Here is a 57,671-nt window from a genome sequence, read left to right on the forward strand (position 1 = left end):
GATCACCGAGGTCAGCGAAACCTTCGGGCTGCGCCGCTTCCGCTGGTGGCGCTACTACATGCTGCCGGCGATCTTCCCCTACATCGTGACGGGCATCATCTCCGCCGCCGGTGGCGCCTGGAACAGCGCCATCGCCGCCGAGGTGATCCAGTGGGGCAGCACCACCCTCAGCGCCACCGGGCTGGGCGCGTTCATTTCTGTCGTCACCGACGCCGGCAAGAACCCGGAGTCCGCGCTGGGCTGCGCCGCCATGTGCGCGCTGGTGGCGCTGTGCATCATCTTCGTCTGGCAACCGCTGTATCGCATCGCGGAAACCAAATTCAAATATGACTGATCAAGGGGGAACAACATGCTGACTCAAGACGTGATTATCAGCGCCCGCCGGCTGAACAAGACGTTTATCGGCGAAAACAAGCGCCCCAAACCCGTGCTGCGCGACGTGACGCTGACCGTGCACGCCGGCGAGTTCGTCACCATTCTGGGGCAATCCGGCTCGGGCAAGTCCACGCTGCTGCGCATGCTGGCCGGGCTGATCCCACCGGACAGCGGCACGCTCACGCTGGCGGGCAAACCGGTCGACGGCCCGAGCGCCAACGTCGGCATGGTGTTTCAGTCCTACGCGCTCTATCCCTGGCTAACGGTGTACGACAACATCGCCTTCGGCCTGCTGGCGCAACGGCTGCCGCCGCAGACGATCGCCGAGCGGCTGGGAGCGCTGCTGCGCCTGGTGGGCCTGACCGGCTATGAGCACGCCTGGCCACGCGAGCTCTCGGGCGGCATGCGTCAACGGGTGGGCTTCGCCCGGGCGTTGGCGGTAGAGCCCGACCTCTTGCTGCTGGACGAACCCTTCTCCGCCCTCGATATCTTTACCGCGCAAAAACTGCGGGGCGACCTGCTGGCGCTGTGGGGAGACAACCGGCTGCGCACGCGCGCCATGGTGATGGTGACGCACGACGTCGAAGAAGCGGTGCTGATGTCCGATCGGGTGCTGATCCTGGACGCGACCAGCAAACGGATCGACGACGAGTTCAGCGTCAACCTCCCGCGTGCGGCGCGCAACCGGGACAGCCTGCGGCACCTCACCGATCGGATCCGCAGCTGCCTGTACAAAAAAATCGCGCAAGCGCAATCGGCCGGTTAACGGCCCTGTTTTCATCCACTTGGGGAACTGAAATGAACCATAAAAGCGTGCTGATGACGCTGGCCATCCTGCTGCCGGCGGCCGCCACCGGCGCGGAAATCGTCAATAAAGACGGCAATAAACTGGATCTGTACGGCCAGCTGAACGGCGTGCATTACTTCAGCAGCGACGCCGACAATAACGGCGACCGCTCCTATACCCGCTTCGGCTTCAAAGGCGAGACGCAGATCGGCGACGCGCTGACGGGGTATGGCCAATGGGAATATCAGGCAGGGCTCGATCAGCCGGAAAGCGCCGGGCCGGGCGACAGCTATACCCGCCTGGGCTTTGCCGGATTGACGTTCGGCCACTGGGGCAGTCTGGATTACGGCCGCAACTACGGCCTGCTGTATGACGTGGCCGGCTGGACGGACGTGCTGCCTGAATTCGGCAACGACAGCTACGAAGCGGCCGACAACTTTATGAGCGGCCGCGCCAACGGCCTGCTGACCTACCACAGCCGCAGCCTGGGCGGTCTGGTCGACGGCCTGGATCTCGGCCTGCAATATCAGGGGAAGAATCGGGGGGACGACGCTCAACGGGCGAAGGATATCCAGACGCAAAACGGCGATGGCTACGCCTTTTCCGCCACCTACGACACCGGCGTGGGGCTCAACGTTGGCGCCGCCTACGCCAACTCTGCGCGCACGCTGGCGCAACAGCGCTTCGGCCTGGCTGACGGCGATCGCGCCCGGGCCTGGACGCTGGGGCTGAAATACGACCAGGACAACCTCTACCTGGCGGCAAGCTACGCGCGTACCGAGAACATGACCTACGTCGACGGCGATCGCTACGCCGGCTTCGCCCCCCGCGCGGACGCTATTGAGGCGGTCGCGCAGTATCACTTCGATTCCGGTGTCACGCCCTCGGTAGCCTACCTGCAAACGCGCGGCAGCAACCTGCCCGGCATTGGCGACGCCGATCTGGTCAAATACCTGGATCTGGCGCTGAATTACAGCTTCAACGCCAACATGTCGACCTACGTAGAGTACAAACTCAACCTGCTGCAACGGCAGAACGCCGTCGGCGCCGGCGCCGACGACATCGTCGAAACCGGCATCATGTATCAGTTCTGATCCTCATCCCGGCCGGAGGGCGCTCTCCGGCCGGTTTATTATGTGACTTTCCGCTGGCCTCTTATTCTCTCGTTTAATTCAGGTTTATATTTCCATAAAATGATGCCTATATTCATTCTCGCACCTTCCGTTTACGCCCCGTTTAATGAATAAAGAAAATCTTTCCCGCATTCATATTAAATTACATTTTGCCGCCATAATTCGGCGTAACCACATTGAATAACAGGCTATGGCACGCGTATTATGGCCACACGAAAAATAACGGGAGTATGATATGGACGGCGACAGTTGGTTGTTTATTTTATTGTTGGAATCGCTGAGGTCACAGGAGCAATAGTCATCCCATTGCATCCTGAAAGTGTCAGGATATGAGTCAGTTATAACATCCCTTCGCTTTACCCTTCAGCCTCTGGCCTCCGCGCATGCCGCACCGGCACGCCCGATGGGCTAACCCCTCCAGCATAAGCGTATTAACAGTCCGATAACGGTCAGGCTTATTTGCACCCGCATTTATTTTACGCCTGCCCGGCGATAAGTATCGGCCCTTTTTCCATGCTCATATTTTTAATTGGGTGGAGACAGATCATGTTGGTAAAAAAAACCACGCTGCTGACGGTCAATAACGTCAGCAAAAGCGTTCAGCCTACCGGTAAAGAAAAACGTCTGGTGCTGAATGAAATCAATTTGCGCCTTTACGACAACGAGGTCGTCAGCATTTTGGGGCAGTCCGGCTCGGGTAAATCCACCCTGCTGCGCATTCTTTCCGGCCTGATCGCGCCGGATCTGGGCACCGTGATGCTGGGGGATAAAAAAGTCTCGGGGCCGAATCCGCAGATCAACATGGTGTTCCAGACCTTCGCCATTTTCCCGTGGCTGAACGTCTACCAAAATATCGCCTTCGGGCTGCAGGCGCAGGATCTGCCGCCGCAGGTGGTCGAAGCCCAGACGCTGAAAATGCTCGATCTGGTCGGGCTCACGCCCTACCGCGACGCCTACCCGCGCGAGCTTTCCGGCGGCATGCGCCAGCGGGTCGGCTTCGCGCGCGCACTGGCGGTAGAACCGATGCTGCTGTTGCTGGACGAGCCCTTTTCCGCGCTGGACGTCTATACCGGCGAACACCTGCGCAGCGATCTGCTGCGTATCTGGAGCACGCGCCAAATCAAAACCCGCTCCATCGTGCTGGTCACCCACAGCGTAGAGGAGGCGGTGATGATGTCTGACCGCATCCTCCTGCTGGGCGCCGGCACCCTCGACGGCTGCTATCACATCACGCAGCGCCGCGAGGCGCGCACCCGCGAGGGGATGCAGCCGCTGACGGACAAAATCAGCGAGACGCTCAGCCGGCAGATCGCCGCCGCGCACTGAGCGCCGCCCTGGCCTGGCGGGACGGAACCCCGCCAACTTAACTACCTGTTTATCAAGAGTTACCCCACCACGGGTGGCTCATGATAAGCGGATAATACATCGAGTTATTATCATGCATTTCATTCATACACTGCTGACGCTGCTGACCGCGTCCGTCCTGGGCGCCGCCATCGGCTACGAAAGACAGTTCCGCCAGCGCACCGCCGGGCTGCGCACCAACACGCTGGTGGCCACCAGCGCGGCGATCTTCGTCCATCTGGCCATGACCATCGACGGCAGCGGCGGCGCGGTGCGCGTCATTTCCTACGTGGTCTCCGGCGTCGGCTTTCTCGGCGCCGGGGCCATCATGAAGGAAGGGATGAATATCCGCGGCCTGAACACCGCCGCCACGCTCTGGGGCTCCGCGGCGGTCGGCGCCTGCGCCGGCTGCGGCCTGTACGGTGATGCGCTGGCCGCCACGCTGTTTGTGCTCGCCGCCAACACCCTGTTGCGCCCTCTGGTCAATATGGTCAACAAACAGCCCTTCAATGACGTTAACGGCGAGTCTACCTACCAGATTTGCGTCATTGCCTTCGAGCATGAGCAGCGTGAGGCGCTGGCCAAATTCAAACAGGTGCTGCAAGGGGAAAACTGCTTTATCTCGCATCTGGATATCGAACCCTTCGGCGACGACGACGTGGAGATCACCGCCACGCTGATGCCGGCCTCCGTCACCACGCCGGTGCTCGACCAGACCATCAATAAATTGCTGAACGACAGCATGATGAAACAGGCCTATTACAGCCGCATCGCCGGCTCCGGCTGATGCCTTTCACTTCCAGGGAGATCAACCATGAAAACCATGCCAAAGCTGGCGCATCTGACGATGTTCAAAGACATTGTCCACTGTGGAAGCTTGCACGAGGCCGCGAAAAAGCTGGCCATCTCGCAGCCGACGCTCAGCCGGGTGCTGAAAGAGCTGGAAATGACCATCGGTGCGCGGCTGCTGGAGCGCAGCAACCGCGGCGTGCGCCTGACGGCGGTCGGCGAGCTGTTTTACCGGCGAATAGACGCCGCCACCAATCAGTTGCTCAACGCGTTTGACGAGCTGCGCGGCATGAGCGCTGACGGCGAGAAGCGCCTGCGGGTGGGGATGAGCGTCGATCCGCTGCTGTGCTACCTGCCTCAGGTGCTCGAAGGCTTCAACCGCCGCTACCCGCATACCCGGGTGACGGTGGTGGAGGACGGCCCGGAAGGCCTGCTGGCCCGGCTGCGAAACTGCGAGCTGGATTTGGCGGTCAGCAGCCTGAACGGCGCGGCGGGCGGCGCCGATCTGGCCATGCAGGCGCTGAAGAGCGAGCGCTTCTCGCTCTATCAGGGAGGCGATCTTACCGCAGCCGGGCAGCCGCCGGCCGAGGCCAAATGGGTGGTGCCGCGCTCCTGCTCGGTGGGGCATGCCGCCATCCGCGAGATCGCCGAACGCTATACGCCGCACGGCCAGATCGTCGAGACCGACTCCTTTCTGGCGACCTGGTGCCTGGTCAGGCAGCAAGGCTATATCGCGCTGCTGAGCGATCGGGTGGTCGCACACTACGCCCCGCAGCTGCACCTGCAGAAAATCCCGACGCAGGAGATAGACATCAGCGCGCGCTTTTACGTCTTTACCCGCCATGAGCCGGCCACGCCGCCGCTCAGCGCCGCGTTTATCCACCTGCTGCAGGCCATGCAGACGGCCTGAGGAGACAGGCCGTCGCCCGCCGGCGGCCAAATCTCTTCTCCAGGCCGCCAACCGCTTACCCCGTCAATCCAACCGTTCACCCGGCGGATCTGACCGCTGACCGAAATACGCCTGTCTTCCCCCCTTACCCCCGGCGATGATGAGCTGTTCCTAAACCCGCCTTACCTCGGGAAAGACGCTACGGCTCACCGCGCCACTCTGACATCTCTTACAAGCGGATGAGTTCATTCATATTTTGCAGACTGGAATTAAGGATACCTCATGAAACGAGAGGGGATTTTAAAGCACATTCCGTGGATGCTGCTGGGGATACTCGGCGCAGCCTGCCTCGGCGTGGTGGCGCTGCGCCGCGGCGAACACATCAGCGCGCTGTGGATCGTCGTCGCTTCGGTGGCGGTGTATCTGGTGGCCTACCGCTACTACAGCCTGTACATCGCCACCAGGGTGATGAAGCTGGACGCCGGCCGCGCCACCCCGGCGGTGGTCAACAACGACGGCCTCAACTACGTGCCGACCAACAAGAACGTGCTGTTCGGCCACCACTTCGCCGCCATCGCCGGCGCCGGGCCGCTGGTGGGGCCGGTGCTGGCCGCGCAGGTCGGCTATCTGCCCGGCACGCTGTGGCTGCTGGGCGGCGTGGTGCTGGCGGGGGCGGTGCAGGACTTTATGGTGCTGTTCATCTCCTCGCGCCGCAACGGCGCCTCGCTCGGTGAGATCATCAAAAAAGAGATGGGGCCGATACCGGGCACCATCGCGCTGTTCGGCTGCTTCCTGATCATGATCATCATCCTGGCGGTGCTGGCGCTGATCGTGGTGAAAGCGCTGGCGGAAAGCCCGTGGGGGGTGTTCACCGTCTGCTCCACCGTGCCAATCGCGCTGTTTATGGGCATCTACATGCGCTACCTGCGCCCCGGCCGCGTGGGTGAAGTGTCAGTCATCGGCATCGTGCTGCTGGTGGCCGCCATCTGGTTCGGCGGCGTGGTGGCGCACGACCCGTACTGGGGCCCGGCGCTGACCTTTAAAGACACCACCATCACCTTCACGCTGATCGGCTACGCGTTCGTCTCCGCCCTGCTGCCGGTGTGGCTGATCCTGGCGCCGCGCGACTACCTGGCCACCTTCCTGAAAATCGGCGTGATCGTCGGGCTGGCGATCGGCATCGTGATCCTCAACCCTGAGCTGAAAATGCCGGCGGTCACCCAGTTCGTCGACGGCACCGGCCCGGTGTGGAAAGGCACACTGTTCCCGTTCCTGTTCATCACCATCGCCTGCGGCGCGGTCTCCGGCTTCCATGCGCTGATCGCCTCCGGCACCACGCCGAAGCTGCTGGCCAATGAGACCGACGCGCGCTTTATCGGCTACGGCGCGATGCTGATGGAGTCCTTCGTCGCCATCATGGCGCTGGTGGCTGCTTCTATCATCGAGCCGGGCCTGTACTTCGCCATGAACACCCCGCCGGCGGCGCTGGGCATCACCATGCCGGATCTGCACCGCTTAGGCACCGAAGACGCGCCAATGATCATGGCTTCGCTGAAGGACGTCACCGTGCACGCGGCGGCGGCGGTCAGCTCCTGGGGCTTCGTCATCAGCCCGGAACAGATCCTGCAGACCGCCACCGACATCGGCGAACCTTCGGTGCTGAACCGCGCCGGCGGCGCGCCAACGCTGGCGGTGGGCATCGCCCACGTGTTCCATCAGATCATTCCGGGCGCCAACATGGGCTTCTGGTACCACTTCGGCATTCTGTTCGAGGCGCTGTTCATCCTGACCGCGCTGGACGCCGGCACCCGCTCCGGCCGCTTTATGCTGCAGGATCTGCTGGGCAACTTCGTGCCGTTCCTGAAGAAAACCGACTCGCTGGTGGCCGGCATCGTCGGCACCGCCGGCTGCGTCGGGCTGTGGGGCTACCTGCTGTATCAGGGCGTGGTGGATCCGCTCGGCGGCGTGAAGAGCCTGTGGCCGCTGTTCGGCATCTCCAACCAGATGCTGGCCGCCGTGGCGCTGGTTCTGGGCACCGTGGTGCTGATTAAGATGAAGCGCACCCAATACATCTGGGTGACCGTGCTACCGGCGGTGTGGCTGCTGATCTGCACCACCTACGCGCTGGGGCTGAAGCTGTTCAGCGACAACCCGCAGTTGGAAGGCTTCTTCTTCCTGGCCGGCGAGTACAAGCGCAAGATCGCCGAAGGCGGCGCCGAGCTGAGCGCCCAGCAGATCGCCAACATGAACCACATCGTGGTGAACAACTACACCAACGCCGGGCTGAGCATTCTGTTCCTGCTGGTGGTGTACAGCATCATCTTCTACGGGGTGAAAACCGCGATGGCGGCGCACAAGAACCCGAAACGCACCGACCAGGAAACGCCTTACGTGCCGGTGCCGCAGGCCGCGCCCGCCGACGGCGTAACTGAGGGGGAGGTCAAAGTTTCGACCCAGCATTGATGTGATTTAACGGATACCCTGCATAATAACGTTAAGTAGTACCCAAAGCCGCACGGCCTGCGTATCGCAAGATGCCAGGCGTGCGGCGCGATGCAATCGAGATACCCGGGGCGACCCGGAGGTGGGGCATCCCTGCGGGAACCCCATCCCCCGGCTTCCCCTAATATCAGGCTTAAGCAAGCGCTGTAGTGATGCAGGGTAAAGTTGGAGAAGGCTTATGTTCGGAAATCTCGGCCAGGCGGGGAAGTATCTCGGGCAGGCGGCGCGCATGTTGGTGGGCGTGCCTGACTACGATACCTACGTCCAGCACATGAAAGACAACCACCCGGACAAGCCGGTGATGACCTATAAAGAATTTTTCCGCGAGCGCCAGCAAGCGCGCTACGGCGGCGACGGCAAAGGCGGCATGCGCTGCTGTTAACCCGCAGTCACAAGGACCCGTATGAAACCCATTGCAGTCACCATCCTGACCGGCTTTTTGGGCGCCGGCAAAACCACCCTGCTGCGCCACATCCTGAACGCCGAACACGGCTATAAAATCGCGGTCATCGAGAACGAGTTCGGCGAAGTGCCGATCGACGACGCGCTGATCGGCGATCGCGCCAGCCGCATCACCACGTTGAGCAACGGCTGCATCTGCTGCAGCAAATCCAACGAACTGGCGGACGCGCTGCTGGATCTGCTGGACGGCGTCGACAGCGGCCAGCTGGCGTTCGACCGGCTGATCATCGAATGCACCGGTATGGCCGATCCCGGCCCGATTACCCAGACCTTTTTCTCGCACGAGATCCTGTGCGAGCGCTTCCTGCTGGACGGCATCATCACCCTGGTGGACGCGGTACACGCCGAGCAGCAGCTGAGCCAGTTCAGCATCGCCCAGGCGCAGGTGGGCTACGCCGACCGCATCCTGCTGACCAAAACCGACGTGGCGCCGGACTGCGAGGCGCTGATCCAGCGGCTGCAGCGGATGAACGCCCGCGCGCCGGTCTACCAGGTGACGCACGGCGATATCGATCTGAGCGTGCTGTTCGACATCGAAGGCTTCACGCTGAACGACAAGCTGAACCTGACGCCGCACGCCCCGCTGTTCCGCCGCATCCCGCAGCCGCAGAGCGACATCCGCTCAATTGTCGTGACGCTGGAACGCCCACTGCCGCTGATGCAAATCTCCGACGTGATGGAAGGCCTGCTGCTGGAATACGCCGACAACCTGCTGCGCTACAAAGGCATCCTGTCTATCGAAGACGAGCCGCGCCGCCTGCTGTTCCAGGGCGTACAGCGGCTGTATAACGCCGACTGGGATCGGGAATGGCTGCCTGATGAGGAACGCCGGAGCACCTTGGTATTTATTGGTGTGGATCTGCCGGAGGAAGAGATTCGGGGAAGGATTGGGGGGTTGGGGTAAGATAAACCATTCCCCAGACCAACGCGGCCCCTATCCGACAAACTCAAGGATGAACGATGGCAAACAACGTGATGCTAGTAGCATTAAAGGCGCTTAACCTGTGCGCGAGCACTTATATCGTCATCAAACTGAGCACGGTATTAGCCATCGGCATCATGTTCCTTATTGTCTCTTACGCCGGCGTGGGGGACGTTGGGCTGTCCAATCTCCTCGCCGGGGCATTCATTATCCTGCCGCTGTTGGTCGTCGTCGGCGGAACACTTATCGTCTGCGCCGTCGCCGCCTATCTCAACCTAAAGGCGCCCTATCGTAAAAAAGCGCTGTTCTTTAGCCTGCTACTGGGCAGCATCTCTGCGGCTGGCCTGCTGTTGCCCTACACGCGCGAGTTCGCGCTATCCACGGCAGCCGCCAGCGCCCTGGCGTTGGGCAGCGCGCTGGGGATTTTTGCTTTGTCGAAGGGACGGGTTCAAGCGTTGTAGCACCTGAAAAAGGCGGGTACGCAATTATGTCTTTCCCCAATACGGCCCCGCCGCCACCGACTCGCGCTCGATCAGGCTGGCCGGGAAGCTGGGGCGCTTGCTCAGCTCGCCACAGTTAAACATCGATAGCTGGTTTAACCGGCCCCAACTATCTCCTCTACTCTTCTTGCCGCCGCACCGCCGCAGGGTGCCGGTTGCTGGCCAGATTGATGCCCAGCAGCAGCACGGCCAAAGCGGCCGCCAACGCGAAGGAAAAACGGTAGCCCAGGCTGGCGGTCATCCCCACCATCAGCATATTGCTGACCATTTCCCCGATATCGCGCGAGCTTTGCACCATGGTCATGTCTGTGCCCGCCTGATCGCCCTGCGCAGCGAACTGCATGCCGGCAGTCATGATAGCGACCGAGGTCACTCCGGAAGCCAGCGCGCCTCCCATCACCGCGGCGATCACGCCGCCGGATTGCAGACCCCAGTTGGCCATCGCCAGCCAGCACAGCGAGGCGCACAGCGCACAACCCAGGCCAACCGCGAACGCCTTCCACACCCCGAGCCGGCTCACCAGCCAGGCGCCGCCACCGCACCCGAGCACCAGCGTCACCATGCCGCCGGCCATGCCGATCTGGCCGACCTGCGCCGGCGTCCAACCGTGATCGGTTAAAAACAGCTTGGCCAACCCGAAGCCGGATACCGCGGTCACCGCCGACAGCAGCGTGAGCGTCAGCAACCGCGCCGCGCCGCGACGGCGCAGCGTGCGCAGCAGGCTGGCCGGACGCGAATCGGCGCGTTCGGGCGGCAGATCGGCGTGTTGTCGGAAGCGGCCAATCGCCAGCAGGCTGACGGCAGGGAAGATCGCCATCGCCAGCAGCGCACCCTGCACGCCTACCCGGGCACTCAGCATCATCATGCCCGCCCCGCCGACGAAGAAGCCGCTCATCACCCCGGCGATTTGAATGGCATTGACGCGCGACAGCAACTCACCGCTGACGTGTTCCGCCGCCATGCCATCAGTGGCGATATCCTGCGTAGCGCTGGCCAGCGACGCGACGGCCAGCAGCGCGACGCACAGCCCTGCCGCCGCCGCGGAAATGCCGACCGCGCTGAGCAGGATCAGGCACATCGTCACCACGCACTGCAGCGGAATAATCCAACTGCGGCGGCGTCCGAAGCGTGGCGACCAGTGATTATCCACCAGCGGCGCCCAAAGAAACTTCACCACCCAGGGCAACCCCACCAGCGGCAAAAACGCCAGCGCCTGCAGGCTGGCGCCGTCATGGCGCAGCAGGGTCGGCAACGCATCCATGGCGATGCCGATCGGGATGCCCTGACTAAAATAGAGCAGCCCCAGGGTCAGCACCAGATGCCGATGTTGCAATAGTTGTCGCATGTTTTACTCCAATTGGCGCGGCCAGGCACCGCGCGATTGCCATAACAAGGAGCCGGCGGCGAACAGAGCCGCGCTGACTAACAGTAAAGCGCTGTCCAGCCAGTACAGGCCGGGGCCGGCGCTGAGCATATGGCCGAGCGCCGCCACCAGCAGCGCCGTACCGCTGGCCATTCCGCTGAGGAACAATAACCACCCCGGCCAAACTCGCCACGCCAACAGCGCCACCGCGCCCCACATTCCCCAAAACAGCCAGGCGGCAGGGAACGCCGCCAGCGGCCGGGCGGCCAACAGCAGACTTCCCGCCACCGTCAGACCACAGCAGACGCCGGTGATAAAGCGCGCGGCACGGCGCTGCGGCTGCCGTAGGCACCACAATCCCAGCCCGCTCAGCGCCAGCGTCGCCGCGCCGAACCCGGCCAAAAAATGCAGCGCGCTCACCGCCGCCGCCGCCCGCGGCAACCAGGCGTATTGGCCATAGTGCAGCGGCTGAACGGCGATGAACGCGCGCGTCCATGGCCCCTGATGAGCGGCGCTGCGCCGCATCAGCGCCGGCTGCTCGCCGCTGCCGAAACGAAATTGCTCGAACAGCGCGCTGCTGGGAATACCGCGAGTGACGCCGCCCACCGCCAGCAATGCACCATCCGGCGCGCGCTGCAGGGTTTGCGGCGTAAATTCCGGTGCCTGGCGCCGCAGCGCCGCCATCGTCTGCGCAAGAGTACGCCCGGCGTCAGGCAAGGGCGGTGCAGGTTGCGCACCGCCCATCAGCTGCGCCATCACCCGCTGCGGCGCACCGGGGCTGACGCGGTCGGCCAGCAGCACAGTACCGAGCGCGCCGAGGCCGGATAACGCGCCGGTCAAAGCGAACATCACCAGCCACGGATAGCACCAAAGCCCCAACAGATTGTGCAGATCGAACAGCAGCACCCGCAGCCCCTGACGCCGCCGCAGCTGCAACAGCTGGCGCAGCCGTCGACCATGCAGCGCAATCCCGCTGATCAGCAGCAAAGCGAACGCGATGCCGAACAAACTGAGAAACACCCGACCGGGAAAGCCGAGAAACAGGTTCTTGTGCAGCGTCACCAACAGCGTGGTAGGTGCCGTCAGGCTGACCAGCCGCCCGCTGACGGCGCTCAGCGCGAGGGCGCAGTCGTCCGGGGCGCGGCAAAAGCGAATCACCGGATAACGCGCGCTCGGCAGCATGACGTAAGGCGCCGCGCCGTCTTCACCGTAGGCTTTCGCGTCGTCCAGCAGCTGCGCCAACGGCCGTTGCTCGCCGCTCATCGTCACGCCGTTCCACCACAGCGTGAAGCTGTCGCCGGCCAGGCTCCAGCAGCCGGTGAACAGGACCACGAACAGCGCGCAGCCGAACAACGCGCCGCAGCCCCGATGCAGCGACGCCAAAGCCCGTCGCGCGACGGCGTTCATCGCCACGCCTCCAGCAGCGCCAGCGGCAGCGGCCACCACAACCAGGCGCGCAGCAGCGTGCGACGCCAGTCCGGCGCCAGCAGGCTATACGTCAGCAACGCGATGCCGCCGAACAACGCCAGAAACAGCGCGCCGTAAAGCCGATCGAGCGGGTCGGCCGAGGGATAGCCGCGCGCCAACAGCAGCGCCAGGGTAACGCCCCCCATGGCGCTGCCGAGGCACGCCGCCCATACGCGCATATTCATCAAAACTCGGCCTTGACGGTGAACATCAGGTTGCGCGGTTCACCGTAACGGTTGTTCCACTGCGGCGAGAAAAGCCCGGCGTAGTAGCGGCGATCGAACAGATTGTTGACGTTGAGCGCCGCCGACCAGGTCTCGTCGATGCGATACCCCAGCCGTGCGTTGACCAGCGCATAGCCGCCCTGGCGCAGCGTCGTCGCGCCATTGGCGCTGCTGAACGCGCTCTGCGCCTGGATGCCGCCGCCGATGCTCCACTTGCGCTGATCCCACGGCAGGTCGTAATCGCTCCACAGCCGCAGCATATGACGCGGCGTCAGGCTGTTGTAGGCGCGCCCCTGGTTGCCGGCGTCGCGGGTGTAGCGCGTGTCGGTATAGGTGTAGCCGAGCGTGACGTCCCACCATGGCGTGAGGTATCCGCGCCCTTCCAGCTCGAGGCCTTCACTGCGAGCCTTGCCGCCGCTGATATACCAGGTATCGAAACCGCCGCCCGGGTGATCGGGATCCACCTGCGGGTTGTTCTCCAGATCGATGCGGAACGCCGCGGCCGAGAGGTTGAGCGCGCCATTCATCAGCGACGCCTTCACCCCGCTTTCCAACGTGCGGCCCTCCACCGGCTTAAGCATCTGCCCGCTCCAGGTTTTGCCGCTCTGCGGCTGAAACACCGTGGCGTAGCTGGCATACCACGACCAGTCTTTGGCGAAATCCCAGATCAGGCCGCCGTAGGGGGTCAGACGCGCGTTCTCTTCCAGAGTGTCGCTGGGCGAACGCAGTTGCCACCAGCTTTCGCGCGCGCCGGCCACCAGCGTCAGCGGCTCCGCCAGTTTAATGCGGCCCATGCCGTACACCCCGTGCTGAACGGTTTTGGTCGACCCCGGCGAGCTGTAAGCGCCGATCGCTGGCTTCGGCACGCCGTGCGGATCCCAGCGGTAGACGTTCACCGGCACCTGAAACACCGAATCAAACCGTGCGGTGAACTGTTCTTCTTCGGCATGGGTGTAGCTGGCGCCGACGACCAGCTCGTGCCGCAACCCCCAGGCGTCGATCTTGCCGTTCAGGCTGGCGTCCAGCCCCAGCTGCTGATTGCGAAAACGATAGGCGCCGCCCATCAGCGCCGCGCCGTCGCCGGTGGCCGGATCGACGTTGCCCCAAGCGCCGGCATACAGCAGGCGAGACTTGGCGTGCAGATAGTCGCCGCTCAGCTTGGCCTGCCAGTCGTCGTTCAGCCGATGCTCCACCGCGGCGAACAGCCGCGTGGTGTCCCATTTGAAGCGATCCCAGTCCACGTCCAGATAGGTGCTGCGCGGCAGGTGCAGATCGCTGCCGTCTTTCCCCATCGGCACCCCGGCCATATTGGTGACGGAATCGATGGTTTGGTACTGCGCGCCGACACGCAGCAGGGTATCCGGCGTCAGATCGGCGTCGACGGTGGCATACAGCAAACGGGTTTTCTGATCCGAGACGCGATAGAAATAATCGCGATCTTCCCATGCCATCACCGCACGGCCGCGCACGCTGCCCGACGCGTTCAGCGGGCCGCCCACGTCCGCTTCGCCGCGATACTGATTCCAGCTCCCGGCGCTGGCGGTAAACTGCGCGCGGTTTTGCGCCAGTCCGTGCTTGCGCACCATGTTGACCGTGGCCGCCGGGTTGCCGAGCCCGTGCAGCAGGCCGTTGGAGCCGCGCAGGATCTCCACCCGCTCATACACCGCCATGTCCTGCGGCGAGCTGGCGGTATTGCCCAGCAGCGTCGGCACGCCGTCCAGTTCGAACGAATCGATCTTGAAGCCGCGCGCATACCACGCGGTGGTCAGCAACACGAAGGGGGCGCTGGTGACGCCGGTGGCGCGCGTCATCACCGCATCCAGCGATGTGAGATTCTGCTGCTCCATCTGCTGGCGATCGATCACGCTGACCGACTGGGCCACTTCACGCGGTTTCAGCGGGATTTTCCCCAGCGTGGTGACGCCGGGAGCCACATAGTCATCCCGCGCCGCCGCGCCGGCGGTCACGGTGAGGGTATCTTCTTTTACGTCCGTTTTGGCCGGCGCATCCTGCGCCAGCGCCCCGGTGCCGCACAGCGCGCACAGCAACGCGCCGCGGCGCATCGCGGCCGCCACTGGTGAGAGGTGAATGAGTCGCATGTTTTTCCCTGATTGTTATTGTTAAATGATAATCGTTATCAATCTAACAAAACGGCCGCCGCGACTTTTTCGATTGCCGGAGTTTCTCTATCGATCGCCGGTCATTTTCGCCTGGCAGAAACGGGCGAACCAGCCCCCCGCCTCGCGCAGCGCATCCGGGCTGCCCGCCGCCGTCAGCCGCCCGCCTTCCAGCACCCACACTCGATCCGCCCGACAGGCCAACGCGGGATCGTGGGTGACGACGACCCGCGTGCCGGGCCAGCCGGCCAGCAGGGCCGCCACGCGCTCGGCGTTGCGCAGATCCAGACTGGCGCCCGGTTCGTCCAACAACAATCGTGGCGCCCCCTGCAGCAGCGTGCGCGCCAGGCACAGCCGTTGCTTCTGCCCGCCGGAGAAACGATCGCCGTCGCTGCCGACCTCTTCTTCCAGCACGTCGGGCGGCAGATCCAGCGCCGCCAACAGCGCCAGCAGACGCTCATCGCCGATATCCGTTCGCCCCTGGGTCAGATTCCAGCGCACGCTGCCGCGCAGCAGGCGATTGTCTTGCCACATCACGCCGCGACCGCCCGCCAATTGCCGCGCCGACAGCGCGCGCACGTCACGGCCGCCGTAGAACACCCGCCCCGCCGTCGGATCCTGCGTGCGCGCCATCAGGCTCAGCAGGCTGCTTTTGCCGGCGCCCGAAGGGCCGACGATCGCCAACATCTCTCCGGCGGCACAGGCTCCGCCTATTTCCCGCAGCCGCCAGCCGCCGTGCGCCGCCGCCAGGCTCAGCGCCTCAAGCGCGATGCCGTCGTCCTGCGGCGCCGCGCCGTCCCGTTCCGGCAGCGGCAACGCGGGCGACGCCAGCGCCTGCCGCAGTTGCGCCCACGCGCTCTTCAACTGACGCAGCGCCTGATCGAGGTGAGAAAGCTGAAGCAACGGCTCCAACAAGCGGGCCAGGACAATCATCAGCGCCAGCCATTGGGCGACGTTCAGGCGCTGCGCCAGCACCTCATGGGCACCGAACCACAATGCCGCCAACAGCGTCAGCTGCAGCCCGGCGCTGAACAACAGGTGATATGGCAAGCTTTGGCGCAGCAGCGCGGCGTGCGCCCGATGATGGTCATCCAACCGTTGCGTCAACGCCTCGGCGGCGGCCGCCTGCCCGTAGCCGAAGCGCAGCAATGCCTGATGACGGGCAAACTGCATCAGCGCCCCTTCAATACTCTGATTGGCCTCCCCAAGCTCTCGCTCTCGCCGGTGCAGCCGGGCCGCCGAACCGCGCAACACCAGCATCAACAGCACGCAGGCCGCCAGCAGCATCAGCGCCACTCCCGGGCTCAGGCAGGCCAGCCCGGCGATCAGCGCCAGCGGCGTGACGACCGCGCCAACCAACGGCGCCAGCAGGTGCGCGGGTGCCGACATCGTCTGACCGATGGCCCCGGCCAACAGACCCGGTGCCTGCTCCTGCGGCGACAGCGCGCGCGGCAGACGGCGGAACAGCGCCCGCAGCAACGCGCTCATCACCGCGCCGCCGGCGAAGAAACCGCGGGAGGCCGCCGCATACTGCACCGCCAGCAAGAGAGGCGTAGCCAGCGCCAGCAGCCCTAGCCAATGGCCGGGATTTTGCTGCCAGTTCGCCACCGCTGCCGCCAGCAGCAAGGCGCAGACGCCATCCAACGCGGCGGCCAGCGCCATCAGCAACAGCGCCGGGGCCAACGCTTTCACCAACTCAAACTTCATCGTCCGCCTCCTGGCGCTCGGCCAACGCCGCCAACAATGCCGGATGATCCGCCATCTCGGCGGGCGTGCCGACCGCCAGCAACCGCCCCTCCGCCAGCACCGCCACCCGATCGGCGCGGCGGCACAGTTCCGCGTCGTGCGTTGCCACCAGCCGGGTGGCGGGCAGCTGCGCCAGCGCCGTCAGAATGCGTTCGCGATTTTGCCGATCCTGCGCCGAAGTCGGTTCGTCGGCCAACAGCAGCGGCCGCCGCGCCAGCAACGCCCGGGCGATGGCGAGACGCTGCGCCTCCCCGCCGGAAAGCGAAGGCGTATCGTCCAACCTATCCTGCAAACGCGCCGCCAGCCCCAGCGCGGCCAGCACGCGCCGCAGCTGCGCATCGTCGGCCCCGTCGACGAACAGCGTCAGGTTGTCGCGCAGCGACATCGCCGGCGGCGTATTCTCCTGCGGCACCACGGCCACCATCTGATTGAATGCCTGCGCCGAGAACGCGTCGGCGAGCACGACGTCGAGCGATACCGTTCCGCTATCCGGCTCGCTATAACGGGCGATCAACCGCAGCAGCGTGCTTTTACCGCTGCCCGACGCCCCGACAATCGCCAGCCATTCCCCCGGTTCGACGGCCAGATTGACGCCCTGCAGCAACCAGCGTTCGTCCTGCCGGCAACCGAGATCGCTCAGCTGCAGCGCCGCCCCCTGCGGCGCCGAAGCGATCGTCGAGCGCCCTCCCCAGCGTATTTCGGGATGCGCCAGCAGCGCCCGAATGCGGCCGGCGGCCAGCGTCGCCGCGCGCAATGCATCGCCGCCGTGCCCCATCGCCATCACCGGTTGCGCCACGCTGCGCAACAGCAACACGAACAGCGCCAGCTCCGCCAGCGTGAGATTGGGCGCCAGCCAGCGGGCGCCGAGCAACAGCCAACCGGCCGACAGCGCGGCGCTGAGCAGTAATTGGGTCACGGCGCCGAGCGCGCCGATACGCCGCAGCCAACGGTGAAAGGCGGCGAGAAAGCCCCGCAGGCTCTGCCGCGCACGCGCTTCGATGCCCGCACCGGGAAACTGGCGCGCCAACAGCGGATGCGCCGCCAGCTGCCGATAATCGTCGTTCAACTGCCGAAACGCCCGATCGCGTTGTTCAAACGCCGGCCGCAGTCGCGGCGAACGGATGACGCGAAACAACAGCGCGGCCGCCAGCAAAGGTATCAGCGCGAACAGCAGCAGCGGCCACTGCACCGCCGCCAGCAGCGCCAGCGCGCAGCCGGGTACCACGGCCAGCTGCACCAACTCCGCCGGCGCATGGGCCACCAGCTGATGCAGCGCCTGAATGTCCTGCGACAGCGCCCGGGCGGCGCCGCTCTCGCCCTGCCGCACAAACCAGTTCAGCGGCAGACGCACCAGCTTGGCGGCCAATTGGCTGCGCAGCCGATGACACAAACGCGCGTCGAGCAGATGAGTGAGGTGCAGCGCCAGCGTTTGGGCGAACAGCCACAGCGCCAGGCCACCGGCGGCGACGCCAAGCCAGAAGGAATAGGCCGCCGGATCGGCGTCCACCAGCCGGGCTATCGCCAGCCAGGGAAACAGCGAACTGACGCCGGCCAGCGCCTGCAGCGCCAGCGCGGAATACAGCATGATGCGGAAAGGACGCGTCAGCGCCCGCAGGTCACTCAGCATGAGATCCTCCACGGCAAAGGCGCTTACTGTAGCCAAAAGCGGCGGACGTCCTCATCCGTAAAGGCTTTCGCCGGCGAGACTTTTTCTTTCGATTGCGTGCCTAACGCTTTTTGACGTCGCAGGGCATGACGCCGAAACGCTTGCGGAAGGCGACGGAGAAGTGCGCCGGCGTATAACCCACCTGCCAGGCGACGGTGGAAACGTGCAGATCCTGCTCGCTCAGCAAGCGCCAAGCGGTTTGCAGCCGGTGCTCCTGCAGCAGGCCGAATACGCTGGCGCCAAACAGCTGGCGGAACCCTTGCGTGAGTTTGCGGGTGTTCAACCCGGCGCGCTGAGCCAGTTGATCCAGGCTCGGCGGCTGCTCCATCTCCGCCAACAGGATTTCGCGCGCCAGCTGCAGGCGCGCCACATCGCGCGCGGCCAGGTGCACGCCAACAGACGGCGCGGCAGCGCTGCGGTTCCAGCATTGATGCAGGCAATGCGCCGCCAGCTCGTTGGCCCTGGCGCTGAACCACAGCCCGCGCTGCGACTCGTGCAGCGGGCAGGCGAACAGTTGCCGGGCCTGGCCGATCAGCGCTGCCGGTGCCGCCAGCGGCACCAATTGCGCATGCCGCCGCCCATCGAGGCCGGGCGGCAGACGGACATCGTTCTGTTCCAGCCAGGCGGCGGAGAACTGCAGCAGGGTGTAATCGAGCGGTTCGCCGGCCTGGAACAGGTTGTTCAACACGAAGTCGTCCCGCCCGGCGGCCAGCAACAGCGAAGGGCCGTTCAGCTCCACCTGCGGCCCCGTTCCGCTTTCACAGCGCAGACGCCCGCGGCGGATCACCACGATCTTCAGCCCCGCGCGGTGGGGTTCATCCAGCTCGATGTCGACATCGGCGGCCAACACGCCGCGCCGCGCACGCAGCATGTCCGACAGCGCATAGTCCTGCGCTTGCTGATGATATTCCTGCAGTAACCGCTGGGGGGACGTAGACATGTTCGCCCTGCCTGTGAATGATGACGCCGACCGTCGACGAGGTTTTTGATAGTGATTCTCATTAGCAATATAAGGCCGGCCGTCGGGTTTGTCTATTGAGGCGCGGATGGATCAGTTACCTACCCAATACGGCCCCGCCGCCACCGACTCGCGCTCGATCAGGCAGGCCGGGAAGCTGGGGCGCTTGCTCAGCTCGCCGCCGTCCAGCATCGACAGCAGGCGGTTGATGGTCTCCTGGATCATCTCGGTGACCGGCATCTTCATGCTCGACAGCGACGGCATGGTATAGGGCGCCAGCGGGATGTCGTCGAAGCCGATGACCGATACCGCTTCCGGCACCGCCACGCCGCGCTCCGCCAACCGCTTCATCGCGCCGATGGCCATCTCGTCGTTGCCGGCGACGATGGCGCTGAACGGCTGCCCGCCGGCCAGCAGCGCATCAACCGCCGCCACGCCGCTTTGCGCGTGCCATTTCCCCTCGACGATCAACGCCTCGTTAACCGCGATGCCCTGCTGCGCTAGCGCGGATTTGTAGCCGGAAAGCCGCTCCAGCCCGGTGGGGGAATCGAGCGAGCCGGTGATAAAGGCGATGTCGCGATGGCCGCGCGCGATCAGGTGCGCCACCGCCGCCGCGCCGGCGGCGTGCTGATCGCTGAAGATGCAGTAGCTGTCGTTCAGCCGCAGCCGCCGGTTGATCACCAGAATCGGCTGGCGGTGCTGGGAGACGATCTCGTCCATTTCCGCGATCGACAGAAAACGCGGATAGATGATCACCCCGTCGCAGCGCAGATCCAGCAAAAACTGAATGGCGGCCCGCTCCTCTTCGGCGGTGTGCTTGCCGTCCGCCAGGATCAGTTGGCGGCCGTTCGCCTCCATGATGCGCGCCGACTGCGCCATCAGTTCGCTGAAGTAGTTGCCGCTGTAGAGGGTATTGGTGACCACCAGGCCGAGGGTTTGAGTGGTGTTGGTCGCCAGGCTGCGCGCCAGCAGGTTGGGTCGATAGCCGGTTTCCGCGATGGCTTTAGCCACCAACGCGCGTTTCTCCTCGCTGACATAGCCGCTGCCGGACAACACGCGCGACACCGTCGCCTTTGAAACGCCGGCCTTTTTCGCCACCTCGAGTATCGTTGCCATCTGTGCGCCGCCAAAATCCATGGGTTCAGCGCAGTCTACCCAAGACGCCCGGCGTTTGGAACGCTTTCACGCCCCTGTGCGTCGATGCGTACTTACCTCTGGCGATCCAGATCACGAAAACGAAACGCCAAAAATCATAGTTCTTGCCAACAACAAAACACAAATACATGATTTTGTGAAACCGGTTTCTTATGGGCGTTTCATACGGATGGAACGACGGATCGCCCAGGCAGTAAATATGCGCCTTTGGGCTATCCGAATTGCTATCTGAGAGACGACACGCCATGCCGAAGAACTACGCAGAGATCTCACACGCCATCGTGGCCGCCCTGGGCGGCGCGGGCAATATCGAGGCCGTGACCCACTGCATGACCCGCCTGAGATTCGTAGTGAAAGACAAAGCGCGGATCGACACGCCGGCGCTGAAGGCCATCGACGGCGTGCTGGGTGTGGTGCACAGCGGCGAGCAGTGCCAGGTGATCATCGGCAACGAGGTGGCCAAGGCCTATCAGGCGGTGCTGACGCTCGGCATGCCGGGCGCGGCGGCCCCCGCCGCCCCGGTGAAACGCCAGCTCACCCTGAAGGGCATCGGCGCCGGCATTCTCGATGCGCTGGTGGGCACCATGTCGCCCCTGATCCCCGCCATCATCGGCGGCTCGATGGTGAAGCTGCTGGCGATGATCCTGGACATGGCCGGGGTATTCGAGAAAGGCTCCTCGACCCTCGTCATCCTCAACGTGATCGGCGACGGCGCATTCTTCTTCCTGCCGGTGATGGTCGCCGCCTCGGCGGCGCTGAAGTTCAAAACCAACATGTCGTTGGCGATCGCCATCGCCGGGGTGCTGGTGCATCCCAACTTTATCGATCTGATGGCCAAGGCGGCGCAGGGCCAGGCGGTGGAATTCGCCTTCATCCCGGTGACGGCGGTGAAATACACCTACACGGTGATCCCGGCGCTGGTGATGACCTGGATCCTGTCACACATCGAACGCGGGGTGGATCGCATCACCCCGGCGGTGACCAAGAACTTCCTCAAGCCGATGCTGATCGTGCTGATCGCCGCGCCGATCGCCATTCTGCTTATCGGGCCGCTCGGCATCTGGATCGGCAGCGGCATCTCTGCGCTGGTCTACACCGTGCACGGCTACCTGGGCTGGCTTTCCGTGGCCATCATGGGGGCGATTTGGCCGCTGCTGGTGATCACCGGCATGCACCGGGTGTTTACCCCGACCATCATCCAGACCATCGCCGAGACCGGCAAAGAGGGCATGGTAATGCCTTCGGAGATCGGCGCCAACCTGTCGCTGGGCGGCGCTTCGCTGGCGGTGGCGCTGAAAACCAAAAACCGCGAGCTGCGCCAGACCGCGCTGGCCGCCGCCGCCTCCGCCATCGTGGCGGGGATTTCCGAACCGGCGCTGTACGGCGTGGCGGTGCGCCTGAAGCGGCCGCTGATCGCCAGCCTGATCAGCGGCTTCGTCTGCGGCGCAGTCGCCGGCATCGGCGGATTGGCCAGCCATTCGATGGCCTCGCCCGGGCTGTTCACCAGCGTGCAGTTCTTCGATCCGGCCAACCCGATGAGCATCGTGTGGGTGGTGGCGGTGATGGCGCTCTCGGTGGTGCTGTCGTTCGCGCTCACGCTAATACTGGGCTTCGAGGATCTGCCGGAAAACGCCGCCGCGCCCGGCCAAACCGCACCGGCGGCGAACGCCGCCAGCGCAACGCATTGAGACACCAGAGGATTGCATGTCTGACTCAACATTCCCTAAAGGATTTTTATGGGGCGGCGCTTTAGCCGCCAACCAGGCGGAAGGCGGCTATCGCGAGGGCGGCAAAGGGCTGACCACCGTCGATATGATCCCGCACGGCGCCAACCGCATGGCGGTCAAACTCGGGCTGGAGAAGCGCTTTAGCCTGCGCGACGACGAGTTTTACCCCAGCCACGACGCCATCGATTTCTACCACCGCTACCGCGACGACATCGCGCTGATGGCGGAGATGGGCTTTACCGTGTTCCGCACCTCCATCGCCTGGAGCCGGATTTACCCCAACGGCGACGAGTTGACGCCTAACGCCGAAGGCATCGCCTTCTACCGCAGCCTGTTCGAAGAGTGCCGCCAATACGGCATCGAGCCGCTGGTGACCCTGTGCCATTTCGACGTGCCGATGCACCTGGTGACCGAATACGGCTCCTGGCGCAGCCGCAGGATGGTGGAGTTCTTCACCCGCTACGCCCGCACCTGCTTCGAAGCCTTCGACGGGCTGGTGAAATACTGGCTGACCTTCAACGAGATCAACATCCTGCTGCACAGCCCGTTCTCCGGCGCGGGGTTGGTGTTTGAAGCGGACGAAAACCCCGAACAGGTGAAATACCAAGCCGCGCACCACGAACTGGTGGCCAGCGCGCTGGCGACGCGCATCGCCCACGAAGTGAACCCCGCCAACCAGGTGGGCTGCATGCTGGCCGGCGGCAACTTCTACCCGTGGTCCAGCAAGCCGGAAGACGTGTGGGCCGCGCTGGAGAAAGACCGCGAGAACCTGTTCTTTATCGACGTGCAGGCGCGCGGCGCTTATCCCTCCTACGCCGCCCGCGTCTTCCGCGAGAAAGGCGTGAGCATCGCAATGGCGCCGGAAGACGCCGACATCCTGAAGCACACCGTCGACTTCGTCTCCTTCAGCTACTACGCCTCGCGCTGCGCCTCCGCCGACATGAACGACAACAACAGCAGCGCCGCCAACGTGGTGAAATCGCTGGCGAACCCGCACGTGCCGCGCAGCGACTGGGGCTGGGGCATCGATCCGCTGGGGCTGCGCATCACCATGAACATGATGTACGACCGCTACCAAAAACCGCTGTTTCTGGTGGAAAACGGCCTGGGCGCGCACGACGAGTTCAATGCAGCAGGCGAGATTGAGGACGACTACCGCATCAGCTACCTGCGCGAACACATCCGCGCCATGGCCGACGCCATCGCCGACGGCGTGCCGGTGCTGGGTTACACCACCTGGGGCTGCATCGACCTGGTGGCCGCCTCAACCGGCGAAATGAGCAAGCGCTACGGCTTTGTCTACGTCGACCGCGACGACCAGGGCAACGGCACCCTCGCCCGCACCCGCAAGAAATCGTTCTGGTGGTATAAGAAGGTGATCGCAAGTAATGGGGGGGATTTGGGGTAAGTTGGGGATGGGGGTTAGCGTGGGGTGCGGAGGGCTTCCAACCTAAGTTGATTACCTTCCTGATGCACAACGAATTCGGCGACGAATTCACGCGCAGAGGGAAACTCACCCATCTGCTGTTTCTTGTGGGAGACCAGCTTCGCGGAGAAATGGTATTGCTGCCCCGGTGTAAATGCGTAGCCCTCATCAGGGACGCACTGATTGGGGGCGACATCCCGCAGCGGATCGAAGAATTTGAACGTGCGGCTCTGCGCCTCATCCAATCGGTAGATCGAGATGCCCGCGAGCTTTTCGTCTCCCTGCGGCTGGACGGTGATGCATACTTTGCCCTCACGCAGACTGGCGGTAGCGGGATAGTCTACGGGGATACGATCGCCTATCGACGGACAGCCGGCGAGCAGGAAGGGGAATGCGAGGGGGAAAATCCGTTTCATGATTACCTCAAACGCTGGGACTTCATTTGGTATGCGTCAATGACTTCGCGAGGGCACTACGCACCTGCTGCAAAAACGCGGGAACCGTTGTACCCCATAGCTCCGGGCTGAAGGTAAAGCCGAAACGTTGTCTGAACAATGACCCCACATTATCCTGCGCCAATAACGCATCTATCTCATTGACCAAAGCCTCGCGCTGCTGATGAGTCGCCAGACGAATGTACTCTGCGATCAGCGCAGTAATATCGCCCTCTGCATTTATCAGGTCATAATCTTGGCCAAAATAAACGACGATCAGGTTATCAAGTTCGCTGGTTTTCATCGGCTTATCTCGCAGGGAAGGCGCTAAGGATAAAGTAAGGTTTGCCACTACTGCGTATGAGCTCAATTACAACGCCAGGCCGAGATCCAGGCTCGAATAACTCGGCATCCTCTACGTTAATTAAAGCTGCCCAGCTTTTGTTCCGCTTTTCGTTGCAACATGGCAAAGAACACCACCGCGGTAGTGCCCCAGCTCTCTGGCACAAACTCATCTGAAAAATGCTCCGCCATGCCTTCGTCTATACGCCCTGCATAAGTAGCCTGAAACTCTTTAGTCTCCTCGAGGATATCACGGATGACTTGACTGCCGTTTTGCTCCAGGAAGCCGTCAATCACCCCCTCGGCCGTTTCGGCATCAGTAAACAGATCATAATCCTGACCAAAGTAAATACTGAATAACTTACTGAGTTCGCTGAAGTCTCCGTGCAATCTCATCATTACCTCAAAAGTCGGGAAACGCTGTCAGTATGAAGTAGGGTTTACCTTGAAACTGCTGATAGTGCAACACGACCTTTAATCGTGATGTTCTCACTAATTGCGTTGAATTTTTACTCAGGCCATAACCAATATCGCTGGACATAATATGGGTCAATTCAAGATTTGGCCTTCCCGCAGGATTCGTGGCCCACAGTTTTATCCACTCTTTATTTGCTTTTAACGCCGAGCTGACGGCGACCTCCGCGTCCCCTAATGATTTAAACGAAGAGGCCTTGTTCACTCGTGGATTTTTTAAACGCTCTAACAGTTGCTCTTTCGTCACCCCAACATGGCGTTTAATGGTATGCCCACCCGGTTTCATCCCCGTAGGGGACTCATGCTCAACCAGCTTAACCCGCCCCATGCGCACGGATGCGACTCGGGCTGCGCCAACCGCTCCGGCAAAGACAAAAGGAACGGCAATATCGACCGTTAAACCGACGTTATAGGCCGTTTCCCTATCGGCACCCAATGTTTGCGCCAATAAAACGGCAGACTGATAAGTGTCAGTCGTCGTTGGTTGCCCGGTAATCATCTGATTGGAAGCTGCCTTGATGCTGTCCAGGCTATGCGTTCCCACCACCACGCACCCGACTTTGGTGATAAACGTCGGATCCGGCGCATAGCACAATACCCCCGCCCCCATCAGCTCAACGACACTGCCGGCAAGCCCCAAACCGCCAAGCAGACGGTTACTGAGCGTTTCACCTTCAGTGACACTCTCATCAGACAGCACCGCCGCAAGCTGCACCGGCGACAGGGCAATACGCAACTCATCTTCATTCGCCATGTTCGTTCATTCGTGAATTAGCAAAGCCGTATGATTAACATAAGCTCTAGAAAGGATAAATACTGGAACGGTTAACGTCCCGCGATCGCGAATAAAGCTTATCCACCATAATATTCATTTAGCGACGGCATGTACTATTTAATATATTCCCGGTGTATATATAGGCAATATTTTCAGTGTCTAAGGCTACTGTAAATAACTGCGATCTGTATTCCAATCCTAAAAGTAAATTAACTGTAATTCCATACAGATTATTTTTTCCTTTTACTGATAACGCTATAGTTTTTCCGCTGCGGCAAAATCCGCAGCCGGAGTTAGCGTTCCGAACACTTACACAAGGCAGCATTATGTATATAATGTTGGGGCTTTAAACATCCAGAATTATGGTGGCCCAAGTGGGGGCTTCGCAAGAAGCGCCGGTTTCCTTCGTGTCCGGTAACGCTAACTCCGCTTGGGCTACCACCATGGGTTTAGCGTCTCATGTGGTAGTACGCATACTACACACTAAGGATAAAGACACATGGAAAATGTCGCCATCACCGAAAACACCACAAGTACCCTCACCCTCTACCGCCAACTGTTTAACCATCTCGAGCTTAGCGCACTTAATCCCACAGATCTCTTAGACCTGGCCGCACTCTCTGCCGAGCAGGCGGAAGGTCTGTGCCACGGGCTGATGCTGTTCGGCCAGTTACTGCAAAAGCACCCACAGTTGGACACTGAAGGCTGGGAGCAGATGAATCGCTACCTCAACGCCACGGCACATCTGGTTCCTGCGCTGTGTAACCTTTATGGGCGGGCGTTGCGGGAGATGGAAACCTGCGGCTAACGTAAATGACAATCAGGGCGATGCTCATCGCCCTTCGTAATCACGCTTTTCCAATAGATCTGACTGACATATCACAACAAAAGCATTCATCAAGGTAGGCATTCCCTCCCCTACCTGGCATAGTTAACGCATTCGGTAAATCGATGAGTTAACTGCTGGGTATTGATGCATACTGCTCTCGTCAGCAAGCACATTACTCAGAGTCTGCTCGGTAATGTGAGGACGTGGTTTTGGCAACTGCAATAGAGGCGTTATCTTCAAAAGAATCCGTTTTAAAAGCCATCGAAGAATATAAAAAACTTGGCCGAGATGAATTCTTAAAAAAACATAAAATAAAGAAATTTAAAAAACAAACCCTTCTTTATAATGGCGAGAAGTACGATATCCGCGGCATTGCCGCTAGAGCATACAGTGAGCAGCATGGCTATCCGTTAAAGGGAATAAATGCCGATAGCGGCACGGAAAAAGCCATCCAATATCTCAAAGATCTCGGTTTTGAGCTCGTCGAAACACCGCATCCTTTTGACTACTTAACCGAAGGCAAGCTGTACACACGCAAAGCGCTTATCGAGCTCTACGGTGGGCAGCTGCAAGGCGGTATCTGGACCCCACGGGAATTCCCGGTGATCTTTATCTTCACCGGAGAAAGCGGTGAAACCTACGGCTACAAAGATGGATGGACAGCCGAAGGCAGCTTCTCTTATACGGGAGAAGGCCAAAAAGGCCCTATGGAATTTATTCGGGGTAATAAATCCATCCGCGACCATAAAAAAGACGGCAAAGACATCTTCCTGTTCGAAGACAACAAGAAAGAAAAAGGCGTTCGCTATCTTGGCATGTTTGAGTGCGACTCTTGGGATCACATTCAGTGCTTAGACTTCGAAAATAACATGCGGCAAGGCATTACCTTTAACCTGTTCAAAGTCTCGTCACTGCACGCGGTTGAAGAAGAAGCAGAAACCGATGAAGCTGATACACAGACAGAGGCGCTCGAGCAGTTGCGCAAGAAGGCACTTCAGTCCTCAAAGCAATCAGGCCAGCGCCAACAGAGTGACAGCAAAAAATCCTGGTTCAAACGCAGCGAAGACGTAAAAAAATACGTGCTACGACGCGCTAATGGCATCTGTGAAGCCTGCGACCAACCTGCACCGTTCATGAAAAGGAACGGTGAGCCCTACCTCGAACCCCATCACACTAAACGCCTAGCCGACGAAGGCCCCGATCACCCTCAGTGGGTGGGCGCTATCTGCCCGACTTGCCATCGACGGATTCATAGTGGGGTGGATGGGAAAGAGGTGAATAAGAAGTTGATGGTGAAGTTGGAGTTGAAAGAGGCAGCTACCGGTTAAAAGTTGCCTACAACAGCGTGCTACCTGTCAACTTCAAAACGAGTTTGTGCAGTATCATAGGAATAATAAGGAAAAACAGGGAACCTCAGCATGTCAGTACCTACCTACGACCAATTCATCGAGCCAGTGCTTCGCTTTTTGGCAACTAAGCCCGAAGGCGCACTTGCTCGGGAAGTGCAAGATGCAGCAGCAGACATACTCAACCTAAACGAAGAACAACGGGCAGAGACTATTGCCAGCGGCCAATTGGTTTATAAGAACCGTACCGGCTGGGCTCACGATCGTTTGAAACGTGCTGGGCTCTCGCACAGCTTATCCAGAGGCAAATGGTGCTTAACCGCCAAAGGCATCGACTGGTTAAAGCAGCATCCAAACCCGCTCACTGCAGCAGAAGTCGAGCATCTCGCTTTGGCTTATACCAACGTCAAACTTCAACAAAATAGTGATGCGGTGGATTTGGACCCGGTTACAGAGCCCCTTCTCACTGAAGCGATGTTAACAAATAGCCCAGACGATCGCCTGGAGCAATCAATCAAAGAGATCCGTGATGCGGTTGCAACGGAACTGCTGGAGAATCTAAGCCAGGTATCCCCAGGCCGCTTCGAAGTTATCGTGTTGGATGTGCTGCACCGTTTAGGCTACGGCGGCCACCGCGATGATTTAAAGCGTGTCGGAGGCAGCGGTGATGCGGGGATTGATGGCGTAATTTCTTTAGACAAGCTCGGCTTAGAAAAAGTGTATGTGCAAGCCAAACGCTGGCAAAACACCGTAGGCCGCCCTGAGTTGCATGCATTCTACGGTGCACTTGTGGGACAAAAGGCCAAACGAGGGGTATTCATCACGACATCTGGCTTTACTAAACATGCCGTTGCCTACGCGCAATCGGTAGAAGGCATGGTATTGATCGACGGCAACCGATTGGTACATCTGATGATGGACAATGAGGTGGGTGTTAGTTCAACGTTGCTGAAGGTTCCTAAACTCGATAGCGACTACTTCGACCAGTGATCCCCTTGCAAAATCGGTAATTTCTTAGAGGTCGAGCACATATCTCCTGGCCGATGTGTGGCCATGCCGTATTTTGTCCCTTTAGTTGGCTTATGTCGTTTAAGATTGCTCTGCTTGCGGGTATCATTTTGCGATACACATTCCAAATGACTAGTTCAGATTTAGCGTTTCTTGAGGATTTTCATGAATAACAACGAGCAGCTTTTCTTAAACGAGCTGGATAACAAATTTTGGAAGGCCGCCGACAAGCTGCGTGCCAATATGGATGCCGCCAACTACAAGCATGTAGTCCTGGGGCTGATCTTTCTAAAATATGTTTCCGATGCCTTCGAGGCTCGCCAGCAGGAGCTGATCACTTTGTTCCGCGATGTTGGCAACCCGGACAACATCTATGCCATGTCACGCGACGATTACGATTCTGATGAAGAGTACGCTCAAGCGATCCAGGAAGAACTAGAGGTCGAAGATTACTACACCGAGAAAAACGTCTTCTGGGTACCCAAAGCCGCACGCTGGGAAACGCTGAAAAACAAAGCCATGCTGCCGACCGGGACGGTATTGTGGGTCGATAAGACCACAGGCCAAGAAATTAAACTGCGATCGGTCTCTTGGCTTATCGACAATGCGCTGGATGAAATTGAAAAAACCAACCCAAAACTGAAAGGTATTTTGAACCGCATCAGCCAATTCCAGCTGGGCAATGAGGTTTTGACTGGCCTCATCAACACCTTCTCCGACGCAAACTTCAGCAAACCAGAATATAACGGCGAGAAGCTAAGCTTAAAAAGCAAAGATATTCTTGGACACGTTTACGAATATTTCCTTGGCCAGTTCGCGCTGGCAGAAGGCAAGCAGGGTGGCCAGTACTACACACCAAAAAGTATCGTTACGCTGATTGTCGAAATGCTGCAGCCATATAACGGGCGCGTGTATGACCCGGCAATGGGTTCCGGTGGGTTCTTCGTCTCTAGCGATCGTTTTATTGAAGAACACGCGGGTGAGAAAAATTACAACGCTGCTGAACAGAAACGCAATATCTCCGTCTACGGCCAGGAGTCGAACCCGACTACCTGGAAACTGGCAGCGATGAACATGGCGATCCGAGGCATCGACTTTAACTTCGGCAGCAAAAACGCCGATACCCTTCTGGACGATCAGCACCCGGATCTGCGAGCCGACTTCGTGATGGCTAACCCGCCGTTCAACATGAAAGAGTGGTGGAACGCGAAGCTGGAAAATGACGTGCGCTGGAAGTACGGTACACCACCGCAGGGTAACGCTAACTTTGCGTGGATGCAGCACATGATCCATCATCTGGCGCCAAAAGGCTCAATGGCGCTGCTGTTGGCCAACGGTTCGATGAGTTCCAACACCAATAACGAAGGCGAAATCCGTCGCAACCTGATCGAAGCGGATTTGGTGGAGTGCATGGTAGCACTGCCGGGGCAGCTGTTTACTAACACCCAAATCCCGGCCTGTATCTGGTTCTTGACCAAAGATAAATCTGGCGGCAACGGTAAAGCGCACCGTAAGGGCGAAGTGCTGTTTATCGACGCCCGACAAATTGGCTTTATGAAAGACCGCGTACTGCGTGATTTCACCCGCGAGGATATCGCCAAAATTGCCGACACCTTCCACGGCTGGCAGGAAGATAAAGATTACCAGGACGAAGCCGGATTCTGCTTCTCAGCCACGCTGGAGAATATTCAGAAAAACGACTTTGTGCTAACCCCAGGGCGTTATGTTGGCGCTGCTGAGCAGGCAGAAGATGATGAGCAATTTGCAGAGAAGATGGCGCGACTGACGGCGCAGCTTAAAACTCAGATGGAAGAGAGTGCTAAACTGGAAGCACAGATTAAGACGAACCTGTGGGGGCTGGGTTATGAGTTTTGAAGAACAGCGTCTCGAGGAGCTTTGCGAATTAGTTATTGATTGCCCCCACTCCACGCCAAAATGGACGGATGAGGGTTTTATTGTTCTTCGAAATCAAAATATTCGTAATGGTGTATTAGATCTCTCAACACCGAGTTTTACAGATGAAGATGGCTACAAGAACAGAATTAAGCGGGCAAAACCTAAGGCGAATGATATCGTTTTTACTCGCGAAGCCCCAATGGGCGAGGTTTGCTTAATTCCTGAAGGTATTGAGTGTTGCCTTGGCCAGCGCCAAGTATTATTAAGAGCTAATAGTAAAGTTGATCCTTACTATTTATTTTGGGCCTTACAATCTCCCTATGTGCAACATCAAATTTCTTGGAATGAAGGTACGGGAACAACAGTAAGCAATGTGCGAATTCCTGTACTCAAGGATTTGAAAATTCCTCGATTGGGAGTAGCTGAGTCTTGGATTGCAAAAACAATGACTTCTTTAGCATTGAAATCTCAGATAAATAAAAAAATCAACCAAACCCTCGAGCAAATGGCGCAAGCCCTGTTCAAAAGCTGGTTTGTCGATTTTGAACCTGTAAAAGCAAAAATCGCAGCGCTGGAAGCGGGTGGTTCTCAGGAAGACGCGACGCTGGCGGCCATGACGGCGATTTCCGGGAAAGATGCTGATGCGCTGGTGGTTTTTGAGCGTGAATCCCCAGAAAAATATGCTGAGTTAAAAGCTACGGCAGAGCTGTTCCCGTCCGCGATGCAGGATAGCGAGTTGGGGGAGATTCCTGAAGGGTGGGAGGTTTCGGATATAAAATCTTCTGTGAGTGAACTTCGTAGGGGGATTTCACCAAAATACACTGACGATGCTGATGGCATAATGGTAATAAACCAAAAGTGTATAAGAAATCATACAATTAACTTTTCCCTTTCCCGTCGCCATGATGGAAAAAAAAGGTCGATATCTGGTAGGGAATTACAAGTGGGAGATGTTCTTGTTAACTCAACAGGGGTTGGAACCTTAGGGCGTTTAGCTCCCGTTCGCTATAAATCGGAAATTCTAATTGCCGACAGTCATGTTACTGTCGTACGTGCTGACACAAAAAAAATAACTAAATCTTTCTTATCAGAATTATTGACAAAGCATGAGAAACACATTGAGTCCAGTGGTTCTGGGAGTACTGGACAAACTGAGTTACGAAGAGAGACTTTAGAGGAAATAAAATTCCCATGCCCTCCAGTTATTTTAGGTCGGCTGTTTGATAAGATTATTAATAATTTCAATAATAAAATTTCTATCATGGAAGAACAAATGATTGCCCTTTCAAATCTGCGTGACACCCTTCTCCCCAAACTCCTCTCTGGCGAAATCACCCTGCCGGAAGCCGAGCAGGCGGTAAGCGAGGTGGAAAATGTATAAAATTGATACACCTACTAACAGCCTACACTCCCTGCAAGAAGTCTCATTCAGTAGCCTTGGTTTCACCGAGCGCTATCACTTGCAGGAGTGGCTGGCAAAAAATCCGCAGGCGCTGACTCAAAAAGACGACAAAGAAGACGAACTGCTGATTATCCAAAAAGAGTTTGCGGGCTTTGACGATACCAAAGAGCGCCTTGACCTGCTGGCTATCGATAAACAGCGCAATCTGGTGATTATCGAAAACAAGCTCGATGACTCCGGACGTGACGTGGTGTGGCAAGCGCTGAAATACGCAGGTTACTGCGCCAACCTGCGCAAAGATCAGATCCTCGACATCTTCCAGCTTTATCTTGATAAATACGAACCGGAAGAAACTCGCCCGGCGGCTGAAGTGATGGCGGAATTTCTGGAGTGTGAAAGCCTGGATGAAGTGCAAATCAACCAGAACCGTACTCAGCGAGTGATGATGGTGGCGGCCAGCTTCCGTAAAGAAGTGACCAATACCGCGCTATGGCTGATGCAGTTTGGCCTGCGGGTGCAGTGCTTTAAAGTTAAGCCGTACAAATTCAACGATGATGTATTTGTCGATATTCGGCAGGTAATTCCGACGCCGGAAGCGGAATCCTTCATGATCGGCATGGCGCAGAAAGAGGCTGAAGAGCAGTCAACCAGCAGCGAATTGAAAACCCGACATCAGATGCGCAAAGCCTTCTGGACAAAGATGCTGGAGTGCCTCAAAGCCAGCTCCTGTAACGTGTATAACAATATCAGCCCCTCTACCGATCACTGGATCAGCGCGGGTTCCGGTATTAGCGCCGTGTCGTATAACCTGATTTTCAGTAAAAAAGAGATTCGGGTTGAGCTGTGGATTGCCAAAGCCTCCGCAGAGAGTAATACCTTTGCTTTTAACTGGCTGCATGAGCACAAAGAGGCAATTGAAAACGCGTTTGGCCATCCGCTTAAGTGGGAGCCTCTGCCGGGTAAAAAATCGTGTCGAATTTCCTATGCCAGCCCGGCCATCAGCCTCGATGAAGCCAACTGGCCTGAGATGATCGACTGGCTGCTGGTAAACCTGACAGCGTTTGAAAAAGCGCTCGCTCCCTTTATTGCCCCACTAAATATGGCGCTCAAAGAGATTTCAAACGCACCGGAAGAAATGGAAGAAACCGAGACAGAGGAAGCCTGATGCTGAGTGAAGACGATTTAGAACAGCAAAGCCTGCAGTGGTTTGCTGAACTGGGCTGGGAAGTATTGCACGGACCGGATATTGCGCCCGACGGTGATAATCCGCTGCGTGCTTCGTTCCACGATGTGTTTTTGCGCCCGGTACTACTGGATCAGTTGCAAAAGATTAACCCACATCTCCCAGTTGCCGTGTTGGATGAGGTGATACTGCGTATCGCCCATGCACAAAGCCCGGACCTAATCGTCAGTAACAAAGCCTTCCATCACCTGCTGCTCGACGGCGTGCCGATACAGTACAAGCAGGACGATAAGGTTATCCACGATAAAGCACTGTTGATGGATTTTAACCATCCGAAGAATAATCGCTTTACGGTGGTCAATCAGGTAGCCATCCAGGGGACGAAGCAGGTACGTCGCCCGGATGTCATCTGCTATATCAACGGTCTGCCAATAGCAGTTATCGAACTAAAAAGTCCCGTTGATGCCAATGCCGATATCTGGGCGGCATTTAATCAGTTACAGACCTATAAAAACGAACTCAGCGATTTGTTTATCTGCAACGAAGCGCTGGTAGTCAGCGACGGCTATAACGCCCGCATTGGTTCCCTTACCGCGAACGAAGAACGTTTCCTGCCATGGAAAACGCTGACCAATGAAGATGACAAACCTCTGTTTGAGTGGCAACTTGAAACGGTAGTTAAAGGATTCTTTAACCGTGAATTGCTACTCGACTATATTCGCTACTTCATCCTGTTTGAAAACGACGGTAAACGACTGATTAAAAAGATTGCCGCTTATCATCAATTCCATGCCGTGCGAGAAGCGGTGGCAGCGACAATTGTGGCCTCTACCGGTAAACACTTGCCGCTACGCAGCAACATCACGCCAGGCAGTAAAAAAGCGGGCGTAGTTTGGCATACTCAAGGTTCTGGGAAGAGTATTTCAATGTGCTGCTATGCCGGGAAGCTGCTGCAACAGGCAGAAATGAACAACCCGACCATCGTGGTAGTGACCGACCGTAACGATCTCGACGGACAACTTTATGCCACGTTCTGCCAGGCGCAAGATTTGCTTAAGCAGGAACCGTTGCAGGCGAACGACCGCGACCAACTCCGCGAGATGCTCAATGCCCGTGAATCAGGCGGAATTATTTTTACCACCGTACAAAAATTTGCCCCGCTGGACGGCGAAAAAACTCACCCAGCGCTCAATCTACGCAGCAATATCGTCGTCATTTCCGATGAGGCGCACCGCAGCCAATATGGCCTTAATGCCACGTTGGATCGCGAAACAGGCGCTTATAAGTACGGTTACGCCAAACATATGCGCGATGCATTACCCAATGCATCGTTTATGGGCTTTACCGGAACACCTGTATCTTCCGAAGATAAAGATACTCGCGCGGTATTTGGTGATTACGTCTCTATCTACGATATTCAGGATGCAGTGGAAGATGGCGCAACCGTGCCTATCTACTATGAATCACGTCTGGCAAAACTCGACCTTAACCACGAAGAGCTGGAAACGCTCTCTGAGCAAGTTGATGAGTTGGTCGAAGACGAAGAAACCGATCAGAAAGAGAAAACTAAAGGCGACTGGAGCCGCCTGGAAAAACTTGTAGGTTCTGAACCGCGTATCAATCAGGTGGCTGCCGATCTGGTTCAGCATTTTGAGGCCCGTAATGCCACAATGAATGGCAAAGCGATGATTGTTGCCATGAGCCGTGAAATCTGCGTGAAACTGTATAATTCATTGGTCACCTTACGTCCGGAATGGCACAGCGATGATGTTGAGAAGGGTGAAATCAAAATCATCATGACCGGCTCAGCCTCCGATAATAAATTCCTGCAGCCGCACATCTACAATAAGCAGACCAAAAAACGCCTTGAAGCGCGCTTTAAAGATCTCAACGATCCGCTAAAACTGGTGATTGTGCGCGATATGTGGCTTACCGGGTTTGATGCCCCCTGCTGCCATACCATGTATATCGACAAGCCAATGCGCGGACATAACCTAATGCAGGCCATTGCACGCGTTAACCGAGTCTTTAAAGACAAACCTGGCGGGTTGGTGGTCGATTACATCGGGATTGCTAACGAGCTGAAGCAAGCTTTGAAAACCTATACCGATTCAAAAGGTAAGGGGCAGACCACTATCGATGCTCATGAAGCTTTCGCTATTCTGCTTGAAAAGCTGGATGTGATTCACGGCATGTTTGCCAAAACACCAACCGCTGCCGGGTTTGATTACACTGGTTTTGAAGAAGTACCCCAACGGTTTTTACTCAAAGCTGCAGATTACGTGCTGGGCCTCGATGATGGTAAAAAACGCTTTTTTGATGTCGTACTGGCAATGAACAAAGCCTGGTCACTGTGCAGTACGCTGGATGAAGCCAAACCATTGCAAAAAGAGATAGCGTTTCTGTCAGCGGTGAAAGTGGCGATTATCAAGCTGACGACAACCGACAAGAAATTCAGCCAGTCAGAGAAAAACACGCTGCTCGGTAAAATCCTTGATAACGCTATTATTGCGACCGGGGTGGATGATGTGTTTGCACTGGCGGGGTTGGGAAAACCCAATATCGGCTTACTTTCAGAAGAGTTTTTAGAAGAAGTGCGTGAAATGCCTCAGCGTAATCTGGCCGTTGAATTGCTAGAGAAGTTGTTGAACGACGGTATTCATGCTCGCACAAAAAATAACGTAGTACAGGAGAAAAAGTATTCAGATCGCCTTAGGGCCGTATTGCTTAAGTACAATAACCGCGCAATAGAAACTGCACAGGTAATTGAAGAGCTTATACAGATGGCTAAAGAGTTCCAAGAAGCCATGGCGCGCGACGATGCTCTAGGTCTCAATCCGGATGAGATCGCGTTCTACGATGCATTAGCAGAAAACGAAAGTGCTGTGCGTGAACTAGGTGACGAAACACTCAAAAAACTGGCAATTGAAGTTACCTTGAAACTGCGGCAGTCCACTACGGTAGACTGGCAAGTACGAGAAAGTGTGCGTGCCAGACTGCGTATTTTAGTAAGACAGACACTGCGTAAATATAAATATCCTCCGGATAAAACCGCAGGTACCGTTGAGCTTATTTTGAAACAAGCCGAGGTTGTTTCGAATAGTTGGACTAGCTAATAAATATAAAGGGAGGGCACCTCACCTCCCATCTCTAATAATTTAGGCTTGCGAGGATAACATCTGATGAATCGTTCAACAAAACAGTTGAAACTCTTGGACTCACTTAGATTACATGAAAAAAACAATCATAAGTTCTCTATAAAAGATCTTGTTAACTCTACCGGCTACAATGAAAATAGCATCAGAAAATATATTAATGAAAAGTTAAACGGCGTTTACTTACACCCAATCAATGAAAAAGAATGGCGATGCGATGGGCTATTAAAATTATCAAATGATGATTTTATAAGAATGATGTCTCAATCTTTGAAAGCAAAAACCGTCACACCTGAGTTGAAGATATATAAAGGACTATTAAAGCGCAGTTTAGATGCTTTCATCCTTTCACTTGAAGTATATAACAGGCCAAGCTTAGATAACCGTGTTGAAGCATTTTGCATTCTTTCAATAAATGCGTGGGAATTATTGCTTAAGGCTGAATTAATTAAAGCGCTAAGTTTGGATACTGTATTCAAGTCTAGTGGCCATTCGATTAGTATAAGTGATGCACTAAATAAAAGATTACAACAGAATGATCCCGTCAGGAAGAATCTAGAAACACTAGTTGAATTACGAGATAGCGCGATACACTTACTTATCCCTGAATTACAGCCCGAGTTGTCAAGACTCTTCCAAGCAAATGTACTGAACTATCAACAGCGATATTTAAATGAAACAGGTTCATCACCGTTATCAGGCCAAAGCATTGGAATGCTCAGCTTAGTTATTGATGGTCCACAGAGTGACATCTCTATTATTAAAGAAAACTATGGGAGTATGACAGCAGCAGTAGCTGAAGAGTTTCTGGGAAGATTCAATAAAAATGCAAGTGAATATGATTCTGTAGAATTCACAATACCAGTGGACTATAAGTTAACGCTAACAAAAAATACTAAAGAGAGTGATTTGTCATTAGGCATAGGTGAGAAAGGTCATAATGCCATTATTATTAGAGAGGTCAGAGATCCCGATATCACCCATCCTTATTATGAAGGGACAGCCATTGAAAGAATAAACAACCAGCAAAGTGAATTCTCGATCACTCGATATTCATTCAGAGCTGTAATTAGTAAACACAAAGTTCAAAACAACAAGAAGTCCCCTATGCATTTTGAAATTGACAAGAGACATAGATACTCTGAAAAGTTCGTAATATGGTTTGTAGATAGTTTGAAACAGCCAGAATGGTTAGATGATGCAATCAGTTATTTAAAGAATAAGAAAGGGAAAAAGACAGCTAGTTAATTATTCTGATATAGCAGCTATGCATGCGCCGTCGTAATTAGCTGCTAATTTTTCATAGTAAAACAGAGTTTTTAAACAGCTAGACAAATCATTTAAATTAATCCTAGCAACACATATATTCCTATCACCTTCATGAATAGCACCATTTAGAAAGAAATAAAACTCATTAAAGGGACTCTTCTCTTTCCATGTCATCCTTATCAACAAAAACGCAGATCTTGCTACCTACAGTCGTTGCTTTTGCCGGGCGTAAATTGACTTTATCCCCCATAGGGCAATCAGAGATAAAAAGAGGGATAAAGAGTAAGAGGAGTTTTTTCATAGTGGCAGCCCTGCGCTTCCAGTTACCGATTGAATTCCTATAGAATTAATAAATCATTCTCATGACAATAATTAGCTGAAAAATATCGTTAAACTCTAATCAGACTTCAACATAATACTTTCACCTTTCTTCATCACAACAAAACTGGTTCGATATGAATTCAGCGGTGTTCTTACCAACACGGTGTATCCTTCACCAGCGATAAAACTAAATTCACCGACACCTGGAACACATTTGTTGGCCTCCAACGTTATCGGGCTGTAAGCATATGATTTTTCGTATACGTAGGTATAGCCCCCTTGCTTCCAGATGGCGATATTCAGTATGGATTCGTTTTTTACGATATCGCTCTCATTAAAAAAGACGCAGACTTTACCGTCTACGATCTTACTTTGTACTTGATAGAGATTAAACCTGTCACCGATTGGGCAACCCGAGATAAAAAGAGGAAGAAGAAGGAATAAATATTTTCTCATAATGGCAGCCCTGCGCTTCTGATAATGGGGTGAAATTGTGACAATGTCCTTCTGTCCACTATCCCGATGAGTTTCCTGTTTGGCAAGCGGAAGAAGGTATTCGCCCCATATCTCTTGAGAATGAAATAGTCCGCAATTATCGATGCCTGCTGTTCCATGCTGTAGTGGCGCAGCAAAGGTTTATCAAGCCGATATTGATAACTTACCGCCCAACTGAGAAGCCCACGGGTGCGTACCCACATGCCCTTTTGGTGCTGCCAAACGTGTGCCATCTCATGAATGAAAAGATGCTGAGCTTCAGGATCCTGGCTCGCATAATCTCTTTCATAGAGTGACCTACGAAAGTACAACTCCCCATTCGGGCTCATCGCCGTGTACTGATTCTGGAGCCCAAACGGCAGGTAGCTGTCGCAGTGAACCAACACGCTCTGATAGAAAATGGTGCTGCCAAACACCGAACGCGCCAGATTGACTTCGCCCGGTGTTAACGCCCGCGTGATCCCTTCCTGTTGTGGCTCCATCCTGGAACTCCTTGATCCGAAAGAGTTCAATGAAACGTCATTTTAACCTTTAGGGTCAATCAGATCGGCCTTAGGAAAGCATCAGGAAGATCCGGTTTTTACTGAGGTGAGAAGCGCATCACCTCGTGGCTGATAATTGAAAGTAGTCATACAAGGCAAACTTCTAACACAAAAAAGCCACCTCTCGGTGGCTTCTTGTTTGCACTGTACTAACGCTGCCAGATGATAAGCTACCGCCCTCATCTCCATTAACGTAGTCACACATTCAGCGTGTTTTTAAATATCACGCCTGAAGTTGCAAGAGGTCTTATCTGTGCAAATCACCGACGGTAAGTATTTATCCTCCCGCACCTTGGTTGGGATAACCGCACACTGTTTGCTCAGTTCTAGCCTGCGTGTTGCTCTAACGGTCATCGACTTATCTTGGGGAATAACGAAATTAACTTCGATTTTTTCTGGCTTGTCTCCAAACCACAAGCCAATCGTACCTTTGGCCTGTACCATCTCCTCTCCTTTCTCATCAAAAACATAGTAACTGCCAGTGCCACTACGATTTTCTAGTATACGGATTGGACCGCTGGGATAATTATTGGCAATGGCATCATTCTCCCACAAATCTCGTACACAATATGCCATCCCTGCTGTACCCGGTGTTCCCGTAAAAGTATCCACAACTTTATTCGTACTGCAAGCTGACAAAGCAAGAAAGGACAGAAAAAATAGAGGTTTAATAGACATTTAATCAAAGCATCCTTGGCTTTATTTTGGAAATGCTTATCATATCACTGACACACCTTAATGAGAATGAATATCAATATCACATGTGTAATGCATCTCTATACGAATTTGCCAACTGATGCGCTAGATGCGCTAGATAAGCTATTTTACCAGATCGATGATGAGCCTTCTCACTGGGCAGCCATCGTGCCAGTTGCATTAGCAAATTTCGGTCAAATCAGTCTCAGTAGCACTGCGCAAGGCGTATCGCAATTATGAATGACCCCAAGACACATAACTCTACTTAGGAGGTAGCAAGGAACAAAGGCAGGGGGTTGTTTGCAACCAAATTCTAGGCACAAAAAAACCACCTTTCGGTGGCTTCTTGTTCGCGCGGTACTTAATGGTGCCGAAGGCCGGACTCGAACCGGCACGTATCTCTACGGTTGATTTTGAATCAACTGCGTCTACCGATTTCGCCACTTCGGCACTGAAGTAGTATGCGGAAAACGGGTGCATTATACCTTCCCGCGATCGTCACGCAACACTTATCCGTTGTTCAATGAGTTAAGTGTCGAAAAAAGCGCCGCAGCGCACGTTTGCCTGCCCTTCCTCGCCGCTTTCCCGCCCCGCCCGCTTCACAAACCTTGTGGCGCGTCACATTAATTATCACAACATGGTGTTGCACGAAAAAACGCCGAGAAAAGCCAATAATAAGTAATTAATCATAAAGTTAAATAACAAAATCGCCCCAGTCCCCACGCCGGCATTTGTGATAACTGTCGCTTACTTGTTAATCGCGATGGTTGAAGATGTTCCTCCATAACAAAAAATAACAGCTTCGCGGCGCCCCTGCCGCCGCCGGGGCCACAGGAGCGAACATGATCCCGTCTGAACGCCGCGATTACATCTATCGCTATGTGCATGAATACCAGCTGGCGAGCATCAGCGCGCTGTCGGAGCTGATGAGCGTCTCCCACATGACGGTGCGGCGCGATATCCGCGTGCTGGAAGAGCAAGGCAAGGTGGTCAGCGTCAGCGGCGGCGTGCGCCTGAGCGAGGCGCTGCGCCAGGAGCTGGCCTATTGCGAGAAGGCGCAGCTGCACCATCGCCACAAGCGCGAGATCGGCAAATACGCCGCCGGCTTGGTGGAAGACGGTCAGGTGGTCTATCTGGACGCCGGCACCACCACCTTCGAGATCGCCCGCAGTCTGGCGGAGCGCTTCAATCTGACGGTAGTCACCAACGATTTCTCCATCATCCAGCACCTGATGAATCGCCCGCAGCTCAGCCTGTTCCACACCGGCGGCCAGGTGGATCAGCGCAACTACTCCTGCGTCGGCAACAGCGCCGCCATGCTGTTGCGCAGCCTGAATATCGACGTGGCTTTCATCAGCACCAGCTCGTGGGATCTGGAGCACGGCCTCTCCACGCCGCACGAGGAGAAGGTGCTGGTCAAGCAGGCGCTGCTGGAGGTCGCCCGCCGCCGGGTGCTGGTCTCCGACAGCAGCAAGTACGGCAAATACGGCATGTTCCGCGTCTGTCCGCTGGAGGCGCTGAGCGACATCATCTGCGACGCCGCGCTGCCGCCGGAGGCGCAGCAGCTGCTGCGCGAGCGCGGTCTGCAACTGCACAACGTCCAACTCTGATAACAACAACGCTAGGGAAAGGAGCACCATATGAATATCGTCATCACCGGCGGCGCCGGTTTTCTCGGCCAGCGGCTGGCGAAAGCGCTGCTGCACGGCAGCTGCCCGCTGGCCTTCGACACGCTGATCCTGGTGGACATCACCCCGCCGCCCGCCCCGCTGCCGGATGCGCGCCTGCAGTGTCTGGCGCTCGATCTGTCGCAGCCCGGCGCGGCGGAGCGGCTGATCGACGCCGACTGCGGCGTGCTGTTCCACCTGGCGGCCATCGTCAGCAGCCATGCGGAGAGCGATTTCGATCTCGGCATGCAGGTCAATTTCGACGCCACCCGCCAACTGCTGGAAGCGGCGCGCCACCGGGCGCCGGGCATGAAGTTCATTTTCACCAGTTCGCTGGCGGTGTTCGGCGGCGAGCTGCCGCCGGTGATCGACGATCGCTGTGCGGTCACCCCGCAATCCTCCTACGGCGCGCAGAAGGCGATGTGCGAGCTGCTGATCAACGACTATGCGCGCAAAGGCTTCGTCGATGGCCGCGTGCTGCGCCTGCCCACCATCAGCGTGCGGCCGGGCAAGCCGAACAAGGCGGCCTCGTCGTTCGCCAGCGGCATCATCCGCGAGCCGCTGCACGGCGAGCAGGCGGTGTGCCCAGTAGACGCCGAGCTGGCGCTGTGGCTCTCCAGCCCGGCCGCGGTGGTGAGCAACTTCATCCACGCCGCCACGCTGCCCGCTTCGGCGTTCGGCGCGCTGCGCACGCTCAACCTGCCCGGCATCAGCGTGCGCGTGCGGGAGATGCTCGAAGCGCTGCGCGCGGTGGCCGGTGACGCCGTCGCCGCGCGGGTACGATTCGAGCCGGACGCCGCCATCAACCGCATCGTCGCCGGTTGGCCGGGCAAGTTCGACACCCGGCGGGCGCAGCAGCTGGGCTTCACTGCCGATGAAAGCTTCGAGCAGTCGATCCGCGCCTTTATCCGCGACGACATGCCGCAAGGCGGGGGCTGATCATGGCGATGTATACCCCAATCATCGGGCTGGCGGTGGCGGTGTTCGCACTGATCTTCCTGGTGCTGCGCACCCGCGTGCATGCGCTGATCGCCATGCTGATCGCCGCCTCCATCGCCGGCATTACCGGCGGCATGGGCGCCACGCAAACCGTCGACGCCATCACCAAGGGCTTCGGCTCCACGCTCGGCAGCATCGGCATCGTCATCGGGCTGGGGGTGATGATGGGCCGGGTGCTGGAGGTCTCCGGCGCCGCCGAGCAGATCGCCTACAGCTTTATCAAGTGGCTGGGCAAAAGGCGCGAGGAGTGGGCGCTGGCCATCACCGGCTATATCGTCAGCATCCCGATCTTCGTCGACTCGGCGTTCGTCATCCTTTATCCGCTGGTCAAGGCGCTGGCGAAAAAGGGCAAGCGCAACCTGCTGACGCTCGGCGTCGCGCTGGCCGGCGGGCTGATCCTCACCCACCACGCGGTGCCGCCGACACCGGGGCCGCTGGGCGTGGCGGGCATCTTCGGCGTGGATATCGGCGCCATGATGCTGGCCGGGCTGGTGCTGGCCATTCCCTGCGTGATCGGCATCGTGCTGTATGCGCGCTGGCTGGGCGCGCGCTACCCGGACTTTATGCCGCAGGAAGAGGAAGCGCCGCAGGATCTGCGCGCCGCGCATCAGCAGTATCTGGCGGAGAAAGAGGGCAAGGCGCTGCCGAGCCTGATGTTGTCGCTGCTGCCGATTCTGACGCCGATCGGGCTGATCTTCGTCAACGCGGTCAACAATATGCTGGCCAAGCGCGAGGGCATGGGCTGGCTGGCGGAGAGCCTGTGGGGCCAAAGCTTCGCGTTTCTCGGCTCGCCGATGATCGCGCTGGCGATCAGCGTGCTGCTGGCGGTGTACACCCTGATGCCGCACGCCAACAAGCACGACACGCTGGAGCGGCTGGAAGAAGGCCTGCAGACCGCCGGCATCATCCTGCTGGTTACCGGCGCCGGCGGCGCGCTGGGGGCGGTGCTGCGCGAGAGCGGCGCCGGCACGCAGTTGGCGGAACAGGTCGCCGGGCTGCCGATCTCGCCGGTGCTGATCCCGTTCGTCATCGCCACGCTGGTGCGGGTGATACAGGGCTCCGGCACGGTGGCGATGATCACCGCCGCCTCGATCTCGGCACCGATCGTCAGCCTGCTGCCCGGCGTCAATATGCTGGCGGCGGCGCAGGCGGCCACCCTGGGCGCGCTGTTCTTCAGCTACTTCAACGACAGCATGTTCTGGGTGGTCAACCGCATGATGGGCATCAAGGACGTGCGCCAACAGATGATGGTGTGGTCGGTACCCACCACTATCGCCTGGGCTATCAGCCTGTGCGGCGTGGTATTGCTGGACTGGCTGCTGTAACGCTTCCCCCCAACGTCAACCCCCAGGGCGCGATCTGTCAGATCGCGCCCTTTTTTTCTTCTCCCTTTCACGCCCCTCACCACAAAACCGCAGATCCGATCACAATTTCACCAAATGCTGATTTTAAAGCCATATGAAAGAGAATAAGGTGAATAAATAAAATTAAATGAAAACAAAAGAAGGATAAACGCAATGAATGAAACAACCAGACGCATGGCCAGGTTGATCGACCTGAGCGCGGTGCAGGCCACCAATACCGAGGAAGATGTGCGCCACTGCGCCGCGTTGGCCAGCCGCTATCGCATCATCTCGGTACACGTGCTGCCGTGCTGGACGCGTTTCCTCAGCACCCTGCTGCCGGAGCGCGGCCAGGCGGACGTGATGATTGGCGGGCCGGTCGGCTTTCCCGGCGGCGGGCAGACCACCGATCTCAAGGTGCAGGAGGTGCGCCAGCTGATCGCCGAGGGCGCGCGCGAGGTCGATATGGTGGTGAACATCGGCAAGGTGCTGTCGGGGGATTACGACTATGTGCGCGAAGATCTGCGCCGGGTAGCCGAGGCCGCCGCGCCGGTGCCGGCCAAAGTCATTCTGGAGACGCACTATCTGAACGAGCAGCAGATCCGTCGGGTGTGCGATATCGCCGTCGAAGTCGGCATGGCCTGGGTGAAAACCTCCACCGGCTGGGCACCGACCGGCGCCACGGTGGAGAAAGTGGCGATCATCGCCGATCAGTTGCGTGGCCGCATCCCGATCAAAGGGGCCGGCGGCATTCGCGATCTGGACACGGTGCGCGCGTTGTATCGGCTGGGCGTACGCCGCTTTGGCATGAGCGCGGCGGCCACCCAGCGCGTACTGGAGCAACTCGAACAGGATCCAGGCCTGTTCCCGGAACTGAACGATAACTAAATCCTGCGCGATCCCAGCGCACGCTTCTGCGGGTGGCCCGCGCCATCCGCCACGGGAGTGATAACAATGAAAGATTTACTTCTTACCCTTGATATCGGCACCGGCAGCACCCGCGCCGGGCTGGTCGCCAACACCGGGGAAATCCTTGGCTTCGCGCAGCGCGAGTACGAGCAGATCACGCCGCAGGCCGGTTGGTCGGAACAACCGCCTTCACTGTGGTGGCAGAGTGTCTGCCAATGTACGCAGGAGCTGTACGCGCGCTACGCCGAATACTGGCCGCGTATCGCCGCCGTCGGCGCCTGCGGGCAGATGCACGGCACAGTTTTGCTCGATGCCGACGGCGAACTGGTCGTCGATCGCGCCATGCTGTGGAACGACAAACGCGCGCAGCCGCAGGTGGCGCGCTTTAGCCACCAACAGCCGCCGCAGCCCTGGCTTGAACTGTTGAACAATCCCCCCACCGCCGCCTGGCCGGCGTTCAAGTTGGCCTGGCTGCGCGAGCATCACCCATCGCAGTGGGAGCGCATCGCTACGGTGTTGATGCCGAAGGATTACGTCAATTTCCGGCTCTGCGACGTACGCGCCACCGATTACAGCGAAGCCTCCTGCTATTACCTGATGGACAGCGCCACGCTGCAGTGGTCGCCAGAGGCGCTGCGGCAGTTCGGGCTGCGCGCCGATCAGCTGCCCGCCATCCATCTCTCCAGCAAGGTGATTGGCCACATTACGCCCGCAGCGGCACGCGTGACCGGTCTGCCGCCGGGGGTGCCGGTGGTAGCGGGCACGGCGGATATGGCCGCTACCCTGCTCGGCTCAGGCGTCTATCAGGCCGGCATCGCTTCCGACAGCACCGGCACCTCGACGCTGCTCACCGTGGTCTCGGAACACCCGCTGCTCTGTGCCAGCGTCAACAACCTGCACCTGGCCAACTCGGCCTGGGGCGGTTTTACCCTGCTCGATGCCGGTGGCGACGCCATGCGCTGGGCGCGTTCGGCGCTGAACGCCGGCCAACTCGGCCATCAGCAGATGCTCGATATGGCGGCCGAGGTGCCGCCGGGCGCCGAAGGGCTGCTGTTCCTGCCCTACCTGATCGGCGAGCGGCTGGCGGAACGCACCAACTCGCGCGCGCAGTTCTTCGGCCTGCAGCGCAAGCATAGGCAGCCGCATCTCTACCGCGCGGTACTGGAAGGCGTAGCGCTGGCCTCCCTGCGTAATCTGCAGCAGCTCAGGCGCCACGCACAGGAGCCGGAGGCAATGATTGCCTCCGGTGGTGGCGCACGCAGCCCGCTGTGGCTGCAGATCAAAGCCTCGGTCTATAACCTGCCGCTGCTGCAGACGCGCAATCAGGAGAACGGCACCACCGGCTGCGCGATCGTCGCCGGGGTCGGCGTCGGGCTGTTCAGCAGTTTCGCCCAGGGGGTGAGCCGCACCGTCAGCATCGAGCGCGAATTTACTCCCGATCCGCGCCAGCACGAACACTACCTGCGCTGCTTCGAGCTGTTCGAACAGCTCTACCGCCAGGCGCAGCCCCTCTACGAACAGCTTGACGTTATTAGCTCGTTCTCTTTTTCTCCGGATGAAGGAACACCGCAATGAGCGACTCTCTGATTAACAAGGGTGACATCACGCAGCACGCCGCGGCCGAAAGTATCGACCGCAGCGCCTATCTGCCCGCCACGCCCTGGCTACAGCTGATGCTGGTCTGCTGCCTGTTCGCCCTGTGGGGCATGGCCGGCAACCTGAACGATATTCTGATCGCCCAGTTCAAGAAGGGGTTCGATCTGTCGGATACCCAGACCGCGCTGGTGCAGTCGATCTTCTTCCTCGGTTACTTCGTAATGGCGCTGCCCGCCGCAGCGGTGATCAAACGCTACTCGTACAAGGTGGCGATCGTGATCGGCCTGTGCCTGTACGCACTCGGCTGTTTCCTGTTTATTCCTGCGGCGCAGATCATGACCTACGGCGCTTTCCTGGCCTGCCTGGGGGTGATCGCCACCGGGCTGTCGTTCCTCGAAACCTCCGCCAATACTTACTCCAGCCTGCTGGGGCCGCTTGAAACCTCCACCCAGCGCATCAACTTCTCGCAGATCTTCAACTCGCTGGGGATCATTTTTGGCGTCTTGATCGGCCAGCAGCTGGTGTTCGGCAAAAACGATCCCAGCCACGCCGAGCTGCTGCAAATGCCACCGGCGGCGGCCGAAGCGGCACGCACCCAGATGGTGTCGCAGGTGGTCACACCTTATCTGATCATCGGCAGCGTGCTGATCGTGTTGGCGCTGATCTTCGTGGCGGTGAAATTCCCCGCCTGCAAAACCCAACGTTCGCACCAGGGAGCGGGCAAGCCGCTGATGCAATCGCTGAAGATCCTGCTGGCGCTGCCGCGCTTCCGATTGGGGGTACTGTCGCAGTTCCTGTATGTCGGCGCGCAGGTAGGGCTGTGGAGTTTCACCATTCGTTTTGTGCAAATGATTGAACAGGGGGCAACCGAGCATTCGGCCACCTACTGGCTGCTGGCCACGCTGGTCTGTTACTCGGCCGGCAAGGTAGTCACCACCGCGCTGATGAAAAAGTTCAGCCCGGCGCGGTTGCTCGGCGTGTTCTGTTCGGTATGCGTGCTGCTGTTGCTGCTGGCCGTCAACATCCAAAGCCTGCTGGCGGTGGTGGCGATCATGGGCGTCAACTTCTGCATGGCGCTGTGCTGGCCAACCAACTTTGGCCTGACGATAAAAGGGCTGGGCGAAGAAACTCAGGTGGCCGGTTCGATCGTGGTGATGTCGATCATCGGCGGCGCGGTGGTGCCGTTACTCATGGGCATCATCTCCGATCTCAACGGCGGCGATATGCAGATCGCCTTCGCAGTACCGCTGGTCTGCTTCGCCTACGTCGCCTTCTATGGCTTCTACTGCGCGCGCAAGGGGATTTGATATGGCACACCGGATTAACGGGTTGATGCACGTCGGTTTGCGCTGCGCGAATATCGAACGAGCCGCCGGCTTCTATCGTTCACTCGGTTTCGAACCCCGACAAACGTTGGCGCTCGGCGGCCCCGTCGCCGTACAGTTTTTGCAGTTGGGTGAGCTAACGCTGGAGTTATACCAGTTACCTGACGAAGGGCTGACTCGCCCCCCTAGCGCCTATGGTATCGACCATATCGCTTTGCGGGTCATCGATCTGGCGGCCACGCAGCGTTGGCTGGCGGAGCTGGGGTATCCGGTGATTGAAGGGCCGACGCTGCAGCCCAGCGGTGCCAACGGCGTGCGTTATCTGATGATCGCCGGGCCGGACGGCGAGCGGGTGGAGTTCAGCCAGCCGCTGTAATGTTTCTTCCCCCATAGCACAAGGCCCGATGGCTGTGATAAGCCATCGGGCCTCATTCGATTTTTTGTCAGCACACGAGCCTTTACCGCCATAGCCATGCGCCTTATCGGCCATCGCCCACATTCCCTCAAGCGCCCTACCAGGCTGCGCCAAATAATCCCCAACCGCAATGGCAACACTGCAAATAATTGCATATCCATGTGTCAGCCAATAAAGAATAAGTTTACTTAACATTGCAGGAACAATATTTTTTCATTTATGGTAGTCATGACTGGAATAAGCCAATAGGAACGGGGTTGTCAGGGGATAGATGTTATTTCTTTAGATGGGATTTTATCTGGAACCAACAGAAAATAGCGTGCATACGTAACAAAACAGCAACCCAAAGCTAAAAACCAGCAGAGAACACTTGCCTCTGCTGAGTTGATAGCTTTAAGATGGTGTAAGAAAATTTTCCCTGGTGTTGGCCGATCTTGGCAGCCTGACCCTACGAGGTCAGGTTTTTTTTATGTTTTTTTCGTCGAAAATTGACTAGAAAAGTGTATCGCCTTAGGGAGTTAGAAGCTAGTTAGACTAAAGTATAGTACCCAACTAGACCTTCATCAGTTCAGTTGGGTTATTATTTCACATAGCAGAAATCAGGTGCCAGCACTATTTTTCGCTCTGTATCTCAGCAGCCACGGCGTTCTACCATGGCCACCATACACCGCTCATTTTACTCAGCAACCCAACATACCCGCAGAGCCGTCGAGAAATAGCACCGGTCCTGTCATTAAAATAATGTGATCTCTGTCAGATATTTTTTAATATCGCATTTTACCACTGCATGAAGACAGGTCCGAGGACGTACTGTAGAAATCACACCAGCCGCTCTTTTCACTCCTATTCCTCTGCCGGACGGCAAATCCATGCCCTATCGACACCCCCAGTAACAAATAGTAAGAATTAATTTATTAAAATAATAAAACCCACCTAAATTATAACGTCAATAATTAATATTTCACCATGGCAGATACGGCTCGGCAGTCATTGATAGTCAATCCTCTCCAGCCTTTAATGAGCCAAGCCGTTCAATCTCGTCGACCTGCTTTGTTCACCGTTCAATTGCCCTGAAGCTGCCTCGCAGCACGGCATAATAAGGTTAGCGCCGATCGCTTAAAAAGCCTTATCATTCTCATGCACCGGCATGCTCGTAGTGAAACTTCTCTGATGTTACTGGATAAAGTTATTTCTCTTAATTTATTCAAAGGTAACATTATGTTTAATATTTACAGCACCAACTACGCATCAATGAGCACCGAAAAATCAGCAGATCTTTATGTTTTAAGGAAAAACGTCTTTAAAGACAGGCTGCAATGGGCCGTGAACTGTTCAGACGGCAAGGAGCTGGATGAGTTTGATAATGATAAGACAAACTATATATTTGGCGTAAAGGACAACATGATAATTTGTGGTACGAGGATGATTGATATGAAACACAAGAATATGCTGAACAGCGCATTTTCCTCTTTCTTTCATGACGTCGTCATTCCAGAGGGGAATTTCATCGAGTCCACACGCTTTTTCGTCGATAAGGAAAGGACCCAGTCTCTGCTGGGCCGCCGGTTCCCTGTGACCCTGGCGCTGTTCTTGTCGCTAATCAACTATGCGCGGCAACACGGTTATGACGGCATATTGGCAGTCTCCAGCCACCCGATGTTGCATATTATCAAAAGCTCCGGCTGGAACGTCACGCAGTTGAAGACAGGCATGTCGGAAAAGAACGAGCCTGTTCATTTGCTGTTGGGCCACGTTGACCGTCAGAGCCAGGAGGCATTAAAAAACAGAATATTCAAAAAGTTGAATACGCAAGACGAACACATGCTAAACGCCTGGCCGTTGAGCGACGAACCTGCGTTCTAATCACCCCACCGGTTTAATCAGCTGAAGTTCCATCCCTAAACGGATAGCATGCCGGGCATTCGCTACTCCCAGTTTTTTGACAATGTTCCCCATATGAAACTTGATGGTGCAGGTTTTGATCCCCAGGATCATGCCCATTTCCTGGTAGGTTTTCCCCACGCTGGCCCAATAGAGGATCTCGTTTTCTCTCTCTGTAAAACGGGCGTTTTTTTCCTGGCGCGCGGTGTTTTTTTCCGACAGTGAAGTCAGCGTTAAATACATCTCATGGGTCGATGCCAGCAGCAACGAAATATCGCCTTTATGCTGATTCAGCATCTGCATGGTTTCCGCCTTGCGCTCGGCAGCGAGGGTAAAGGAAAGGGTCACCAGATTATTATTAAAGTCATGCAACACGAAGGTATAGCCATCGGCTACGCCGAATTCGCGTGCTTGCTCGAACAACTCAGAAAAACGGAAGCCGGCGCCAGCCATGAGATTCTCATCCCAGGCGAAAGGTGTCAGGCGATTGAGCGCCGTAATGACCACCGGATCGGTATATTGCAGCCCTTGCTCTTTATATTGCTTTACCCATTCACCGGGGTAATTGGTGACGCCAAAGATACATGACATATCTTTCTTGGATAACACCACGTAGGCCCAGATAAGCTCGCCGAAATCGCCTAATGCTGCTTCCAGATGCTTGCTGATAATGTGACTGATATTTTCTTCATATTCCATTAACTGCCTGCCCCGCTACCCAATACACCGCAGGGTAGACTATACCAAAAAGGATCGGTGCGCCGTAACCTTCGCATCTCGCACGGATAATGCCCGCTGGAATATTGCCAGCGGCGGCCGGCAAGCGCTTTGCCTGCCGCCGATGCGCGGGGTATATTAGCCGCACATCCATTGTGCCTGTCAGGAGTGAATGAGTGAGCATGTTCGCAGAAGAGCGCCAGGAAAAACTCCTCGCCATTCTCAAGGAGAAGCGCAAGCTCTCCGTGGGGGAAATGAGCTCGCGCTTTAACGTCTCCGGCGCCACCATCCGCACCGATCTGCGCATTCTGGAAGACGCCGGCATGCTGACGCGCACCCACGGCGGCGCCATTCTGCGCACCCGCGCCAGCTTCGAGGTCGGTTCCGATCAGCGTGAAGAGGTGAACCTCAGCGCCAAGGAGCAAATCGGTCAATTGGCCGCCGGCCTGGTGGAAGACGGCGACATCATCGTATTGGATACCGGCACCACCACCCTGCAGATCGCCCGCCATCTGCGCCAGCGCCGCAACCTGACCGTAGTCACCAACGATTTCATGATCGCCAAGAGTCTGGAAGACGTCGAATCGATCCAGATCATCCTGCTGGGCGGCATCGTCAAAAAGGGTTATCACTGCGCGGTCGCCATCAACGGCCGTTCGCTGCTGGATACGCTGAACATCGACAAGGCGTTTATGGGCGCCAACGCGCTATCGCTGAAACAGGGCGCCTGCGTGGCCGACATCATGCTGGCCGAAACCAAGCGCGCGATGGTGGAGCATGCCAATCAGGTGATCGTGGTGTGCGATCACTCCAAGCTGAGCAACACCTCGCTGGCGCAGTTCGCCTCCCCTGCCCAGATCGACACCCTGGTGCTGGATCGCCTGCCGGAAGACGCGCAGGCCTATCAGGATGCCGGCATCGCGCTGCTGAGCGTCAGCTAACCCCCCCCAACAAAAAAGGCGCGGCCCCGCGGCCACGCCTTTCTTCACTACCGAACGCCCCGCTACTTGCGTTTGAGCAGCATATACACGCTGATCAGCAGGAACAGCATGCTCGGCAGCAGCGCGCCCAGCACCGGCGGCATGCTGTACACCAGGCTCAGCGGGCCGAAGATCTGATCCAGCACGTAGAACAGGAAGCCGAAGCTGATGCCGGTCACCACGCGGATGCCCATCGGCACGCTGCGCAGCGGGCCGAAGATGAACGACAGCGCCATCAGCATCATCACCGCCACCGACAGCGGCGAGAAGATTTTGCTCCACATGTTGAGCTGGTAACGGCTGGCCTCCTGGCCGCTCTGCTTCAGGTACTTCACGTAGTTGTGCAGCCCGCTGATGGAGAGCGAATCCGGATCCAGCGCCACCACGCCCAGCTTGTCCGGGGTCAGGTTGGTTTTCCATTCGCCGGTCAGCGTCTGGGTGCCGGTCACCTGTTTCGGGTCGGTCAGATCCGAGGTATCCACCTGCGAAAGCTGCCACACCCCGTTCTCGAAGCTGGCGGTGGCGGCATAGCGCACCGTCTCCAGGCGACGCTGATCGTTGAAGTGGTAGATGTTCACGCCGGAGAGTTCTTTATCGCCGGAGACGCGCTCGATGTAGATGAAGTCGTTGCCGTCCTTCGCCCACAGCCCGCTCTTGGTGGAGAGCAGCGAGCCGCCGTACATCTGCTGGGCGCGGTAGTTGCGCGCCATCTGCTCGCCCTGCGGTGCCACCCACTCGCCGATCGCCATGGTCAGCAGCACCAGCGGAATGGCGGTTTTCATCACCGAGCCGGCGATCTGCAGGCGGGTAAAGCCGGAAGCCTGCATGACGACCAGTTCGCTGCGCGTCGCCAGTTGGCCCAGGCCGAGCAGCGCGCCGAGCAGCGCCGCCATCGGGAAGAAGATCTCGATGTCTTTCGGCACGCTCAGCAGGGTGTACATGCCGGCGCTCAACGCGGTGTATTCGCCCTGGCCGACCTTGCGCAGCTGATCGACGAACTTGATGATGCCGGACAGCGACACCAACATGAACAGCGTCATGATGATGGTGTTGAAAATCGTTTTACCGATATACCGGTCTAATACGCCAAACATCAGGCCGCTCCTCTCAGGCGTGCGCGCAGCTTGCGCATCGGCACGGTATCCCACAGGTTCAGCGCCAGCGCGATCGCGAAGTAAACGCCGTTAACCAGCCACAGCCACAGCATCGGATCCAGCTTGCCCTTGCCGGCGTTGGATCGCAGCGAGGTCTGCAGCAGGAAGAAGATCAGATACAGCAGGATGGCCGGCAGCATGCTCAGCACGCGGCCCTGGCGTGGGTTCACCACGCTGAGCGGCACCACCAGCAGCGCCATCAGCGCCACCGACACCACCAGCGTCAGGCGCCAGTGGAACTCGGCGCGCGCATCCGGATCGTCGGACTCCCACAGCGTCTGCATCGACATCTGTTCGGATTCGGTGTTGTCCGCCGCCACGGTGCGGTGGCCAATCACCGCCTTGTAGTCGGTGAAGTCGGTAATGCGGAAGTCGCGCAGCAGCGCGGTGCCTTCAAAGCGGGTGCCCTTGTCGAGCGTCACCACCTGCGAGCCGTCTTTCTGCTGCACGATGTTGCCGTGCTCGGCCACCACCACCGACGGGCGTTGGTTGCCGTTCGGCCGCAGCTGCGCCAGGAACACGTCGTTGAAGGTGCTGCCTTTCACGTTGCCGATAAACAGCACCGCGTTGCCGTCCTGCGAGGGTTTGAACTGCCCTTCCGCCAGCCCGGCGATGCTTGGGTTGGCCTTGGCTTCGTTTACCACCACGTCCTGATAGCGCGAGGCCCAGGGGCCGGCCCAAAACACGTTCACCGCCGCGACCGCAGAGGTGAGCAGCGCCAGGATCATGGCGGCGATAATCAGGGTGCGTTTGCCCAGCCCGCAGGCGTGCATAACGGTGATTTCGCTCTCGGTATACAACCGCCCAAGCGTCATCAGCAAACCGAGAAACAGGCTCAAAGGCAGGATGAGCTGCGCCATTTTCGGCACGCCCAGAGCGAGCAGAGAAAGTACTAAGTTTGTCGGGATATTGCCGTCCACCGCGTCGCCCAACACCCTGACCAAGTTCTGACAAAAGAAGATCAGAAGCAGGATGAACAGGATGGCGATTTGGCTCTTGAGCGTTTCCCGTACCAGATATCTTATGATGATCACGCTTATTACGCCTGTGAAAACTTGTCTTTTTGCAGGAAAATCGATAATTTCATCGCTAATCCGCCATTTATTCTCATCATATGGCAACCTTCACAGCTAAAATAGTATTACAACATCAAGCCGTTTGGGTGTCCTATAGGAACTTGCTTATAGTCGCCAAAACAGAGCAATTTACGCCGTTCAGGTTAACATAATCCGTTAACTCAAATGGCGGGAGATCGTTACGGAGTCGGTTATTCTAGCCGTAGCGTCCGCCTTTGTCTTTAAGATTCAGGAGAGTGCATGGAGTTCAGTGTAAAAAGCGGTAGCCCGGAAAAACAGCGCAGTGCCTGTATTGTAGTCGGCGTTTTCGAACCGCGCCGCCTGTCCCCTATCGCAGAACAACTCGACAAAATCAGTGATGGTTATATCAGCGCATTGCTGCGCCGTGGCGAACTGGAAGGCAAGGTCGGGCAGACGCTGCTACTGCACCATGTGCCCAACATTCTCTCCGAGCGCATCCTGCTGATCGGCTGCGGCAAAGAGCGCGAGCTCGATGAGCGCCAATACAAGCAGGTGATCCAGAAAACCATCAATACCCTCAACGACACCGGCTCGATGGAAGCGGTCTGCTTCCTGACCGAGCTGCACGTGAAAGGCCGCAATACCTACTGGAAAGTGCGTCAGGCGGTGGAAACCGCCAAAGAGACGCTCTACACCTTCGATCAGCTGAAAAGCAACAAGGTGGAGCCGCGTCGTCCGCTGCGCAAAATGGTGTTCAACGTGCCGACCCGCCGTGAGCTCACCAGCGGCGAACGCGCTATCCAGCACGGCCTGGCGGTGGCTTCCGGCATCAAGGCGGCCAAAGATCTCGGCAACATGCCGCCGAACATCTGTAACGCCGGCTACCTGGCCTCGCAGGCCCGCCAGCTGGCGGACGCCTTCAGCACCCACATCACCACCCGCGTCATCGGCGAACAGCAGATGAAAGAGCTGGGCATGAACGCCTATCTGGCGGTCGGCGCCGGTTCGCAGAACGAATCATTGATGTCGGTGATGGAATATAAGGGCAACCCAAATCCGGACGCTAAGCCGATCGTGCTGGTAGGCAAAGGGCTGACCTTCGACTCCGGTGGCATCTCGATCAAACCGGCCGACGGCATGGACGAGATGAAATACGACATGTGCGGCGCGGCGACCGTGTACGGCGTGATGCGCGTGGTGGCGGAGCTGAACCTGCCGCTGAACGTGATCGGCGTGCTGGCCGGCTGTGAAAACATGCCGGGCGGCCGGGCGTACCGTCCGGGCGACGTGCTGACCACCATGTCCGGCCAGACCGTCGAGGTGCTGAACACCGACGCCGAAGGCCGCCTGGTGCTGTGCGACACCCTGACCTACGTCGAGCGCTTCGAGCCGGAGCTGGTGATCGACATCGCCACCCTGACCGGCGCCTGCGTGATCGCCTTGGGCCACCACATCACCGGCCTGATGTCGAACCACAACCCGCTGGCGCACGAGCTGCTGGGCGCTTCCGAGCAGGCCGGCGACCGCGCCTGGCGCCTGCCGATGGCCGACGAGTACTACGAGCAGTTGGACTCCAACTTCGCCGACATGGCGAACATCGGTGGCCGCCCTGGCGGCGCCATCACCGCCGCCTGCTTCCTGTCGCGCTTCACCCGCAAGTACACCTGGGCGCACCTGGATATCGCCGGCACCGCCTGGCGTTCCGGTAAAGCCAAGGGCGCGACCGGCCGCCCGGTGGCGCTGCTGTCGCAGTTCCTATTGAACCGCGCGGGCCTGAACGGCGACGATTAAATCTGAGCGGTAATTCAGGTATAATCCCAAGGGGCACAGCATGCTGTGCCCCTACATTTTTTTATCGGCAGCGGTGGATCCTTAATGAAACAGGCGACGTTTTATTTGCTCGACAACGCGGAACCGTCTGGTGCGCTCAGCGCCCATGAGGCCGTGGCCTGCGCCGTTGCCGCCAACGGCTTCCGTTCCGGCAAGCGGGTGCTGATCGCCTGCGAGAGCCAGGAGCAGGCCCAGCGGCTGGACGAAGCGCTGTGGCAGCGCGAGCCGCATGAATTCGTGCCGCACAACCTGGCCGGCGAAGGGCCGCACTATGGCGCGCCGGTGGAACTGTGCTGGCCCGGCAAGCGCGGCAACGCCCCGCGCGATCTGCTGATCGCCCTGCTGCCGCAGTTTGCCGATTTTGCTACCGCTTTCCATGAAGTGGTAGACTTCGTTCCTTACGAAGACACTCTGAAACAGTTGGCGCGCGACCGTTACAAGGCCTATCGCAGCGTCGGCTTCCATTTGACCACGGCTACGCCGCCAACTCACTGAATACGATAAAGAATGGAAAAGACAAACAGTCAGCTCGACACCGCATACGACCCAAAGCAGATCGAACAGAAGCTGTACGATCACTGGGAGAATCAGGGTTACTTCAAGCCGAACGGCGACACCAGCCAGGAAAGCTTCTGCATCATGATCCCGCCGCCGAACGTCACCGGCAGCCTGCACATGGGCCACGCGTTCCAGCAGACCATCATGGACACCATGATTCGCTATCAGCGCATGCAGGGTAAAAACACCCTGTGGCAGGCGGGCACCGACCACGCCGGCATCGCCACCCAGATGGTGGTGGAGCGCAAGATCGCCGCGGAAGAAGGCAAAACCCGCCACGACTACGGCCGTGACGCGTTTATCGACAAGATCTGGCAGTGGAAGGCGGAGTCCGGCGGCACCATCACCCGCCAGATGCGCCGTCTGGGTAACTCCGTGGACTGGGAGCGCGAGCGCTTCACCATGGACGAAGGCCTGTCGAACGCGGTGCGCGAAGTGTTTGTCCGTCTGCACAAAGAAGACCTGATCTACCGCGGCAAGCGCCTGGTGAACTGGGATCCGAAGCTGCGCACCGCCATCTCCGATCTGGAAGTGGAAAACCGCGAATCCAAAGGTTCCATGTGGCACCTGCGCTACCCGCTGGCCGACGGCGCGAAAACCGCCGAGGGCAAAGACTACCTGGTGGTCGCCACCACCCGTCCGGAAACCGTGCTGGGCGATACCGGCGTGGCGGTCAACCCGGAAGATCCGCGCTATAAAGACCTGATCGGCAAAGAGATCATTCTGCCGCTGGTCGGCCGCCGCATCCGCATCGTCGGCGACGAACACGCCGATATGGAAAAAGGCACCGGCTGCGTGAAGATCACCCCGGCGCACGATTTCAACGACTACGAAGTCGGCAAACGCCACGGCCTGCCGATGATCAACATTCTGACCTTCGACGGCGATATCCGTCAGGAAGCGGAAGTGTTCAACACCCTGGGCGAAGTCTGCACCGACTACTGCAACGAAATCCCGGCCGAGTTCCGCGGCCTGGAGCGCTTCGCGGCGCGTAAAGCGGTGGTTGCCGCCTTCGATAATCTGGGCCTGCTGGACGAGATCAAACCGCACGACCTGACGGTGCCTTACGGCGACCGCGGCGGCGTGGTGATCGAGCCGATGCTGACCGACCAATGGTACGTGCGCACCGCGCCGCTGGCCAAAGTGGCGGTGGAAGCGGTCGAACAGGGCGAAATCCAGTTCGTGCCGAAGCAGTACGAAAACATGTACTTCAGCTGGATGCGCGACATTCAGGACTGGTGCATCTCGCGTCAGCTGTGGTGGGGCCACCGTATCCCGGCCTGGTACGACGTGAACGGCAAAGTCTACGTGGGCCGCAGCGAAGAAGAAGTGCGCAGCGAGAACAACCTGGGCGCCGACGTGGTGCTGACCCAGGACGAAGACGTGCTGGACACCTGGTTCTCGTCCGGCCTGTGGACCTTCTCTACCCTGGGCTGGCCGGAGCAGACCGAGGCGCTGAAAACCTTCCACCCGACCAGCGTGATGGTCAGCGGCTTCGACATCATCTTCTTCTGGATCGCGCGCATGATCATGCTGACCAT

General features: G+C 57.8%; 51 protein-coding genes, 1 tRNA gene and 1 pseudogene (2 of these 53 cut by a window edge). 33 read left to right on the forward strand and 20 right to left on the reverse strand.

Going from position 1 to position 57,671, the window contains the following annotated elements:
* From ACJ8PI_RS15160 to ACJ8PI_RS15205, 10 genes are all read left to right on the forward strand, one after another.
* Positions 1 to 334, forward strand: partial view of an ABC transporter permease subunit gene (locus ACJ8PI_RS15160; RefSeq protein ID WP_086556823.1) — the 3' end only. 1,193 nt of this gene lie to the left of the window's left edge; the window shows 334 of its 1,527 coding nt (coding positions 1,194-1,527); the start codon falls outside the window, past its left edge; the stop codon is at positions 332 to 334.
* 15 nt (positions 335 to 349) lie between these two features.
* Positions 350 to 1,141 carry an ABC transporter ATP-binding protein gene (locus tag ACJ8PI_RS15165; protein WP_053091945.1) on the forward strand — a complete coding sequence of 264 codons (792 nt, stop codon included), beginning with the start codon at positions 350 to 352 and terminating at the stop codon, positions 1,139 to 1,141.
* A gap of 32 nt (positions 1,142 to 1,173) precedes the next feature.
* Positions 1,174 to 2,256, forward strand: a complete 1,083-nt coding sequence (locus ACJ8PI_RS15170; protein ID WP_164134832.1) for a porin — start codon at positions 1,174 to 1,176, stop codon at positions 2,254 to 2,256.
* Between the two features lie 585 nt (positions 2,257 to 2,841).
* Positions 2,842 to 3,621 (forward strand): ABC transporter ATP-binding protein, encoded by a 780-nt coding sequence (locus ACJ8PI_RS15175; protein WP_164134833.1) that lies wholly within the window; start codon positions 2,842 to 2,844, stop codon positions 3,619 to 3,621.
* 112 nt (positions 3,622 to 3,733) lie between these two features.
* Complete coding sequence (locus ACJ8PI_RS15180; RefSeq protein WP_019453282.1) at positions 3,734 to 4,426, forward strand: MgtC/SapB family protein; 693 nt, start codon at positions 3,734 to 3,736, stop codon at positions 4,424 to 4,426.
* A 27-nt stretch (positions 4,427 to 4,453) separates the two neighbouring features.
* Positions 4,454 to 5,338 (forward strand): LysR family transcriptional regulator, encoded by an 885-nt coding sequence (locus ACJ8PI_RS15185; protein WP_033652809.1) that lies wholly within the window; start codon positions 4,454 to 4,456, stop codon positions 5,336 to 5,338.
* 261 nt (positions 5,339 to 5,599) lie between these two features.
* A complete protein-coding gene (locus tag ACJ8PI_RS15190) occupies positions 5,600 to 7,780 on the forward strand; it encodes a carbon starvation CstA family protein (protein WP_015376487.1) in 2,181 nt (726 codons plus the stop codon).
* Between the two features lie 217 nt (positions 7,781 to 7,997).
* A complete protein-coding gene (locus tag ACJ8PI_RS15195) occupies positions 7,998 to 8,201 on the forward strand; it encodes a YbdD/YjiX family protein (RefSeq protein WP_004953088.1) in 204 nt (67 codons plus the stop codon).
* 21 nt (positions 8,202 to 8,222) lie between these two features.
* Complete coding sequence (gene yjiA, locus ACJ8PI_RS15200) at positions 8,223 to 9,185, forward strand: GTPase (protein ID WP_033652807.1); 963 nt, start codon at positions 8,223 to 8,225, stop codon at positions 9,183 to 9,185.
* Between the two features lie 56 nt (positions 9,186 to 9,241).
* Complete coding sequence (locus tag ACJ8PI_RS15205; protein ID WP_033652806.1) at positions 9,242 to 9,664, forward strand: hypothetical protein; 423 nt, start codon at positions 9,242 to 9,244, stop codon at positions 9,662 to 9,664.
* A 157-nt stretch (positions 9,665 to 9,821) separates the two neighbouring features.
* Here ACJ8PI_RS15205 and ACJ8PI_RS15210 read toward each other — a convergent pair whose 3' ends face one another.
* The 8 genes from ACJ8PI_RS15210 to ACJ8PI_RS15245 form a co-directional block, all read right to left on the reverse strand.
* On the reverse strand, positions 9,822 to 11,048 hold the full coding sequence (locus tag ACJ8PI_RS15210) for a RhtX/FptX family siderophore transporter (protein WP_033652805.1): 1,227 nt from the start codon (positions 11,046 to 11,048) through the stop codon (positions 9,822 to 9,824).
* A gap of 3 nt (positions 11,049 to 11,051) precedes the next feature.
* Complete coding sequence (locus ACJ8PI_RS15215; protein ID WP_060422620.1) at positions 11,052 to 12,473, reverse strand: PepSY-associated TM helix domain-containing protein; 1,422 nt, start codon at positions 12,471 to 12,473, stop codon at positions 11,052 to 11,054.
* Positions 12,470 to 12,718 (reverse strand): hypothetical protein, encoded by a 249-nt coding sequence (locus tag ACJ8PI_RS15220; protein ID WP_033652804.1) that lies wholly within the window; start codon positions 12,716 to 12,718, stop codon positions 12,470 to 12,472. The genes ACJ8PI_RS15215 and ACJ8PI_RS15220 overlap by 4 nt, the downstream gene beginning before the upstream one ends.
* On the reverse strand, positions 12,718 to 14,856 hold the full coding sequence (locus ACJ8PI_RS15225) for a TonB-dependent siderophore receptor (protein ID WP_193145599.1): 2,139 nt from the start codon (positions 14,854 to 14,856) through the stop codon (positions 12,718 to 12,720). Before ACJ8PI_RS15225 ends, ACJ8PI_RS15220 begins: the two co-directional genes overlap by 1 nt.
* Positions 14,857 to 14,943: 87 nt before the next feature.
* Positions 14,944 to 16,581 (reverse strand): ATP-binding cassette domain-containing protein, encoded by a 1,638-nt coding sequence (locus tag ACJ8PI_RS15230; RefSeq protein ID WP_049195544.1) that lies wholly within the window; start codon positions 16,579 to 16,581, stop codon positions 14,944 to 14,946.
* Positions 16,571 to 18,247, reverse strand: coding sequence for an ATP-binding cassette domain-containing protein (locus tag ACJ8PI_RS15235; RefSeq protein ID WP_164098003.1), 1,677 nt, complete (start codon positions 18,245 to 18,247; stop codon positions 16,571 to 16,573). Before ACJ8PI_RS15235 ends, ACJ8PI_RS15230 begins: the two co-directional genes overlap by 11 nt.
* 100 nt (positions 18,248 to 18,347) lie before the next feature.
* Positions 18,348 to 19,226 carry a helix-turn-helix transcriptional regulator gene (locus ACJ8PI_RS15240; RefSeq protein WP_047569528.1) on the reverse strand — a complete coding sequence of 293 codons (879 nt, stop codon included), beginning with the start codon at positions 19,224 to 19,226 and terminating at the stop codon, positions 18,348 to 18,350.
* A gap of 111 nt (positions 19,227 to 19,337) precedes the next feature.
* Positions 19,338 to 20,360: a LacI family DNA-binding transcriptional regulator gene (locus ACJ8PI_RS15245; RefSeq protein ID WP_164098002.1), complete on the reverse strand. Its 1,023-nt coding sequence runs from the start codon at positions 20,358 to 20,360 to the stop codon at positions 19,338 to 19,340.
* 284 nt (positions 20,361 to 20,644) lie between these two features.
* Here ACJ8PI_RS15245 and ascF point away from each other — a divergent pair, with 284 nt between their 5' ends.
* Together ascF and ACJ8PI_RS15255 are read left to right on the forward strand one after the other, a co-directional pair.
* Positions 20,645 to 22,087, forward strand: a complete 1,443-nt coding sequence (gene ascF / locus ACJ8PI_RS15250; protein ID WP_164098001.1) for a PTS cellobiose/arbutin/salicin transporter subunit IIBC — start codon at positions 20,645 to 20,647, stop codon at positions 22,085 to 22,087.
* Between the two features lie 16 nt (positions 22,088 to 22,103).
* A complete protein-coding gene (locus ACJ8PI_RS15255) occupies positions 22,104 to 23,534 on the forward strand; it encodes a 6-phospho-beta-glucosidase (protein ID WP_319861274.1) in 1,431 nt (476 codons plus the stop codon).
* A 14-nt stretch (positions 23,535 to 23,548) separates the two neighbouring features.
* On the opposite strand, the gene ACJ8PI_RS15260 is transcribed toward ACJ8PI_RS15255, so the two are convergent.
* The 4 genes from ACJ8PI_RS15260 to ACJ8PI_RS15275 all read right to left on the reverse strand — a co-directional run bounded on the left by ACJ8PI_RS15260 (position 23,549) and on the right by ACJ8PI_RS15275 (position 25,556).
* The gene (locus ACJ8PI_RS15260; protein WP_442528124.1) at positions 23,549 to 23,968 is read right to left on the reverse strand and encodes a putative T6SS immunity periplasmic lipoprotein; all 420 of its coding nucleotides are present in this window, start codon (positions 23,966 to 23,968) and stop codon (positions 23,549 to 23,551) included.
* A gap of 22 nt (positions 23,969 to 23,990) precedes the next feature.
* Entirely contained in the window at positions 23,991 to 24,290 is a 300-nt protein-coding gene (locus ACJ8PI_RS15265) for a contact-dependent growth inhibition system immunity protein (RefSeq protein WP_060419572.1), read from the reverse strand.
* A gap of 116 nt (positions 24,291 to 24,406) precedes the next feature.
* Positions 24,407 to 24,727 carry a contact-dependent growth inhibition system immunity protein gene (locus ACJ8PI_RS15270; RefSeq protein WP_145957317.1) on the reverse strand — a complete coding sequence of 107 codons (321 nt, stop codon included), beginning with the start codon at positions 24,725 to 24,727 and terminating at the stop codon, positions 24,407 to 24,409.
* Positions 24,728 to 24,731: 4 nt separating this feature from the next.
* Positions 24,732 to 25,556, reverse strand: a complete 825-nt coding sequence (locus ACJ8PI_RS15275) for an RNase A-like domain-containing protein (RefSeq protein ID WP_164134789.1) — start codon at positions 25,554 to 25,556, stop codon at positions 24,732 to 24,734.
* Positions 25,557 to 25,939: 383 nt separating this feature from the next.
* On the opposite strand from ACJ8PI_RS15275, the gene ACJ8PI_RS15280 reads away from it, so the two are divergent.
* The 9 genes from ACJ8PI_RS15280 (at position 25,940) to ACJ8PI_RS15320 (ending at position 37,644) form a co-directional block, all read left to right on the forward strand.
* Positions 25,940 to 26,182 carry an ash family protein gene (locus tag ACJ8PI_RS15280; protein ID WP_161764334.1) on the forward strand — a complete coding sequence of 81 codons (243 nt, stop codon included), beginning with the start codon at positions 25,940 to 25,942 and terminating at the stop codon, positions 26,180 to 26,182.
* Positions 26,077 to 26,385 (forward strand): hypothetical protein, encoded by a 309-nt coding sequence (locus ACJ8PI_RS15285; RefSeq protein ID WP_161764333.1) that lies wholly within the window; start codon positions 26,077 to 26,079, stop codon positions 26,383 to 26,385. Before ACJ8PI_RS15280 ends, ACJ8PI_RS15285 begins: the two co-directional genes overlap by 106 nt.
* Before the next feature lie 224 nt (positions 26,386 to 26,609).
* Complete coding sequence (locus ACJ8PI_RS15290; RefSeq protein ID WP_239509800.1) at positions 26,610 to 27,734, forward strand: HNH endonuclease; 1,125 nt, start codon at positions 26,610 to 26,612, stop codon at positions 27,732 to 27,734.
* 90 nt (positions 27,735 to 27,824) lie between these two features.
* On the forward strand, positions 27,825 to 28,742 hold the full coding sequence (locus tag ACJ8PI_RS15295) for a restriction endonuclease (RefSeq protein ID WP_103799013.1): 918 nt from the start codon (positions 27,825 to 27,827) through the stop codon (positions 28,740 to 28,742).
* 183 nt (positions 28,743 to 28,925) lie between these two features.
* Positions 28,926 to 30,635, forward strand: a complete 1,710-nt coding sequence (locus tag ACJ8PI_RS15300) for a class I SAM-dependent DNA methyltransferase (RefSeq protein ID WP_164134791.1) — start codon at positions 28,926 to 28,928, stop codon at positions 30,633 to 30,635.
* Positions 30,625 to 32,037, forward strand: coding sequence for a restriction endonuclease subunit S (locus ACJ8PI_RS15305; protein WP_164134814.1), 1,413 nt, complete (start codon positions 30,625 to 30,627; stop codon positions 32,035 to 32,037). The genes ACJ8PI_RS15300 and ACJ8PI_RS15305 overlap by 11 nt, the downstream gene beginning before the upstream one ends.
* A complete protein-coding gene (locus ACJ8PI_RS15310; protein WP_164134792.1) occupies positions 32,030 to 33,223 on the forward strand; it encodes a DUF4268 domain-containing protein in 1,194 nt (397 codons plus the stop codon). Before ACJ8PI_RS15305 ends, ACJ8PI_RS15310 begins: the two co-directional genes overlap by 8 nt.
* A complete protein-coding gene (locus tag ACJ8PI_RS15315) occupies positions 33,223 to 36,357 on the forward strand; it encodes a type I restriction endonuclease subunit R (RefSeq protein ID WP_319861268.1) in 3,135 nt (1,044 codons plus the stop codon). The genes ACJ8PI_RS15310 and ACJ8PI_RS15315 overlap by 1 nt, the downstream gene beginning before the upstream one ends.
* A gap of 66 nt (positions 36,358 to 36,423) precedes the next feature.
* Positions 36,424 to 37,644 (forward strand): DUF3644 domain-containing protein, encoded by a 1,221-nt coding sequence (locus ACJ8PI_RS15320; RefSeq protein ID WP_164134794.1) that lies wholly within the window; start codon positions 36,424 to 36,426, stop codon positions 37,642 to 37,644.
* A gap of 169 nt (positions 37,645 to 37,813) precedes the next feature.
* Here the strand turns inward: ACJ8PI_RS15320 and ACJ8PI_RS15325 are convergent.
* The 5 genes and pseudogenes from ACJ8PI_RS15325 to ACJ8PI_RS15345 all read right to left on the reverse strand — a co-directional run.
* Positions 37,814 to 37,966: pseudogene (locus ACJ8PI_RS15325) on the reverse strand (putative T6SS immunity periplasmic lipoprotein); the annotation flags it as partial.
* Between the two features lie 95 nt (positions 37,967 to 38,061).
* The gene (locus ACJ8PI_RS15330; protein ID WP_076740887.1) at positions 38,062 to 38,442 is read right to left on the reverse strand and encodes a putative T6SS immunity periplasmic lipoprotein; all 381 of its coding nucleotides are present in this window, start codon (positions 38,440 to 38,442) and stop codon (positions 38,062 to 38,064) included.
* Positions 38,439 to 38,963, reverse strand: a complete 525-nt coding sequence (locus ACJ8PI_RS15335; RefSeq protein WP_076740886.1) for a type IV secretion protein Rhs — start codon at positions 38,961 to 38,963, stop codon at positions 38,439 to 38,441. Before ACJ8PI_RS15335 ends, ACJ8PI_RS15330 begins: the two co-directional genes overlap by 4 nt.
* A gap of 276 nt (positions 38,964 to 39,239) precedes the next feature.
* Positions 39,240 to 39,701, reverse strand: coding sequence for a hypothetical protein (locus tag ACJ8PI_RS15340; protein ID WP_133160033.1), 462 nt, complete (start codon positions 39,699 to 39,701; stop codon positions 39,240 to 39,242).
* A gap of 383 nt (positions 39,702 to 40,084) precedes the next feature.
* Positions 40,085 to 40,169 (reverse strand) — tRNA-Leu (locus ACJ8PI_RS15345).
* 392 nt (positions 40,170 to 40,561) lie between these two features.
* Here ACJ8PI_RS15345 and ACJ8PI_RS15350 point away from each other — a divergent pair.
* From ACJ8PI_RS15350 to ACJ8PI_RS15385, 8 genes are all read left to right on the forward strand, one after another.
* Positions 40,562 to 41,329, forward strand: a complete 768-nt coding sequence (locus ACJ8PI_RS15350) for a DeoR/GlpR family DNA-binding transcription regulator (RefSeq protein WP_033636886.1) — start codon at positions 40,562 to 40,564, stop codon at positions 41,327 to 41,329.
* A gap of 30 nt (positions 41,330 to 41,359) precedes the next feature.
* Entirely contained in the window at positions 41,360 to 42,325 is a 966-nt protein-coding gene (denD, locus tag ACJ8PI_RS15355; RefSeq protein ID WP_164134795.1) for a D-erythronate dehydrogenase, read from the forward strand.
* The gene (locus tag ACJ8PI_RS15360) at positions 42,325 to 43,710 is read left to right on the forward strand and encodes a GntP family permease (protein WP_074027173.1); all 1,386 of its coding nucleotides are present in this window, start codon (positions 42,325 to 42,327) and stop codon (positions 43,708 to 43,710) included. Before denD ends, ACJ8PI_RS15360 begins: the two co-directional genes overlap by 1 nt.
* A gap of 192 nt (positions 43,711 to 43,902) precedes the next feature.
* Positions 43,903 to 44,616 carry a deoxyribose-phosphate aldolase gene (gene deoC / locus ACJ8PI_RS15365; RefSeq protein ID WP_399573916.1) on the forward strand — a complete coding sequence of 238 codons (714 nt, stop codon included), beginning with the start codon at positions 43,903 to 43,905 and terminating at the stop codon, positions 44,614 to 44,616.
* A 66-nt stretch (positions 44,617 to 44,682) separates the two neighbouring features.
* Positions 44,683 to 46,212, forward strand: a complete 1,530-nt coding sequence (locus tag ACJ8PI_RS15370; RefSeq protein WP_164134796.1) for a xylulokinase — start codon at positions 44,683 to 44,685, stop codon at positions 46,210 to 46,212.
* The gene (gene fucP / locus ACJ8PI_RS15375) at positions 46,209 to 47,540 is read left to right on the forward strand and encodes an L-fucose:H+ symporter permease (protein WP_164134797.1); all 1,332 of its coding nucleotides are present in this window, start codon (positions 46,209 to 46,211) and stop codon (positions 47,538 to 47,540) included. The genes ACJ8PI_RS15370 and fucP overlap by 4 nt, the downstream gene beginning before the upstream one ends.
* A gap of 1 nt (position 47,541) precedes the next feature.
* Entirely contained in the window at positions 47,542 to 47,934 is a 393-nt protein-coding gene (locus ACJ8PI_RS15380; protein ID WP_049195778.1) for a VOC family protein, read from the forward strand.
* Between the two features lie 1,209 nt (positions 47,935 to 49,143).
* Entirely contained in the window at positions 49,144 to 49,836 is a 693-nt protein-coding gene (locus ACJ8PI_RS15385) for an acyl-homoserine-lactone synthase (RefSeq protein ID WP_080289878.1), read from the forward strand.
* On the opposite strand, the gene ACJ8PI_RS15390 is transcribed toward ACJ8PI_RS15385, so the two are convergent.
* Positions 49,837 to 50,553, reverse strand: a complete 717-nt coding sequence (locus tag ACJ8PI_RS15390) for a helix-turn-helix transcriptional regulator (protein ID WP_033636878.1) — start codon at positions 50,551 to 50,553, stop codon at positions 49,837 to 49,839.
* A 200-nt stretch (positions 50,554 to 50,753) separates the two neighbouring features.
* Here ACJ8PI_RS15390 and ACJ8PI_RS15395 point away from each other — a divergent pair, with 200 nt between their 5' ends.
* Positions 50,754 to 51,512: a DeoR/GlpR family DNA-binding transcription regulator gene (locus tag ACJ8PI_RS15395; RefSeq protein ID WP_033636877.1), complete on the forward strand. Its 759-nt coding sequence runs from the start codon at positions 50,754 to 50,756 to the stop codon at positions 51,510 to 51,512.
* A gap of 62 nt (positions 51,513 to 51,574) precedes the next feature.
* Here ACJ8PI_RS15395 and lptG read toward each other — a convergent pair whose 3' ends face one another.
* Both lptG and lptF read right to left on the reverse strand, forming a co-directional pair.
* Entirely contained in the window at positions 51,575 to 52,645 is a 1,071-nt protein-coding gene (gene lptG, locus ACJ8PI_RS15400) for an LPS export ABC transporter permease LptG (protein WP_033636876.1), read from the reverse strand.
* The gene (gene lptF, locus ACJ8PI_RS15405) at positions 52,645 to 53,739 is read right to left on the reverse strand and encodes an LPS export ABC transporter permease LptF (protein ID WP_044029829.1); all 1,095 of its coding nucleotides are present in this window, start codon (positions 53,737 to 53,739) and stop codon (positions 52,645 to 52,647) included. The genes lptG and lptF overlap by 1 nt, the downstream gene beginning before the upstream one ends.
* A gap of 282 nt (positions 53,740 to 54,021) precedes the next feature.
* Here lptF and pepA point away from each other — a divergent pair, with 282 nt between their 5' ends.
* The 3 genes from pepA to ACJ8PI_RS15420 form a co-directional block, all read left to right on the forward strand.
* The gene (gene pepA / locus ACJ8PI_RS15410) at positions 54,022 to 55,533 is read left to right on the forward strand and encodes a leucyl aminopeptidase (RefSeq protein ID WP_033636874.1); all 1,512 of its coding nucleotides are present in this window, start codon (positions 54,022 to 54,024) and stop codon (positions 55,531 to 55,533) included.
* An 84-nt stretch (positions 55,534 to 55,617) separates the two neighbouring features.
* Entirely contained in the window at positions 55,618 to 56,067 is a 450-nt protein-coding gene (locus tag ACJ8PI_RS15415) for a DNA polymerase III subunit chi (protein ID WP_033631663.1), read from the forward strand.
* A gap of 12 nt (positions 56,068 to 56,079) precedes the next feature.
* Positions 56,080 to 57,671, forward strand: partial view of a valine--tRNA ligase gene (locus ACJ8PI_RS15420; protein WP_033648627.1) — the 5' portion only. Its footprint extends 1,285 nt past the window's final position; 1,592 of the gene's 2,877 nt are visible here — the first part of the coding sequence; it begins with the start codon at positions 56,080 to 56,082; its stop codon lies beyond the right edge, outside the window.

The organism is Serratia sp. CY82433 (assembly GCF_052166535.1).
GTDB lineage: Bacteria > Pseudomonadota > Gammaproteobacteria > Enterobacterales > Enterobacteriaceae > Serratia > Serratia sarumanii.

Bases quoted from the DNA above. Each gene is read 5' to 3' on its own strand.
- ACJ8PI_RS15310 (WP_164134792.1), top strand. From the start codon at position 32,030: ATGTATAAAATTGATACACCTACTAACAGCCTACACTCCCTGCAAGAA.
- ACJ8PI_RS15255 (WP_319861274.1), top strand. From the start codon at position 22,104: ATGTCTGACTCAACATTCCCTAAAGGATTTTTATGGGGCGGCGCTTTA.
- ACJ8PI_RS15330 (WP_076740887.1), bottom strand. From the start codon at position 38,442: ATGAGAAAATATTTATTCCTTCTTCTTCCTCTTTTTATCTCGGGTTGC.
- ACJ8PI_RS15275 (WP_164134789.1), bottom strand. From the start codon at position 25,556: ATGGCGAATGAAGATGAGTTGCGTATTGCCCTGTCGCCGGTGCAGCTT.
- yjiA (WP_033652807.1), top strand. From the start codon at position 8,223: ATGAAACCCATTGCAGTCACCATCCTGACCGGCTTTTTGGGCGCCGGC.
- denD (WP_164134795.1), top strand. From the start codon at position 41,360: ATGAATATCGTCATCACCGGCGGCGCCGGTTTTCTCGGCCAGCGGCTG.
- ACJ8PI_RS15210 (WP_033652805.1), bottom strand. From the start codon at position 11,048: ATGCGACAACTATTGCAACATCGGCATCTGGTGCTGACCCTGGGGCTG.
- ACJ8PI_RS15315 (WP_319861268.1), top strand. From the start codon at position 33,223: ATGCTGAGTGAAGACGATTTAGAACAGCAAAGCCTGCAGTGGTTTGCT.
- ACJ8PI_RS15245 (WP_164098002.1), bottom strand. From the start codon at position 20,360: ATGGCAACGATACTCGAGGTGGCGAAAAAGGCCGGCGTTTCAAAGGCG.
- ACJ8PI_RS15240 (WP_047569528.1), bottom strand. From the start codon at position 19,226: ATGTCTACGTCCCCCCAGCGGTTACTGCAGGAATATCATCAGCAAGCG.
- ACJ8PI_RS15220 (WP_033652804.1), bottom strand. From the start codon at position 12,718: ATGAATATGCGCGTATGGGCGGCGTGCCTCGGCAGCGCCATGGGGGGC.
- ACJ8PI_RS15335 (WP_076740886.1), bottom strand. From the start codon at position 38,963: ATGGAGCCACAACAGGAAGGGATCACGCGGGCGTTAACACCGGGCGAA.
- ACJ8PI_RS15180 (WP_019453282.1), top strand. From the start codon at position 3,734: ATGCATTTCATTCATACACTGCTGACGCTGCTGACCGCGTCCGTCCTG.
- ACJ8PI_RS15265 (WP_060419572.1), bottom strand. From the start codon at position 24,290: ATGAAAACCAGCGAACTTGATAACCTGATCGTCGTTTATTTTGGCCAA.
- deoC (WP_399573916.1), top strand. From the start codon at position 43,903: ATGAATGAAACAACCAGACGCATGGCCAGGTTGATCGACCTGAGCGCG.
- ACJ8PI_RS15340 (WP_133160033.1), bottom strand. From the start codon at position 39,701: ATGTCTATTAAACCTCTATTTTTTCTGTCCTTTCTTGCTTTGTCAGCT.
- ACJ8PI_RS15295 (WP_103799013.1), top strand. From the start codon at position 27,825: ATGTCAGTACCTACCTACGACCAATTCATCGAGCCAGTGCTTCGCTTT.
- ACJ8PI_RS15370 (WP_164134796.1), top strand. From the start codon at position 44,683: ATGAAAGATTTACTTCTTACCCTTGATATCGGCACCGGCAGCACCCGC.
- lptG (WP_033636876.1), bottom strand. From the start codon at position 52,645: ATGTTTGGCGTATTAGACCGGTATATCGGTAAAACGATTTTCAACACC.
- ACJ8PI_RS15280 (WP_161764334.1), top strand. From the start codon at position 25,940: ATGGTGGCCCAAGTGGGGGCTTCGCAAGAAGCGCCGGTTTCCTTCGTG.
- ACJ8PI_RS15270 (WP_145957317.1), bottom strand. From the start codon at position 24,727: ATGATGAGATTGCACGGAGACTTCAGCGAACTCAGTAAGTTATTCAGT.
- ACJ8PI_RS15235 (WP_164098003.1), bottom strand. From the start codon at position 18,247: ATGCTGAGTGACCTGCGGGCGCTGACGCGTCCTTTCCGCATCATGCTG.
- ACJ8PI_RS15205 (WP_033652806.1), top strand. From the start codon at position 9,242: ATGGCAAACAACGTGATGCTAGTAGCATTAAAGGCGCTTAACCTGTGC.
- ACJ8PI_RS15305 (WP_164134814.1), top strand. From the start codon at position 30,625: ATGAGTTTTGAAGAACAGCGTCTCGAGGAGCTTTGCGAATTAGTTATT.
- ACJ8PI_RS15230 (WP_049195544.1), bottom strand. From the start codon at position 16,581: ATGAAGTTTGAGTTGGTGAAAGCGTTGGCCCCGGCGCTGTTGCTGATG.
- ACJ8PI_RS15165 (WP_053091945.1), top strand. From the start codon at position 350: ATGCTGACTCAAGACGTGATTATCAGCGCCCGCCGGCTGAACAAGACG.
- ACJ8PI_RS15320 (WP_164134794.1), top strand. From the start codon at position 36,424: ATGAATCGTTCAACAAAACAGTTGAAACTCTTGGACTCACTTAGATTA.
- ACJ8PI_RS15385 (WP_080289878.1), top strand. From the start codon at position 49,144: ATGTTACTGGATAAAGTTATTTCTCTTAATTTATTCAAAGGTAACATT.
- ACJ8PI_RS15195 (WP_004953088.1), top strand. From the start codon at position 7,998: ATGTTCGGAAATCTCGGCCAGGCGGGGAAGTATCTCGGGCAGGCGGCG.
- fucP (WP_164134797.1), top strand. From the start codon at position 46,209: ATGAGCGACTCTCTGATTAACAAGGGTGACATCACGCAGCACGCCGCG.
- pepA (WP_033636874.1), top strand. From the start codon at position 54,022: ATGGAGTTCAGTGTAAAAAGCGGTAGCCCGGAAAAACAGCGCAGTGCC.
- ACJ8PI_RS15225 (WP_193145599.1), bottom strand. From the start codon at position 14,856: ATGCGACTCATTCACCTCTCACCAGTGGCGGCCGCGATGCGCCGCGGC.
- ascF (WP_164098001.1), top strand. From the start codon at position 20,645: ATGCCGAAGAACTACGCAGAGATCTCACACGCCATCGTGGCCGCCCTG.
- ACJ8PI_RS15380 (WP_049195778.1), top strand. From the start codon at position 47,542: ATGGCACACCGGATTAACGGGTTGATGCACGTCGGTTTGCGCTGCGCG.
- ACJ8PI_RS15185 (WP_033652809.1), top strand. From the start codon at position 4,454: ATGAAAACCATGCCAAAGCTGGCGCATCTGACGATGTTCAAAGACATT.
- ACJ8PI_RS15350 (WP_033636886.1), top strand. From the start codon at position 40,562: ATGATCCCGTCTGAACGCCGCGATTACATCTATCGCTATGTGCATGAA.
- ACJ8PI_RS15215 (WP_060422620.1), bottom strand. From the start codon at position 12,473: ATGAACGCCGTCGCGCGACGGGCTTTGGCGTCGCTGCATCGGGGCTGC.
- ACJ8PI_RS15285 (WP_161764333.1), top strand. From the start codon at position 26,077: ATGGAAAATGTCGCCATCACCGAAAACACCACAAGTACCCTCACCCTC.
- ACJ8PI_RS15190 (WP_015376487.1), top strand. From the start codon at position 5,600: ATGAAACGAGAGGGGATTTTAAAGCACATTCCGTGGATGCTGCTGGGG.
- ACJ8PI_RS15395 (WP_033636877.1), top strand. From the start codon at position 50,754: ATGTTCGCAGAAGAGCGCCAGGAAAAACTCCTCGCCATTCTCAAGGAG.
- ACJ8PI_RS15175 (WP_164134833.1), top strand. From the start codon at position 2,842: ATGTTGGTAAAAAAAACCACGCTGCTGACGGTCAATAACGTCAGCAAA.
- ACJ8PI_RS15300 (WP_164134791.1), top strand. From the start codon at position 28,926: ATGAATAACAACGAGCAGCTTTTCTTAAACGAGCTGGATAACAAATTT.
- ACJ8PI_RS15170 (WP_164134832.1), top strand. From the start codon at position 1,174: ATGAACCATAAAAGCGTGCTGATGACGCTGGCCATCCTGCTGCCGGCG.
- ACJ8PI_RS15260 (WP_442528124.1), bottom strand. From the start codon at position 23,968: ATGAAACGGATTTTCCCCCTCGCATTCCCCTTCCTGCTCGCCGGCTGT.
- ACJ8PI_RS15390 (WP_033636878.1), bottom strand. From the start codon at position 50,553: ATGGAATATGAAGAAAATATCAGTCACATTATCAGCAAGCATCTGGAA.
- ACJ8PI_RS15415 (WP_033631663.1), top strand. From the start codon at position 55,618: ATGAAACAGGCGACGTTTTATTTGCTCGACAACGCGGAACCGTCTGGT.